Genomic DNA, 57,671 nt, shown 5'->3' with positions numbered 1-57,671 from the left:
CCCCGGTTTCATCAACTTCTACCTCTCCGTCGCCGTCAAGAACGCCATCTTTGGCGAGGCCCGCGAGAAGGGTATGGACTTTGCTAAGTCCAACGTCGGCGGCGGCCTGAAGACCCAGGTCGAGTTCGTTTCCGCCAACCCCGTCGGCCCCATGCACATCGGCCACGGCCGCTGGGCCGCGCTGGGCGATTCGCTCTGCCGCGTTATGGACCACGCCGGCTATGAGATCCAGCGTGAGTTCTACATCAATGACCACGGCTCTCAGATGAACACCTTCGGCAACTCCATCAGCACGCGCTATATGCAGCTTGCCGACATCATCGCCAAGCAGGGCGTTGATATCGACGAGGCTCACAAGCTGCTGATCGCCGACCGTGACGCCTTTGTTGCCGACGAGAACGACGAGCACCCCGAGACCCATCCGTATCAGGACAACTTTGCCGAGACCTTGGGCAAGGACTCTTACGGCGGCGACTACATCATCGACGAGGCCGCCGAGTTCTGGCGCACCGACGGCGATAAGTGGGTCAACGCCGATCCTCAGGAGCGCATGGAGAGCTTCCGCGAGCGCGGCTATGTAAAGATGGTCGATAACATGCGCGACCTCTGCCACGCCGTCAACTGCGACTTCGATCGTTGGTACTCCGAGCGCTCGCTGTATGTGAAGGACACCGAGGGCGAGACCGCCGGCACCTCCGCCGTCGACCGCGCTTTTGAGAAGCTCGACAAGATGGGCTACCTCTACACCAAGGACGGCGCCCTGTGGTTCCGCTCCACCGATCTGGGCGACGACAAGGACCGCGTCCTGATCAAGTCCGACGGCGAGTACACCTACTTCGCCTCCGACGTCGCCTATCACTGGGATAAGTTCCAGCGCGTCGATCACGTCATCGACATCTGGGGCGCCGACCACCACGGTTACATCGAGCGCGTACGCTGCGTCTGCGACGCTCTGGGTTACCCCGGCAAGTTTGAGGTTCTGCTGGGCCAGCTCGTCAACCTGCTGCGTAACGGCAAGCCCGTCCGTATGTCCAAGCGCAAGGGCACCATGGTGACCCTGCAGGAGCTCGTCGACGAGGTCGGCTCCGATGCCGCTCGCTACACGCTCATCTCCAAGAGCTCCAACCAGATGGTCGACTTCGACATCGAGGCCGTTAAGAAGCGCGACAACTCCAACCCGGTCTATTACGTGCAGTATGCTCACGCCCGCGTGTGCTCCATCCTGCGCCGTGCCGCCGACGTTACCGCCGAGCAGGCCGACGAGATGGGCATGAAGGCCGTTGCCGCCAAGGCCATCGGTGAGAACGTCGATTACTCGCTGCTGACCGACCCGACCGAGCTCGCCCTTTCGCGCAAGCTCAACGAGCTCACCGACCTGATCGCCAGCTGTGCTCGCGATCGCGCTCCGTTCCGTCTGACCCACTTTGCCGAGGAGCTCGCCGGCGACTTCCACAGCTTCTACGCTGCCTGCCAGGTTCTGCCGAGCGAGGGCCGTCCCGTCGACCCCGAGCTTTCGCGCGCCCGTCTGGCAGCTTGCGACGCTGTCCGCGTGACGCTCGCCCTGGTGCTTACCCTCGTTGGCGTTTCCGCGCCCGAGCAGATGTAATCTGCGGGTCATTTGACCGTGTAGGTTTGGTTTAACTGAGCCCTATAAGCCCGATCTCCTACGGAGGTCGGGCTTTTTTCGCAAACGCCGACGTATTGATGAATTTGGAACTGCTGGAAATACGAAACCATGCCGGTTTACTACGATGAATTGAGGAATTCTAACCACGCCGGCTTTTTGCTAAAAAGTGCAAGGCATCTACCTGCGGTTTTAGTTCAACAAGTTTCGGAGTGGTCGTGGTTGAGCGATTCATCGTAGTAAACCGCCATAGTTTTGGCGGAGGCAGTCAGATTTGTGGGTGGCAAACAAAGAGTGTCCCTTTTGACTAGCCGTTTAAGAACGTCCCCAATGACTAAGTTGCAGGTGGTTGCGGTTGTGTTACACTAACGCTGCGTGTATGACGCAATCATCTCGATACAGATCAATGATGCCCGTCGCTCACTCGACGGAGCTAGACTGTTTAGCCGCCCTGAAGGTATATGCAGGGAGCATGTGATCACAGGGCTTGAAAAGAAAGTTGAGCAAACACTGTGTCTGATCAACAGCAAGAAAACGAAATAACGACGGCGCAAACCGCTCCCGCTGCACCGGTTGCGTCGGACCAGGTCGCGATGCCTGCACCGGTGCAGGCATCGGTTCCTGATGCCCCCAGGGCCGCTTCGACGTCTGCGCCCGCATCGGCTGAGAAGGTCGCGCCTGCTGCTGGCGAGGGAGTTGCCCCTGCGGCCGAAGAGGATGCCGCGCCCGTAAAGCCCAAGCGCACACGCCGTGCGCCTAAGCCCGCCGCTGACGGCGAGGAGGCTGCAAAGCCCAAGCGTCGCACGACGCGTGTCACGCGCGCGAAGCGACCCGTTGCCGCCGATGCCTCGGCCCCCATTTCCGATGAGGTTGCACAGGCCCGCGCGCTGGCACAAATCAGCGAGGCTCAGGTTGTGCGCGCCCGTCGCCGTGCTGCCGAGCTTGAGGCCGCAGCTCTGACCGAGCTGGTGGCTCCGGCCGTATTCGAGGCGAATACGGCCACCGAGACCCCTGTCGCGGGGCAGCCGACCGAGAAGCCGGCTCCGCGCACGCGTCGTCGTGCGGCCAAGTCTCAGCTGGATGCTGAGCAGGCGGCTCAAGAGTCCGGTGAAGCTCCGGCTCGTTCTGCGGTAGGGGAGGGTGCGCAGCCCTCTGAGTCTGCAGCACCTGCCGAGGCCAACGAGGTTCCCGTTGTCGATCCTGCTCTTCGTCCGCACCGTCGCGGCCGCAAGCCCAAGGCCTTCGTCGAGGCCGAGAAGGCTGCCGCTGCCGCTGCAGCAGCCGCAGCGCAGGACGCCGCGATGACCGCCGCGCCCGCGCCCGTCGCCGACGCTCCTGCCCAGGGAGCCGCTGCCACCGAGGCCGACGCACCCGCCGAGGGCGAGCCCGCCGATGTTCGCCCCGGTCGCAGCCGTCGCACGGCCGATAAGCGCTCGTCCAAGGCCAAGGGTTCGAAAAAGGACGCGTCCGAGGATTCTGGCAACGAGGTCGCCGGGGCGGCCGTCGACTCCGCTCCCGATGCCGAGAACGCCGGTCAGCCGGCAGCCGAGAAGCCCAAGCGTACGCGCAAGAAGTCTGCAAAGGCTAAGGCCGCCGAGCAGCAGGTCGATGCCGAGCCCAATGCCGATGCCGATACCAAGGCCGATAATAAAGTCCCGGCCGACACCGACGCCGCAACTCCGGCGGCCGAGGGCGCCACGACCGCCGAGACCGATGATAGCGCCCGCCCCAACCGCCGTCAGCACAAGCGTAACGACGAGCGCAACGAGCGCAAAGACGAACGCAACAACGACCGCCGTAACCGTCAACGCGATCGCAAGCAGCGCAACAAGGAGCGTAACGCCGCCCCGACCGAGCCTACGCTTTCGCGCGAGGAACTCGCGGCTATGAAGGTCGCCGAGCTGCGCGAAAAGGCCAAGGAGTTCGAGATCGAGACGACCGGCAAGAAGAAGGCCGAGCTCGTCGAGGAAATCTACACCACCGCTGCGAAGGCCGAGGGCTTCCGCGACATCAAGGGCATTCTGCAGATTCGCCCGGACAGCTCCGGCATCATCCATGCCCACGGCTACATGAAGTCCAGCGACGACGCCTTTGTCCCCGCATATCTCATCCGCTCCGCACGCCTGCGTACGGGTGATGTGATCGAGGGCTCGCTGCGCCCCTCACGCGGCGGCGACAAGCGCGCCGGCCTCGCCAAGATCACGACCGTTAACGGCATGGATCCCGAGCAGATCCGCAATCGCCCCAAGTTCGGCGACCTTACCCCGGTCTATCCCAATGAGCCGCTGCGCATGGAGCACGGCAAGGATTCCATCACCGGTCGCGCCATCGACATCGTGTCGCCGATCGGCAAGGGCCAGCGTGGCCTGATCGTGTCGCCACCAAAAGCCGGCAAGACCACGATTCTCAAGAAGATCTGCCAGTCTATCTCGATCAACAATCCCGAGGTGCACCTCATCTGCCTGCTCGTCGACGAGCGCCCCGAAGAGGTCACTGACATGCAGCGCTCCATCAAGGGCGAGGTCGTGGCCTCGACCTTCGATATGCCCGCCGACAACCATACTCGCGTGGCAGAGCTCGTGATCGAGCGTGCCAAACGCATCGTGGAACTGGGTGGCGATGTCGTGGTGGTGCTCGACTCCATCACGCGCCTTGCCCGCGCCTACAACCTGGCCGCTCCCGCCTCGGGCCGTATCCTGTCGGGCGGCGTCGATTCGGCGGCCCTGTATCCGCCCAAGCGCTTCCTGGGTGCAGCCCGCAATATCGAGAACGGCGGCTCGCTCACCATCCTGGCTTCCGCCCTTATCGATACCGGCTCCAAGATGGACGAGGTCATCTTTGAGGAGTTCAAGGGTACCGGCAACATGGAGCTCAAGCTCGACCGCGACCTTGCCGACCGCCGCATCTTCCCGGCCATCGACCCCGTTGCCTCCGGCACGCGCAACGAGGACCTGCTGGTCGACGAGCAGATGCGCCCGTTTGTCTTTGGCCTGCGCCGTATCCTCGCCGGTATGAACAATACCGAGCGCGCGGCCGCATCGTTTATCAAGGGCCTCAAGGGCACTAATACCAACCAGGAGTTCCTGGTGCGTTCGGCAAAGAAGCACAGCGATTACGAGCAGACGTTCTAAGTCGCTCGCTGCACGCGACAACAACCATAGATATGCCAGAAGGGCCGGGTTTAGATCCTGGCCCTTTTCGTATAGCCGCTCGCCAGCGATTATTGACCTCACGACCGGCAAGCAGCGATTTTCCCGTTTCAATCCCGCTTCGTCGCTTGCAATCCCCAAGGGGGTTTCGCATAATAGCTGTTAAGCTTCGCGACGGAAAACGCAGATGAAACGAACCACATACCGTTGCTTTGGGGCATAGCCCCGCTTCATCTTCTCTCGCGCAGCCAACTGAATGATGCGATTTGGGTGCTGGAAGATGGGGAGAGCTCATGGCTTCTTCTGATGCAACACAACGAGCAGTCCTTGCTGGACTTTCCTGCGGAATCGGCCTTGCCGCTCCCGTGGTGATGTATGCTGCCACGCTGCCGTTTTCGTCGGTGAACGAGACGGTCGTCGCGGGCGCTGTTCCCTTTGCCGTGGGTGCGGTGGCGGGCGTGGGTATCTATGCCGCCTCGCTCGGCATTTCTGAATATCGCGCGCAGCATGCCGAGCGCCTGTTCCAGCCCGACGCCATGGGTGGCGCTGCGAACGTCAACCAGCATCAAGATGAGTTCCAGACCGCCTCGATGCCCGCCCAACAGCAGTGGGCTGCCCCTCAGGGCGTTGCTGCTGCGGCTCCTGCCGTTCAGGCAAACGCCGCGCAGCCCTCTTCGGTTTTCTCTGGCCTGACCGGTGCCTTCCAGCGCCGTCGTGCCGACGATGGCGTCCCCACCATCGCCCGTGCCGCAGACGCCATGAGCGAGGCCGACGCCTGGTCCATGATCGATAGCATGCTCGACGACGATTCGCCGGTCAGTTGCGATCCCACGCGCTCACGCGACGTCTACCAGGTCGCTATCGACGAACTCACCTACGGCGGTAAGACCGGCTCCTATAACCGCGATGACATCGCTGCCGCTGCGCGCGCCGTCTCGGGCTCTCATGCCGCTCCTGCGGGCAGCACGGCCGCCTTTGTGGCGCTCGTGGCTAACGCTGCCAACAACGCCGCCACAGCTCAATCCGTTACGTATGACACTGCCGTGCCCGTGACTCCGGCTGCTGCCGCCGCCGACCCCTATGCCGACGAGCCGCTGGCCGTCGACGAGGAGACTATTGCCGCCCGTCGTGCTGCCGAAAGCTCGCTGTGGGGCGCTCCTGCACAGCAGCAGGCGGCGGAGGCAGTGCCGTACAACGTGAACCTTGCCAACATGCCGATCATCAGCGACGCCTCTGCTGCGGCTATCGATCTCGATGACCTTGACGAGCCGGTCATCTCGAATGACATGCCGTATGTGGTCGCTGCCCCGGTCGATGTCCCGGCATCCGCGTCCCAGCCCGTCGCAGTCGACGAGTCTGTCGATGCGACTCCCGAGGAAGACGTCCCCATGGCCGATTATTCGGGCCACGAGGGCATGTGGGCCGCCGCTGCCGCAATTTTGGACGAGGTCGTCGAGCCCGCTCCCGTTGCCGCTCCGGTGTTTACGCCTGCTCCTCAGCCCGCTGCCCCCGCTTACGTTGGTCGCCACAGCGCCGTGTTCCCCGAGGACACCGCGCGCATCTCGCGCGAAGGTATCGAGCGTGCCGAGGCCATCGCTGCCGGCATCATGGAGAACCGTCGTCACGAGCGCGTCAATCAGATTCTCGAGGAGGAGATCGACCGCCTGCAGTCTGCAGCGGTGAGGCGCACGGGCCGTGCCTATCTGAGCGTTATCGAGGGTGGCACCGCCAGCTTTGAGCCGCTCTGTGCGGAGGCATAACTCCTGCATGCTTAAACTCGATCGAAAATGGGCGGTCGCGACCTGCTTGATGGTGCTGCTCATCTGGGGCAATTCGATGGTTCCTGGCACGGGGTCCGGTTCATTGAGCCTGTCGATTATGGAGGCCGTTCGCGGCTTTCTGCACGGCATGGGGCTTCCGTATGAGTGGGTGACCAACTTCGTCGTTCGTAAGTGCGCGCATTTTACCGAGTACATGGTGCTCGGCATTCTGGCGACGCATTCTTTTGATATCGAGGGCCGTCGCACCTTTGACGTGCTGCTTCCCACGGCGGTGTTCCTGCTGTTGATTCCCTCGATTGACGAGACGATTCAGCTCTTTGTGCCCGGTCGTGCCGGCATGATCACCGACGTGATGATCGACTGCTGCGGAGCGATGACGGGCGTTGTGCTTCGATATCTTCTACGATCGCTCATATGTGCCAAAAAGGCCGCCTAGGACACATTGCTTGGTCCTAGGCGGCCTTTCTTTGTTTGGGGGCTTATACGGGGCGTGGCGGCGTTATCCCGTAGGATGGGATTGCCGGACGTTGCGGCGCCCCTTTGGCGCGCCTACTGATGAAGCTCGGCGGCACCCAGGGCCAGGCAGCCCATGATGCCCTGCTTGCCCTCGAGACTGTTGTTGACAATGTAGGTGTCGATATCGTTGACCTCGGGCGTGACGATGTAGCCGTTGAGCATCTCGGCACACTTTTTGCGGGCGAGCGGCACGATAGGGGTGTGATCGGCAACGCCACCGCCGATGATGATCTTCTGCGGGGCATAGCACAGCGTGTAGGTCATGAGCGCCTGTGCCAGATAGCCTGCGAGCAGGTCCATGGCCTCCGGGTCATCGGCCATGTCTCCGGCGCTCTTGCCATCCCAGCGCTTTTTAACGCCGGGACCGGCGATGAGGCCCTCCAGGCAGTTGTCATGGAAGGGGCAGGCACTGTGCTCGCCGATGGTGTCACGCGGGTCGCGTGTGACCAGGATGTGGCCGGCCTCGGGGTGCATCATGCCGTGGACGAGCTGACCGCCCGAGAGCACGCCGGCACCCACGCCGGTACCGATCGTCAGGTAGACAACGTCAGTGAGGCCCTGGGCGCAACCAAAGGTGACCTCGCCGAGGCAGGCGACGTTGACGTCGGTGTCGTAGCCGCAGGGGACGTTGAGCTCGTTTTGGATGGTGCCCAGCAGGTCGAAGTAGCGCCATGCGGTCTTGGGCGTCTCTAAGATCTTGCCGTACTGGGACGAGGCGGGGTTGACCGCGGTGGGGCCAAAGGCGCCGATGCCCAGCGCGGCGATGCCCTTGTCGGCAAACCATGCGTTGACGGCCTCAACGGTCTCCTGCGGGGTCGTGGTCGCGATCTGCTCACGCTCCAGGACCGTACCGTCCGCATAGCCCGTGGCACAGACCATCTTGGTGCCGCCGGCCTCGAGTGCTCCGATAAGCTGCTGCTCTGCCATAGTATTCCTCTCTCTGGGACGAGTTGCTCCGTGACTAAAGTATAGAGCTCTAAACCATTTAAGAAAGCGCTATAAAAAGAAGCCCTGCAACGCGGCGGACGGTGCGAGGCTTCTTTGGATACTTTAGTTGCCGGGCCGTCCTTACCCGCGCGGTTTGATTTTATCACGCAGCGATTTGAGGTTCTCCAGTGCCGCGTTAAGCGTCTCGTCTCGCTTGGCAAAGTGGAAGCGAATCAGATGGTTGACGGGCTCACGGAAGAAGCTCGAGCCGGGTACGGCGCCCACGCCCACCTTGGAGGCTAGGTCCTCGCAGAACTCGAGGTCGCTGTCATAGCCAAACTCAGAGATGTCCATCATGACGTAGTAAGCGCCCTGCGGGACGTTATGCTCAAGACCGATGCTATCGAGCCCCTGGCAGAACAGATCGCGCTTGGCTGTGTAGAGGTCGAGGACTTCCTGGTAATAGCTGTCGTTGAAGTTGAGGGCGGTGACGACGGCCTCCTGCAAGGGAGCGGCGGCACCCACGGTGAGGAAGTCGTGGACCTTCTTGATGCGCTCGGTAATCTCGGCCGGGGCAATGGTGTAGCCCAGACGCCAACCGGTGATGGAGTAGGTCTTGGACAGCGAGCTGCAGCTGATGGTGCGCTCGAACATGCCGGGCAGCGTGGCCATATAGACGTGCTCGTGGGGCGCGTAGACGATGTGCTCGTATACCTCGTCGGTGATGCAGTAGGCGTCGTACTTTTTGCACAGGTCGGCGATAAAGGTGAGCTCCTCGCGCGTAAAGACCTTGCCGCAGGGGTTGGAAGGGTTGCACAGGACGATGGCCTTGGGATCGTTGTCACGGAAGGCCGCCTCGAGGACCTCGCGATCGAAGTCGAACGTGGGCGGGTTGAGCGGCACATAGACGGGCTCAGCGCCCGAGAGAATCGTGTCGGCGCCGTAGTTCTCGTAGAACGGCGAGAAGATGACGACCTTGTCTCCGGGGTTCGTGACCGTCATCATGGCGGCCATCATGGCCTCGGTGGAGCCGCATGTGACCACGATGTTCTCGCTGGGATTGATCGGCATGCCCATAAAGTGCTCCTGCTTGGCGGCAAGCGCCTCGCGCATGGCCTGGGAGCCCCAAGTGATGGAGTACTGGTGGTAGAGCGGATTGGGATCGGTAGCGATGGTGCTCAGGCTCTTGAGCAGTTGCGCCGGGGGATCAAAGTCGGGGAAGCCCTGCGAGAGGTTGACGGCGCCGTACTTATTGGAGATGCGCGTCATGCGGCGGATGACCGAATCGGTAAACGTTGCCGTACGATTGGAGAGTTCTTTCATGCTTGTCCTTTCGAGCATTTGCAGTGGGGCAAGTTTACTCCTATGAAACCGGTGGGAATTGCTCGAAACGCGTTCGAAAAACTCTTTTCAAAATTCTTGAAAATTGGGGCTTGCATCGCGTGGCGTTCCTTGCAATAATAGTCGAGCGCGAAGCGCACAGGACACGGTGGGTGTAGCTCAGTTGGCTAGAGCGACGGGTTGTGGTCCCGTAGGTCGAGGGTTCGAGTCCCTTTACCCACCCCAGTTCTTGCTTCGTATTGATATCGGGTCGTTAGCTCAGTTGGTAGAGCAGGGGACTCTTAATCCCAAGGTCCAGGGTTCGACCCCCTGACGGCCCACCACACGATATCTCCTCTAAAGTCCGCCACCACGGACTTTAGCTTTGGGTCGTTAGCTCAGTTGGTAGAGCAGGGGACTCTTAATCCCAAGGTCCAGGGTTCGAACCCCTGACGGCCCACCAAAGCATGTTAAGACGGTCAATCTCGGTTGGCCGTCTTTTTTATTAACCTCGCATGGGGCCGAACCCGTAAGGGCGCAGACGCTTTACAAGTCGAGCCTGCCCTGGGGGTCGGTGAATCCGTCTGTACCCTCCTTGAGCTTTTTCTCGTCTGCTTTCACGCGACGTTCGAGCTTCTTTGTATCTTCGGCAGGCGGTAGGTTCTCGGGTACAATTCCGCGGTCGATGAGGCTGCCACGCACGCTTGTGTTGTTCTCGACGTGCTCTTGCTTGATCTGGTCCAGACCGTACAGGTCGTGTTCCTCGGCGTTGAAGGCCGTCATCGAGTTCGTAAGGTCCTTTGCTTTGATGAGAACATCGGCTAGCCTGTCCGCCAATGCCGAGCTCTTGGATACGCCGAGCTGTTGCTTCATTTCCGCCGTGCTTCTGCCGCCGAATAACGCTTCATCGCCCTTCGACTTGATGATCGCGAATCCTTTGGAGTCCACGCCGCGTTTGAACGCAATACCCGAGAGCTGTTTCTCTGAATCAGATAGCGAGTGGCGCGCCTGCAAGCGCTGAATCTCTGCGAAGCGCTGCTCTATGAGCTCTTGGCGGCGCGTCTGCACGGCGAAGTACGCCTGTGCGAGCGCGATTTCTTGCTTGTTTGAATCTCCGTTCTGGGCGATTAAATAGCATGCATAGCGCGTAAGTTTGTAGTCTTTAACTGCGCGAGCGGCGACACCGGCAGTTACCATTTTCGTGGTGTCACGAAAATGGGAATCAACTGGAGTTTTGTTTGTTTCGCACGAGACTTTTGCCCTCTTAACAACTTCGGCAAAGTTCTCCCATCGAGTGTACCCCATGGGTTCCATTAAATCGCGTGCGAGCCAATACTCAACGCCTTCTTCCACATTGGCGTAGCTATCAAGTTCGACACGCCACTTCTCGATATCTCTACTGTCCATATCTCCTCCTCGCTGGTCTATTGTCTATGCGGGCTTTGCCCGCTCTGTATTCAGAATTAGGATACGCTGCCGTGCGGACACGAATGGGCCCCGTGCCACTTCGAGTTCACGGGGCCCATAGATATCGATTAGTTGTGTTTTGCTTTAGATAGGTGTCCAGTTTAATTCGCTCGATAGTGCGATCCGAGACTTTCGGTTCGCTTGCGCATGGCTTTGACCATTTCCTGTGCTAGTTGAATCTGCGATTGCAGGCGGGCGAGGGCTGCGATTTCGCTGTCATTGGCGTGTGGCTTACTCAGCGCCGTTGCCTCGTCTTGCAGGCTTTCAAGCTGTTGCAGAGCCTTGGATAGACCTGCTTCGGTCCTGTTGATCATGCAATAGGTACTCATCGTGTGCTTAAGGCTGCGTGTCAGGCGTTCGGCATCTGTTGTGGCAATGCCGTACTGGGGGAGGGCGATATCCGCCTTCGGGGCCACCTCAGGTGCATTCTGTGCTGCCTGGGCTGCCGATGCACCCGCGATGCGTCCGAACACGATGCCGTTGGCGCTTGACAAGCCACCAATGCGGTCGGCGCCGTGCATGCCGCCTGTCGCCTCACCGCAAGCGTAGAGGCCCTCAACGCCCGTGTGCGCGGTCTTATCGATCTTGATGCCGCCATTAGCGGTGTGGGCATACATCGCAACGCGCATCTCGTCAGTCGGGGCGATGCCGTGCTCGTCTTGCAGCCAGGTGGCAAAGGTCTGCACAAACTCTGGGACATCCTCGCGGGGGAAGTCGTAGTGGAGTGCCAGGCCTTCGACACCTGCCTGATCGATGACGAGATCGATAGCGCGGGAGGCCAAGCGTGACGTGAAGGGACCATATCCAGAGCGCTGCTCGAGCAGGTCGTCCAGCTTGTTGTCGGCAATATCTACCGGCTGGTCAACATGTACGTAGCGCCAGGTTTTCTCGTTGAAGACCAGGTTGCGCTTGGGCTCGATGAAGCCGGGCATCATCTGCATGAACTCTATATTAGTAAGTGTTGCGCCGTGCGCCAGCGCGATGGCCTGCGAGGAGCTGAGCACATCAGCCGACGTAAGGCTGCGCTCGAACAGGCCACCTGTGCCACCGGCTGCGATGATCGTGGCCTTGGCAGCAAAGGGCACGATTCGATTTTCGGTGAGGTCGTAGAGCACGGTTCCGGTTATTCTGCCGTTCGTGTCCTCAACAAGGTCGATAAGCTCATGGCGGGGGAGCAGACGAATGCCGAGCGACTCGAGCCGGGCCGTCAGAGCGTCCTCAAGGGGCTTGCGGGTGAGGCCGCGCCACATGCGCGTTTTGTGGTCAAAGCAGGGGATAAACTGCTTTTGCTGAGCGCTCTCAGCGCTTTGCGGACGCTGGAGCTCAACGCCCAGGTCTTGCTCGAGCCATTCAATTGCCTGGGGAATGCCGTGCACAAACGTCTGGACAAGCTCGAGGTCGGCGACACCGCCGCCGACGGTCTGGATGGTGTCGATGAGGTCCTGCTCGTCGCCCTCGTCGACGGGGCCAATAAGGCCCAGACCCCAGGTGCCCGGGAAGAAGCTCGATCCACTCATAGTCTTGCCGGCGCTTGCCACAGCGACGGTTGCGCCCGTGCGTGCCGCTTCGAAGGCGGCGCAAAGGCCCGCAATGCCAGATCCAATTACCAGTACATCAGTCGATTCCATCGGATTCCTTTCTCGTCCGGCGCATTGTCGCACGGGTGATCGGCAATGGGGCCGCAAAGACTCGGCAAATCGGTAAAGGGCAAATATGACAGGTGGGCGTCGTGGACGCTCTGACGCTCCATCTCATCACATCTCGTATTTCGCCCCAACTGATATATCGGCATTAGCTATCCTGCGACAGCGCAAACAAAAAGAGCCGCTACCCGGGTGGGTAGCGGCTCCAAAGCTCAACTATGTGAGCATCGCGCGGGCGCGATTAGGCCTTGAGGGCCTCCTCGACGGCGACAGCGCAGGCGACGGTGGCACCGACCATGGGGTTGTTGCCCATGCCGATGAGACCCATCATGTCGACGTGCGCAGGCACGGAGGAAGAACCGGCGAACTGGGCGTCGGAGTGCATACGGCCCATGGTGTCGGTCATGCCGTAAGAGGCAGGGCCGGCGCCCATGTTGTCCGGGTGCAGGGTACGGCCAGTGCCGCCACCAGAAGCGACGGAGAAGTACTTCTTGCCAGCCTCGAGGCGCTCCTTCTTGTAGGTGCCAGCGACGGGGTGCTGGAAGCGCGTGGGGTTGGTGGAGTTACCGGTGATCGAGATGTCGACGTTCTCGTGCCACATGATGGCAACGCCCTCGCGGACGTCATCGGAACCGTAGCAGTTAACGGCAGCGCGGGGACCATCGGAGTAGGGGATGGTCTCGACGACCTTGAGCTCGCCCGTGTAGTAGTCGAACTGGGTCTTCACGTAGGTGAAGCCGTTGATGCGGGCGATGATCTGAGCGGCGTCCTTGCCCAGACCGTTGAGGATAACGCGCAGCGGCTTCTTGCGAGCCTTGTTGGCGTTCAGAGCCAGGCCGATAGCGCCCTCAGCGGCAGCGAAGGACTCGTGGCCGGCCAGGAAGGCGAAGCACTCGGTGTCGTCGGAGAGCAGCATAGCGCCCAGGTTGCCGTGGCCCAGACCGACCTTGCGGTCCTCGGCAACGGAGCCGGGAACGGTGAAGGCCTGGATGCCCTCGCCGATGATGGCGGCAGCCTCAGAAGCGGTCTTGGCGCCACGCTTGACAGCGAGAGCGCAACCGAGGGTGTAGGCCCACTCGGCGTTCTGGAAGGCGATGGACTGGGTGTTGTTGACGATCTCACGCGGGTTGAAGCCCTTGTCGGTGCAGATCTGCAGAGCTTCCTCGAGGGAGGCGATGCCGTTGTCGGCGAGGCACTTGTTGATCTTGTCAGCGCGGCGCTCGTAACCTTCGAACGTAACAGTCATAGTTATTTCCCTCCCTTTCTACTCGTGAACCGGGAACACGCTGGCGACGGAGTGAGTCTCCTCGTCGGTGCGCGGGTCGATGTACTTGGCAGCGTTCTCCCACTGACCATAGTGGCCCATAGCGCCAGCGATGGCCTCCTCGGGGGTCTTGCCGGCCTTGACGGCGTCGGTGAACTTGCCGAGGTTCAGGAACTCGAATGCGATGATCTCGTTCTTGTCGTTGAGAGCCATGCGGGTGACGTAGCCCTGAGCGAGCTCGAGGTAACGAGCGCCCTTGGCCTTGGTGCCGAACATGGTGCCGACCTGAGAGCGAAGGCCCTTGCCGAGGTCGTCGAGGGAGGCGCCCACGGGCAGGCCGCCCTCGGAGAACGCGGTCTGGCTGCGGCCGTAAACGATCTGCAGGAAGATCTCGCGCATAGCAACGTTGATGGCGTCGCAGACGAGGTCGGTGTTGAGGGCCTCGAGGATGGTCTTACCGGGAAGAATCTCGGAAGCCATGGCGGCAGAGTGGGTCATGCCCGAGCAGCCGATGGTCTCAACGAGGGCCTCCTCGATGATGCCGTCCTTGACGTTCAGCGTGAGCTTGCAGGCGCCCTGCTGGGGTGCGCACCAACCCACACCGTGCGTAAGACCGGAGATGTCGGTAATCTCCTTAGCCTGGACCCACTTGCCCTCCTCGGGGATGGGTGCGGGGCCGTGGTATGCACCCTTGGCAACGGGGCACATGTTCTCCACTTCCTGTGAGTACTGCATGCCTCTCCTCTCTATCGTGTTGGCGTCCCGTCTGGGGGTCGTGGCTGGCGATTGCCGGGCGACCCTTCGAAAGGGACATGACATGCAGCCCCTATAATACCGCGAAATGCACAGAATATTCGGCGAACGGCTCAGTTTTCGTAGCGAGAAGTCCGGAAGTTTTAATTGAAACGGTTTAACTATATGTTCGGTGGTCGCGAACTTCCGTAGAGGGGGTTCGTCTTGGGCAAGCTTTTGGTCAGCTCTTGTATGCGTTGCGGGGTCTGACCTGTTGCAACGGTGCCGTTCGCCGCCCGTTTACTGCCTTTGGCCGCGCGAGTGTATTGTTTTGCGTGAATGTTTTGATGGCACGCTTCAATCGTGCTGTATTGGATGGCAATCAGATCCCGGCGAAGGGAGCGCCATGCAGCGCGTTTGGAGAACGGTTACCGGCTTTTACCATGTCTGTGCCCGCGGTGTGGGCAAGCAGCTCATCTTTGAGGGCGATGAAGACCGGTGGGAGTTTTTGGAGCTGATGCGCGAGTGCTGCCGCGAGGCGGGCGTGACGGTTATCGCCTGGTGCCTTATGGGCAATCACGTGCATCTGGTGCTTGCAGATTACGAGGACGCGATGAGCGCGGCGATGCACCGGCTGCTTTTGACGTACGCGCGGCGGTTCAATAAACGCACGGGGCGCACGGGCCATCTGTTCCAGAACCGTTTTGACCGGCGCTCGCTCGATACCGACCGTTATCTGATGGCTGCCATTCGCTATGTTCACGCTAATCCGCAGGAGGCGGGTATCGCCCTGATCGAGCGTTATCCCTGGAGCAGCTTTGCCGAGTATCTGAGAGCGTATGACAACGATACGACGAGGGGATTTTCGGACCCTTCTTGTGTGCTTGAGCTCTTTGAGTCTGCCAAGGGGTTTCTGGATTATTCTCTGTCGATGCCCGATGGTTCCGATCCAGTGATTCACGATATGGATGAGACAGAGTGGGAGCGGCGTGCGTTTGCCGACAAGATGGCGAAGCGCCTGGGCGTGCCGCTCAACGAACTCAAGACCGTAGCGCCCTCGCGGCGAGATGGAATCATTTTCGCCCTGCACAATGTCGGCTACACGGTGCGCGAGATCGAACGGTATACGGGAATCAGCAAGAGTACCGTCTCTCGTATCGTGCGCGCTTATGCGCGGGTGAATGCTCAGGCTGAGGGCTCGGAATAGAAAATGGCCGAACCACTCTTGTCAAGCGATTCGGCCAACAAAATTCTTAAGATTTGGGACAAATACTACTGATTATTTTGTCCCGTGAGCATGCCGTCGAGGGTGCGCCAGGCGAGCTCGGCGCATTTGACGCGGGCGGGCATGTGCGAGATGTCTTGGAGCTGGGCGGCTTCGTCCAGGTCTTCCAGGTCCTCCTCGGAGAGCTGCTCGCCGCGGATCATGGCGAGGAAGAGCTCTGCCAGGCGGCGAGCTTCCTCGACGGTCTCGCCGGTGATGAGGTCGGCCATGATGTCGGCACTGGCCTGGCTGATGGCGCAGCCGTGACCGGTAAAGGAGGCCTCCTCGATCACGTTGTTCTCGACGCGTAGCTGCAAGGTGAGCTCGTCTCCGCAGCTGGGGTTGATGCCGTCGTGCTCGTGCGTGGGGGCGTCCATCTCGTACTTGTAGTCGGGGTGCGAGTTGTGCTCCATAAACGTGGTGGAGGTGTACAGATTACCCATTGAACGTGCTCCAAACGTGATGCAGGCCGGCGATGAACTTGTCGATATCGGCCTTGTCGTTGTAGAAGGCTACGCTGGCGCGGCAGCAGGCGAGGTTCTCGACGCCCAGCCAGGTGAGCAGCGGCTGCGCGCAGTGGTGACCGGCGCGGATGCAGACGCCGTCCATGTCCATGATGCTCGCGACATCGTGCGGGTGGATGCCCTTGACGTTAAAGCTGACGACGCCGTGATGGTTGTCCCAGTAGATCGAGCCGATGATCTGGACAAAGTCGAGCTGCATAAGCTCGCCCATCAGGTAGTGGACGAGCGCCTGCTCGCGTGCCTGAATGTTTTCGTAGCCAACCGTGTTGACCAGGTAGTCAAGCGCCGCGCCTGTGGCGAAGATGCCGGCGGCGTCCTGCGTGCCGGCCTCGAACTTCTCGGGGACGGGCGCCCAGACGGCGTCCTGCTCGGTGACCGAATCGATCATCTCGCCGCCGGTAAGCATGGGCGGCATGGCCTTGAGCAGGTCCATCTTGCCCCACAGCACACCGATGCCCATGGGACCCATGGCCTTGTGCGCGCTAAAGGCAAAGAAGTCGGCGCCAAGATCGGCCACGTTGACCGGCATGTGCGGCAGCGACTGCGCGCCGTCGACGACCAGATATCCGCCGTACTTGTGCACGAGCTTGCCGAGGTTCTTGACCGGGTTCTCAACGCCCAGGACGTTAGAGACCTGACCCACGGCCAGGATCTTGGTCTTGGGGCCCACCTTGGCAAGCACTTCCTCGGTGGTGAGCTGGCCGGTCTTGGTGGGATAGAGGTAGACGAGCTTGGCGCCGGTCTCGCGGCAGACCTGCTGCCACGGGATCAGGTTGGAGTGGTGCTCCATGATGGTGATGACGACCTCGTCGCCGGGCTCCAGCACCGTGGGTGCAAAGCTCTTGGCGACCAGGTTGAGCGATTCGCTCGTGTTGCGGGTGAAGACGACTTCGTTGGCCTGGGCGGCGCCGATGAGGTCGGCGATCTGCTGGCGGACCTTGGCGATGGCGTCGGTGGCCTCGACAGACAGCGAGTACAGGCCACGCAGGGGGTTGGCGTTCATGCGCTGGTAGAAATCGCGCTCGGCGTCGAGCACGCAAGCGGGGCGCTGTGCGGTGGCAGCGCTATCGAGGAAGGCGATCTCGGGATGCTGCTGGAACAGCGGGAACTGGCCCTTGTAGGGGTTATTCTCGATGTCCACGGTGGGCCAGCCGCGCGAAGCCTCGTCGCTGGCGTCGAGCATCATGGGCTCGGGGGCGGTGCAGGTATCGCATTTAACGTGCTCGGTGTCGATCATGCGAGCTCCTCCTCAAAGTTGTCGATCAGGTTGTTGCCCAGGCGGACGACGGCGGCGCGGGTGCGCTCATCGGTGGCGGAAAGCGCGGCGTCCTCCAGCTTGGCGCGGATGAACAGGTCCTCGGCGGCGTTTTGGTCAAGGCCGCGGCAGGCGAGGTAGAACAGCTGCTCGTCGCGGACGTGGCCGATGGTGGCGCCGTGGTTGCCGGCGACGTCGTCCTCGTCGCACAGGATGACGGGGACAGTCTTGTTGTCGACGCCCTTGTTAGCCAGAAGCACCGTTTCGCGCTCGGTGCCGGTTGCACCCTTGCAGCCGTGCACGAGGTCGATGGTGCCGCGGTAGACCTTCTTGGACGTGCCGGTCAGCACGCCGTTGGCGTCGATCTCGCACTCGGTCTTGCGGCCGCGGTGGCGCAGCTCGTAGTTAAAGTCGCGCACCTGTTCGCGGGCACCCAGGTAATCGGTGTCGATCGTCACCTTGGCGGTGTCGCCCAGCAGGTCGCCGGCAAGGCCGGTGGCGCTGGCGCCGGCACCCAGGACGGTGTGCTGCACGTTGACGCGCGCGCCCTCGTCCAGGAACAGACCGGTGTCGTCGAGTGCGATCCAGCTGTCGTCGAGCGTCTGCGTGCAGGTCACGTTGACGGTGGCGTATTCGTGGGCGCACACGCGCAGCGCGGAACCCACGACGCCTTCGCCGGCAACGGGGGAGTCCAGGGCGATCTGCAGGTCGAGCGTCGACTGGGGACGGGCGACGACGTCGATGGCGGTGATGGCGGCCGCAGCGTCGACGCCACTCACGCGCACGGTAACCGTGGCGTGCTGGTAGGCGGGCACATCGATGATGATGCGCTTGGTGGCGTGGTCGGACAGGTAGGTGTAGGCAGCCTCACCCATGCCAGTCTCGAAGGCCTCAGCAGGGGAGAGCTCTTCCTCGAGCTTGATGGCGCCGGCCTGGTAGGCAGAGGTGGCAGGCACGTCGAGCTCGGTCTCGGGCGTGATGCGGGCGCGGTCGGCGGCGTCGCCGGGGGCAGCGGCACGGCGCTCGGGGAAGCGCTCGGCCATGGCTTCCATGGCGGCGTCGAGGGCGTCGGCCGCACCGGAGAACTGCTCGTCCAGCCCCTCGACCTCAACGGCCTCGGCGGGTGCGGCGGCAAGCTCGTCCGAAAGCACAAGCTTGGTCTGGTTCATTTTCAACCAGCCCCAGGTTGCTGCGGGCATCGCATTAACCTGCTCGAGCGTGGTGGCAGCGTTGTTCGTGGTCTGTTTCATTATCCGATCGCTCCTTCCATCTCGAGCTTGATCAGGTTGTTCATCTCGACGGCGTACTCCAGCGGCAGCTCTTTGGAGACCGGGTTGGCAAAGCCGTTGACGATCATGGTGCGGGCCTCTTCCTCCGAGATACCGCGGCTCATCAGGTAGAACACCTTGTCGTCGCCGATGCGGCCGATGGTGGCCTCGTGGCCGATATCGACGTTCTTGGCGCGGATGTCCATGGCGGGGATGGTATCGGAGCGGCTCTGGTCGTCGAGCATCAGTGACTGGCAGCTCACGGTTGCCTTGGAACCCTCGGCCTTGGGCGTGGCCACGATAGAGCTGCGGAAGGTCTGGATGCCGCCGCTCTTGGAGATGCCCTTGGTTTCGACGGTCGCCGAGGTCTCGGGGGCGTTAAGCACGACCTTGCAGCCGGTGTCGAGGTTCTGCCCGGCGCCGGCAAAGGTGATGCCGGTAAAGCTCGAGCGGGCGCGGCGGCCGTTGAGCACGCTCATAGGGTAGAGGTAGCCCACGTGGCTGCCGAAGGAGCCGCTGATCCACTCGATGTCGCCGTCCTCGTCCACGCGCGCACGCTTGGTGTTGAGGTTGTACATGTTCTTGGACCAGTTCTCGATGGTCGAGTAGCGCAGGTGCGCACGCTTGCCCACAAAGAGCTCGACGGCGCCGGCGTGGAGGTTGGCCACGTTGTACTTGGGCGCGGAGCAACCCTCAATGAAGTGCAGGTCGGCATCGTCCTCGACGATGATGAGCGTGTGCTCAAACTGGCCGGCGCCCTTGGCGTTGAGGCGGAAGTAGCTCTGCAGCGGAAAATCGAGCTTGGTGCCGCGGGGCACGTAGACAAACGAGCCGCCCGACCACACGGCACCGTGCAGGGCCGCAAACTTGTGGTCGGTGGGCGGGATGAGCGTCATGAACTTCTCGTGGATGAGCGGCTCCCACTGCGGATCGTGCAGGGCCTCCTCGATGCCGGAGTAGACGATGCCCATCTTGGACGCGGTGTCCTGCATGTTGTGGTAGACGAGCTCGGAGTCGTACTGTGCGCCGACGCCTGCCAGGTAGCTGCGCTCGGCCTCGGGGATGCCCAGGCGCTCAAAGGTGTTCTTGATGTCGTCGGGCACCGACTCCCAGTCGTGCTTTTGGTCGGTGTTGGGCTTGACGTAGGTGACGATGTTGTCCATGTCCAGGCCCTCGATGGAGGGGCCCCACGTCGGGTCGGGGAAGCGGTTGAAGATCTCGAGAGACTTTAAGCGCAGGTCGAGCATCCACTGCGGCTCGTCCTTCTTGGCGCTGATCTCGCGCACGATGTCGGGCGTGATGCCGGCGTCGAGGCGCTCGAATCCCTCCTCGCCGTAGGTGAAGTCGTAGAGGCTGCGGTCGATGTCCGCGACCTCGGTGCGGTTCTTGGTCATTGCGTCGCCCCTTTACGCCTGCTGCTCGGCAGCGGCGACCTCGGCCTGGGCACGCTGCTCGGCGGCCTCGCGCTCGAAGGTCTCAAAACCGTTCTTGTCGATCCAGGGGATCAGCGAAACGTCGTCCTCGCGCACGATGTGGCCCTTGACCATAACGTGGACGCGGTCGACATCCAGGTGCTCCAGGATGCGCGTGTTGTGCGTGATGATGAGCATGGAGCCGTCGCAGCTCTTGCGGTAGGCGTCCATGCCGTGGCTGACGGTGGAAAGCGCGTCGACGTCCAAACCCGAGTCGGTCTCATCCAGGATGGCGAGCTTGGGCTGCAGCAGCAGGAGCTGGAGCATCTCGACCTTCTTCTTCTCGCCGCCCGAGAAGCCCACGCCCAGCTCACGGTTGAGGTAGGCGGTGTCCATGTTGAGCTCGGTCGCGAGCTCCTTCACGCGGCGGCGGAACTCCTTGCCCTTCATCTCCAGGCCGGGGCGGCCGGCGATGCTGGCGCGCAAAAAGCTCGACAGCGGCACGCCCGGGATCTCGACCGGGGCCTGGAAGCTCAGGAACAGGCCGGCGCGCGAACGCTTGTCGGTGGTGAGCTCGGTGATGTCCTGGCCGTCAAAGACGATGCGGCCGTCGTTGACGGTGTAGACGGGGTCGCCCATGACCAGGTGGCCGAGGGTGGACTTACCGGCACCGTTGGGTCCCATCAGCACATGGGTCTCACCGGCGGCGACGTTGAGGTTGACGTTGTGGAGGATGGTCTTCTCGTCCACGGAGGCGGTCAGACCCTCGATGGAAAGCAGCGGATTTGCACTCATGCTGTCCCTCTCTGTATATGGTGTACTCATAGGTGTACTAAACCCTAGGAATCTTCTCGGAATAAAGTTACTATGGGTTCGGCGTTAGTCAAGGGAAAACCCGACTAATCCACTCGACTTTTCAGATTGTGGGACAAATTCATCGGTAGTGCTTGTCCCCAGCGTTATGGAAGGGTAGGTATGCTCATTTCTTCTAAGGGCCGCTATGCCCTCCGACTGATGATCTATATCGCGGCGCTGGGCGACGCCGAGGGCAAGATTGCCCTGCGCGAGGTCGCCGACCGCGAACATATCTCGCAAAAGTATTTGGAGCAGCTGGTTCGTCCGCTTATGAAGGCGGGCCTGCTTAAGAGCGTGCGCGGCAAGGGCGGCGGCTACATGATGGCCAAGGATCCCTCCGAGGTGCGTGCTGGCGACATCCTGCGCGCCGTCGAGGGCAGCACGGCTCCGGTGGCGTGCGATGGCATCGACAACAGCTGCGCCCGCAGCGATCTTTGCTCGACCGTCAAATTCTGGCGCGGTCTGGACGACGTGATCGAAAAGTACGTCGACGGCGTGACGTTGGCCGACCTTGCTGCCGTCCCCGAGATTAACTTCGACATCAAACTGTAGGTTGAGCGCAATTCCTTAAGATTTCGCGGAGGGTTGTTGCCGTTTACCGAGGGGTTGTTGTGCAACAACGGGCGAGCTGCAATACTTATTTTTATCTTTGCAAACTGCACTTTAACTACACCAATGCAGGGAGGATCTTATGCAGCCCAAGCATTCTGCGATTGTCGCGGGCCTGACGCTGGCGCTTTCGTTTGGCGCCGTTTCCGCGCCGGCACCCGCCGCTGCCGAGGAGCCCACGCCGGGCGTTGCCTCGGATGCGACCGATATCGATAAGGGTCTCTATACCCAGCAGTCCTTTTCGGGCGTGCTGAGGTCGGTCCAGGGCGTTTCGTTTGTTAACGTGACTCCCGAGATGAAGTACTTCACCAAATATGAGAGTCACGGCAACTATAACCAGGGCTTTTCGTACGGTGACGGTTATAACGCGCTGGGTTATTACCAGTTCGACCGTCGTTGGTCGCTCATTCCGTTTATGAAGCAGGCCTACAACTACAACCCCGAAAAATACAGCATGCTCAAGGATGCGATTGATCGCGGCAGCGAGATTTCCAACACGAGCAATGCCATGTACGAGAACGGCCAGCTCACTGAGCTGGGCCGTATTGCGCAGGAGGCCTTCCAGGGCGCTTATAACATCGATCCTGTTGAGTTCTCAGCTCTTCAAGATGCCTATGCGTACAACTCGTACTATGCGGTGACCGAGGCGTGGCTCAAGAGTGGCCTGGGCATTGATATTTCGGGCCGTGCCGATTGCGTTAAGGGCATGGTGTGGAGCATCACCAACATGTGCGGCACCGGTGGTTGCAGGGACTTCTTCCGTTGGGCAAACCTTTCTAACAGTATGACTGATCGCGAGTTTGTGACGGCGCTTTCCAACAGTGTGGTCAATAACGTGGCGACCAAGTATTCGAGCCAGCCCCAGTATCATGAGGGCTGGAAGAACCGCTACCGCAACGAGCTGAAGGACTGTTTGGTTTATATCGCCGAGGACGAGGCCGCTGCGACGCCCGTGCAGCCCGAACCTACGCCGGCGCCCTCGCCGACGCCTGATTCGAATGACGACTCGAGCGACGATGCCAACGATGACAGGATGGATGCGCCCTCGACCGGTGCTGACGGTGATGGCTCTGCTGGTGGCACTACCAACAACGGCTCTACCTCGAACGGCTCCGATTCAAACGGCTCTGCTGCGGGCGATTCGTCTTCAAGCTCTGCCGGCAATACGGACAGCGACGCTTCTGGTTCGACCGGCGCTGGCACCTCTAACTCATCCACCGGCTCGAGCGATTCGTCCGTTGGCACCGGCTCTAACAACGGCTCCGGCTCTGACGCAACCCCTGGTTCCGATGCTTCCAAGGATGACTCGAATAAGGCGCCGGACGTTCCCGTTGCTTCGCCGGACAAGAAGCCTTCTTTCTCCGAGCAGCTTGGCTCTACGCTGGGCTCTTCGCTGATGGCTGGCGTCAATAACGGCTCGACCCAGAACAAGGGCAACTCTGATCAGGTTTCCACGGAAAAGATCGAAGCCGCAAAGGGCGACTCCAAGGACGAGGCTTCCGAGAAGACCGAATCCGATAAGGGTTCTAGCTCTGAGGAGAAGAGCGACAAGTCCGAACAGAAGAAGGGCGAGGATAAGAAGTCTGAATCTGAGGAGAAGGACAAGAGCAAGGACAAGACCGAGGACGGAAAGCAGCAGGGCAAGGACAGCGGTAAGGGCAACACCGATGACCAGGTCCAGGGGCAAAATGACTCCAAAACGGTGACCACCACGACCACGACGACTACAACGACTAAGTCCTCGGGCGGCAACATGCCCAAGACGGGCGACTTGATTGTGATGGCGAGCCTTGCCAGTGCAAGCTTGGCCACACTGGGCGCTACGTCTATCGTAAGTGGTAAGCATAAGCTCGATCAGCAGAAGAAGGCTTCTGGGGAGGACGGCTTGGAGGAGTAATCTTCCAGATCGTTTTCTATAAGAGTTTGGGACGGGGTCCGGTGCGGCGGCATCGGGCCCCTTTTTTGTTGTGCAACGATTTGTTATGCCCCCTCGGGGGTCTGTTGCTACCGTTGCCCGAAATGTTTGCATGTCGATATTATTGCGCTCTACCCGCTCGCTACAATGGGCATCGTGCTGCGTTAGAAGGAGAGTTTACGGTGTCTGAACAGGTGAATTGTGGTTTTACTCATGCGTTTAGTGCACGGTTGCTCAATCATGCGGATAGCGCAGCTCTACCGGTTGATGCACACGACTTTTCCGATGCAATCAATCGGTGTTTACTCGTCGATAAGACTATGTTTATTGCCGATATATTGGACAGTGAAGCACCTGTTGCGTTTTGCTGTCGGCCCAAGGGTTTTGGCAAGAGCATGAATTTATCGATGCTCAAGTGCTATTTGGAACGACCTGATCACCGGCTGCTGGATCGAAGCCTGTTCGCTGGTACCCAGATTTGGCAGGCGGGCGGCGGTCGCTATCGTGATGAGTACGCGAGTTATCCGGTCATCATGCTCGACTTTACAACTGCCGCTGCGAGGCGCGACGCCGATGCTGCGGCGGCTATTCGCAGCGCTGTCGCGAACGAGTGCGCCCGATTGCTGCCGCTGCTTGCCGCACCTGATCTGTCAAGACGTGAGGTCCGTCTTATCGAGAGGGCGGCGCGTGGGGTGGCCAGCGATAAGGAGATCGATGCGGCGCTTGGCGTGCTTATCAAGCTGCTCCAGGCAGCTTTCGATGAGCAGGTTGTTCTTCTGATAGACGACTACGACGCGGTATGTCCAAAGCGTTTGGACGCTAAGGACGACGGTAGCGTGGATTCCCTAGAGTCGCTCAGCCGAATGTTGTTCGACACCATTGCCGATGCCGGCGACTCGTTGCGATTGACGTGTCTGATGTGCGAACGCCCCGGTCATGCCGAGTTTGCGTTGTCCCAACGTGGGGTTTCCTATCGGTCGGCGACAGCGTTGTCGAGTTGGTGTGATCGATGGTTCGGTTTTTCGGACGACGAAGTCCAAGTGCTGTTGGATTGCATCGGTCGCAACGGCTGTCTGGATGACGCGCGTGAGTGGCTCGAGGGCTATCTGTTTGGTGGTTTTTATTGCTCGAGCCCGGAGCGCGTGGTGGACTACGCACATCGCGATTGCGTCGCGCCCGTTCGGGCGGATCTGTATTGTTACGCCGACCGTCTGGGCGCATGCGTCGGCGACTGGAATCTCATTCGCCTGTCCACATTGTTCGATTTGGTTGAGCCGCATGGGTTTATTGAGGCGCCAGTGCATATGCGTGCCGAGGAGGTCGATGCCGCCAAGCCCGAAGATATCTGGACTGCGCTGTATCTGTCTGGATTCCTTACGACGGATATGACGGGGCATTCGGAGGACGGCGCGTGCCTTCGTTCCCTGCGTCTGCCTAATAACGAAGTGCGTCAGGCGCTCCGTCTTGTAATTCTGGAATGGTTTGAGTGCGCCGTTGAGGACGTTGGAGTTATCGACTCGTTCCATGACGGGCTGTGTCGAGGAGACGAGGACACTGTAAAGCAAGCTTTGAGCTGTGCTATCGGCGATCTGGGCATCGATGTGGGCCAATCAGATATGCCGACAGCCTATCATCTGGCGCTTCAGGGGCTCTGCTTTGGACTGCCCGGCTATTGCAATCCCAGCTCCAAGCGAAGTGGCGTCTCGGATCGCTGGGATATCCAGGTGATTCCCACCGGTCGGGTGTTTGACGTGGCCGACACGCTCGGCATGCTTGATGAGCGACCGCTCATTACGGTCAACATGTTGTACGACCCTGGCGTCGATGCCCTGGGCCTGGAACTGTTGGCGGTTCAGGCGCTACTCGACATAGAGCGCGACGGCATCGATGATATCCGCGTGCCGCGCCCCGCCGTCGGGCGCATGCGTTGGGGCTTTGGCTTTGACGGTCAGCGTGTGTCCGTGGTGTGTCAACGACTGTAGCGGCGGGCGAAAGCCCTTTACTACTCGGCGTCCTTCAGGGGCGGCATGGGCTTCCAGTTGGGATCCTTAACGATCTTGCGGGCGTCCTTCATGCCGCGGCGCAGCGCCGGAATGCCGGTCTTAAAGCATTTGTCGACTGCTGCCAGACGAATGAACTCCTTGCAGAAGGTCGCGGCATTGCCCAGACGGAACAGCATGGGGTGGTAGTCACCGTAGATCTGCATATAGCGAGCGAGGAAGCCTCGGTTGCGCATGATGTAGTAGCGGTTGGTGTCGCTCGTGGAGTTGAGCTGTCGTTTGCCGGCGATATCCCAGTTGGAGACGGCGCGGGCGCGCTTGAGCACCACGTCGGCAACCACGGCGGCGGGGAAGTGCTGGCTGGCCACGTAGCCGTAGCAGGCATCGTCGCCGTAGATAAAGAAGCGCGCGTCGGGCAGGCCAATCTTGTCGACCACGCGGCGCGAGAACATGCCGCCCTCAAAGCACAGTTGGTTCATGGTGCGGTGGCCCTCGGGCCCCAAGTCCCACTTGGCGATGGGGTTAGGGATGCCGAGCGAAAGGATGAGCTGGTACTGCCAAAAGAAAGCGCCGCCGTCAAAGTCCAGGCGCGAACCCTGGATGACATCGTAGCGGTCGGTCCACTTGGCAAGACGCTCGATGCCTTCGGGGATGACGAGCACGTCGTCGTCCATCACCCAGAACCACTGGGCCCCCAGATCGTAGGCGCATTTAGTGCCAGCGGAGAAGCCGCCCGCACCGCCGCCGTTTTCGAGCTGCGGGGCGTAGATGACACGGTCGGTGCCGCCCTGCGCGTCGGGCTGCTCGGTGTCGATGCCCCACAGGCTGGCCAGGCGCTCGTTGAATGCGGTGCACATGGCCTCGGTCTCGCGCGAATTCTCGTTATCGACAATCACGATGCGCCAGGGCGTTGCCGTGAGCTCGGTCATGGAGTCGAACAGGTTGGCCAGGAGTTCCTGGCGCTTGTACGTAACGACAACGATGGCGAGCTTATCGATGGGAGCGGGAAGGGTTGAAGGCATGGGGCAATATATCCTTTCACGCGCGGCGGGCGAGCGCTGCGCGGAAGCTATCGAATACGTCCTTGGGACTGTTCTATTGTAAAGGCTCACCGCACCTTGTCGGCAAGCTTTGAATAAAACGCAGGAACCTGCCACGGGTGTAGCGGCTTTGGCGTCTGACGGCAGCGTGTCTATTGCCGCTTGAGCTAGCGAGCGATAAGGCTTCTAGCTGCATCGATGATGAGAAGCGCCAGAGCAAAGACGATGCTAATGACGGTACCCGTGACGATACATATAGCTGCCGGGCTGTTTTGGCTGACCAGTATGTTTGCGAGCAGGGTGTTGAAGACGGGACGCCACAGGCTATTGGTGAGCGACTGCATCACATAGAAACCGAGCGTGGCGGTCGATAAGGTGACGATGACACCTGCAGTCCGCGGATTGCCTGAGGCACTGCGTCGGGTTGCCGCAAAGAGCAGGGAGGCGGCAGCGAGGGCAAACGAGATCAACGAGGTTGATTTGTAGGAGAGGGTTGTCATGGCCGTGAGGTTGCCGGTGAAGGAGAGCACTCCTTCTAGGATGGTGGCGATCGCCAAAACCGCTTCGAGCGAGCGCATACCCAAGGTGCCCACCTTGTCCGAATCCATGGCATCGGTAACGTCGCGGAGCAGCCCGCCGATCAAAAACGCGATTACGTACGTGGCAGCGCTCATGAGTTTCTGGAGCCAAGAAAACTCGCCGGCGTTTGTCGTACTCATAGCGGCTAAATACCCGTTAACAACAAATGCGAGGATGCCAACGGCGATGACCGTCGTCGTGGAGCTCTTCTGGGAGACTCGACTCTTAGCCAGTCCAAACCATGGCGCCATGAAGACCGTTGCGGCATAGACCCAGATAAACTCAAGGCCTAGCGTGTACCAGTAGTGCGTGCTGAGGGTAACATCGGGAATGGGGGAGACGACCGTGGACCACGCGAGCGCCACGACGCAATAAAACGCAGTGGGCATAACGACCTTGCCCAGACGCTGCGCCGTCCGTTGCATTTGCGACTTCCACGTTGTTCCACCGTCCCAAGCACGCGCGGCTGAGGCGATGAGAAAATAGCCCGAGATCATAAAGAAGGCCTCGTTGGCCCAGCAGCCTAGCAAGTTAATAAAGCCAAGCACGCCGGAATGGGGGAAGGCGGCAAGCGGCGCGTATTCCGGCAAGCCGACGCAGGTCGCTTGGAAGGTCCACTGAAAGGTGTGAAACACCGCGATACCGGCGACTGCGACCAAGCGCAAGGCCTCGATGGATATGTTGCGTGCGGCTTTGGGCTGCATGACGTCCTTTCGTATCAGTTTGCCTCTGCGAGCTCCATAGATTATATAAACGCCCGCTGGCGCGCTGACCCTTTGATACCATGAAACGACAGGTATTTCCTAAGGAGCACATTTGTCTACTAACGTCTCTGGCAGCCCTGTTCTGTCGCTGCTTATTCCCATTTACAATGTTCAGCGCTACCTGCGCGAGTGTCTCGATTCCGCCCTGGCACAGACGCTCAAGGATATTGAGATCATCTGCATTAACGACGGGTCGACCGACAACTCGCCGGCGATTATTCGCGAGTATATGGAGCACGATAGGCGCGTCAAGATGATCGACAAGGCCAACAGCGGCTACGGCGACTCGATGAACCATGGTCTGGAGATGGCGCGCGGCAAGTACGTGGGCATCTTGGAGTCCGATGACTTTATGGCGTCCGACGCACTCGAAAAGCTTGTCTCGGCCGCCGATAGCAATAATGCCGACTTCGCGAAGGCGAACTTTGATTTCTACTGGTCTAAGCCCGAGGAGCGCCGTTCGCTGCACGAGATGTTTAAAGCCAAGGACTGTGGCAAGCCGGTGCACCCGAGCGATACGACGCAGTTCTTTAAGCAAAAGCCGTCGATTTGGTCGGCCGTGTACCGTCGCGATTTTCTTGAGCGCAACGGCATTAAGTTCCTGCCGACTCCGGGGGCATCCTTTCAGGACACGTCATTCGCCTTTAAGGTGATCGCGTGCGCCGATAAGGCTGTTTACCTTCATGATGCCGTGTTGTCTTATCGCCAGGACAACGAGAATTCCTCGGTCAATTCTTCGGCTAAGGTCTTTTGCGTCAATACCGAGTATGCCGAGATTGAGCGTTGGATTCGAGAGGATTATGCCCGTGACCACGCAAGTGATGACGTCGCGCGCATGCTCAAGTTCAATCAGCTCATTAAGTACGATTCGTATATGTGGAACTACGTGCGCTTGGCGCCTAAGTTCTATAAGGAGTTCCTGATGCAGATGGCCAAGGAATTTCAGGCGGCCTTGGACGCGGGGGAGTTTTCGCTTGACGACCTCAAGCCGTGGAAGCGCGCGAATCTCGCTGCCATCCTCAAAGATCCTGAGGGCTGGGTTGACGAGCATCCGAGTTTTGCGACGGATGGTGCCTTGGGGCGTGCTAAGTATTACGCCTCGGTTGGAGGCCCGGGCGTGGTCGCCGCCTTCCTCATCGAATCGCTGAGGGGGTAGGTCGACATGGGAGAGGCCTCGCGTCCTAAAGCTACCATTGTCGTCCCCGTTTACAACTCTGCGCGCTCCATTCAGCGATGCCTCGATTCGCTGCTGGCCCAGTCCGAGCGCTCGATTCAGGTTGTGTGTGTCAACGACGGTTCGACTGATGATTCGTTGAACGTGTTGCGTCAGATCGCGCAGGCCGACGATCGCGTACTTGTGATTGACCAGGAAAACGCGGGTGTCTCGTGTGCTCGAAATGCCGGTATCGATGTCGCCGAGGGCGAGACCGTCTTTTTTGTGGACGCCGACGATTACATCGATGCCCAGACGGTCGAGCGCGTACTGCATGCCATGGAGTCTGCGGATGCCGAGGCCGCCGTTTTTGGCGGCGTCTGTGAACCTGCCGATGCTGCCCCCAAACGCGTCCAGCAACTCATGAGCCCCAAAGCTGGTGCCTTCGGCGCCCGTGATCCCCAACTGCTGTTCCATTCGAATGCGCAGCCCTATGCCTGCCGTGCGGCTTTTTCGCGCGAGCTGCTCAATCGCGAAGGCATTCGCTTCGCCCCCGGTTTGGCTTTGGGCGAGGACGTCGTCTTCCAATTTGTGGCTTATGCGCTTGCCCGCAAGACCGTCGTCATGCCGGACAAGTTCTACCACTACGTGATGGAGAGCGAATCGGCGACGCACGAGTTCAACAGTGCCGAGGCTCGCGCCAAAAAGCTTGACGCCCACATGAGGATGCTCGTGGAGGTCCTGGAGGACTGGGCGGCCTACGGTCTTTTGGACCTGTGCCCCGGCGAGCTGATAACTTGGTTTTTGGACCTCATTGTGTTCGACCTGGCGCGCCTGGATTCCGATGACTTCCACCGCGTGGCGGCTCGCGTCAACATGGACCTCACGACGTTTTTGGGAACGGAGTGGGCGGATATGCCTGCTAAGGGCGCCGTTCGCCGTGTTGCCCACAAGCTCGTTGCGGCGACCGCGGGCGTTTCGATGGCAGACGCAACGCTGTTCTATCTTTCGACTCGCGGTCTCAAAGCCTGCCTGGAGCGCTTTATCTAATTCCAGGCGCTGCCGCCCGCCGCAACTCGGCTGCTAAAATAACCCTGTTACACGCTATCCAACAGGAGGTTCTCTTGCAGAACTCTGATACCCCTAAAGTTTCGCTGCTTGTTCCCATCTGCAATGTTGAGCGCTACCTGCGCGAGTGCCTCGATTCCGCCGTGGCGCAGACGCTCAAGGACATCGAGATCATCTGCATCAACGACGGCTCCACCGATAGCTCGCCAGATATCATCCGCGAGTACATGGAGCGCGACCCCCGTGTAAAGATGATTGACAAAGCCAACAGCGGCTACGGCGACTCGATGAACCGCGGCCTGGAGATGGCGCGCGGCGAGTACGTGGGCATCCTTGAGTCCGATGACTTTATGTTTGAGGATTCGCTCCAAAAGCTGGTCGCCAAGGCCGATGCTGAGCATGCCGATGTGGTAAAGGGCGACTTTTACCTGTATTGGTCCACGCCCAGCGAGCGCCGCGAGCTGTTTGGGATCATCGACGAGCATATGACGGGCGCCGCGTATCGCCCCGTCGATCGCCCGGGCATCTTCTACCGCAAACCTTCCATTTGGTCGGCTATCTATCGGCGCGAGTTCCTCAACGACAATCAGGTTCGCTTCCTTCCCACGCCGGGCGCTTCGTATCAGGATGCGGGTTTTAACTTTAAGGTCTGGGCATGCGCCGAGCGTGCTGCGTTTATCGCGGACCCCATTTTGTGCTATCGCCAGGATAACGAGAAGAGCTCCGTTAATTCGCCCAACAAGGTGTTTTGTGTGTGCGACGAATATGCCGAGATGCAACGTTTTTTGGATGAACGTCCCGAGCTCAAGGCTCAGCTCCAGGGCATTTTAATGCGCATGAAGGTCGATACGTACCGTTGGAATGATGAGCGCCTGGTCGATGAGTTACGCGAGCAGTTTTGGGAGAAGGCCTCTCCCGAGCTCAAGTCCGATTGGGATGCCGGTCGCTTTGACCTGTCGCTGTTCGATCCGCGTGGCGAGACCGACTTGCGTCTGATGATCAAGTCGCCCCGCGCCTATATCGATTCGCGCTTTGACTTTAAGAAGCCGGGCAAGCTCAATACGTTTAAGCATTACTTTAAGATCGGTGGGCTGCCGTTGGTCTGGCGCGTGCTGACGTATCAGCGCACCTACGGTGATAATCCGCACCCCGATGACGTTCCGGTCGCACAGTAGGAGCACTTGACTATGGCTACCCCCAAGATTTCCGTTGTCGTTCCCATCTATAACGTGGAGGAGTGCCTGGCCTGGTGCCTGGACTCCCTGCTTGCGCAGGACATGCCCGATTGGGAAGGCGTGCTGGTCAACGACGGCTCGCCGGACGGCTCGCGCGATATTGCGGCTACCTATTGCGAAAAGGACGCGCGCTTTACGCTGGTCGATAAGGAGAACGGCGGCCTGTCGAGTGCGCGTAATGCAGGCATCGCCGCGTCCACGGCGTCCATCGTTGCGTTCTTGGATTCCGATGACCGGTTTACGCCCGATGCATGCCGCGTGATCGTCGATGCCTTTGAGCGAGAGCGCTGTGATGTTTTGACCTTTGGCGCGAACCCGTATCCGCTGGAGGCGGGGTATCCGTGGCTTAACTATGTGCTGAGCCCGCGCGATGTGTCGTTTGAAGGCTATAGCTCTGGCCTGCTGTTTAAGGAAGCGTCTCGCCCCTTTGCATGGCGCACCGCCTGCAAACGTGAGTTTTTGTTGGGCAACGGGATCGTGTTCGACGAAACCGTTAAGTATGGCGAGGACCAGGTCTTCGATTTTGCCGTGTACGGTCGCTCGCGCAAGAGCGCGCTTATTTCGAACAAGCTGTATGACTACCGCGTGGCGCGCAAGGGCTCACTTATGGACACCATGCGCTATGACGACGAGACGCGTCTGCTGGAGCACGTGAAGATTTACTCCGCGGTGCTGGCTGACTGGCAGCGCGACGGTCTCGATGCTCAGCATGCCGATGACCTGGCGTACTTCCTCTGCGACCTGGTGCTGTACGATGCGCTCAGGTTGCTGGGTTCGGACTGCGGCAAGGTGTTTGCTGCCGTTGCCACGGCACTTGCCGGTTCTGCCGTGGGCAGCGATGATGCGCTCGTACAATGCGCTCCTTCTGTTGCTGCTATGGTGCGTGTGGCGCTTACCAGCAAGGCCCCCAATGCCCGTGGGTGCAAAAAGATCATGTTCGATTACGACGTCTTGAGGTTTGGGCGCCTGGGTGCCTGCAAACGCATGGTAGCGAACGCCCTGGGAAAGCGAGAAGTATAGATGAGTATCAAGCGTTTGGCACTTTGCCGCAGTCAGGGCCGTCTGTTTGTGTTGCTTCGTTTTGCCGGTCAGGATGTCGCCGCGCTTATTGAGCGGGAGGGTTCTCAAGCGTTTGCCCATGCGACGACGAGCGGTTCTTGCGTGCCGTCGCTGGTGCTCCCGGTCGATCATGGCCGCGTGCTGGCGCTTTGCCCTTCCGTTTCCGATTACGAGCGCGAGCTCGCCGTCTTGGTGCTTCCGTTTTTGGATGGCTCGTCGATGGATGCCGTTTTTGCATCCGGTGGCCAAAGGTTGGGCTCCATTCGCCTCGATAGCCGCGTGGCCAAGCTGGAATCCAAGATTAACTACAAAGCAAAGCCTGCGCTGTGTGCGCTTATCCGCGATGCGCAGCGTGGCGAACACTGCGGCCGCTACGAGATCGATGCCATTCGCTATTTGCCGGCAGACGCCGGCGCGGTGTGGCGCTATGAGGTTACCTGGGCGGGAGACCCCCAGTGCGCACCTGAGCTCCAGATTCTCGATACGCACATGAATGCGATTGATGCCACCGTGCATGTGTTTGAGTCGCAGGTCGATGTGCCGCAGCGCAACGGTTGCCGCGTCAATAAAACGTATCTGAGCGTAGAGATGCCTCGGGATATACGAGATTTTGTCGCGATTGTGAGCGATCCCACGGAGCAGATTCAGAGTGGTTTTTGCGCTATGGATGGTCGCCTGTACAACGGCATGGTCGACGACAGCTGGAACCGCATGAAGGACGCGCGTGCAGACGACGCGGCTTATCGACGTTGGTTTGAGCAGCATCGCGCAAAGCCGGGCGATTTAGCGTGCCAGCGTGTCGCTTCGGCGGCCTTTGCCTATAGGCCGCTCGTGAGCATTGTGGTGCCGTGCTACAAGAGTGATCGGGTCTACCTGCGCGAGCTGCTGGGTTCGGTGCTAGCCCAGAGCTATGACAACTGGGAATTGCAGCTGATGGACGCCTCACCCGAATGGGATGCGGTGGCCGACCTTGCGGCGGACGCCAACGACGAGCGCATCCGTCGCATCGAGCTTCCCGGCAACGGCGGCATTGTGCTCAACACCAACGCAGGTATCGAGCAAGCGACAGGCGACTACATCGCATTCTTGGACCACGACGACATCTTGGAGCCGGATGCGTTGTTCCACTATGTCGCCGCGCTGAACAAGGAGGACGAGGACGAGCGTCCTCAGGTCCTATTCTGCGACGAGGACATGTTCCAGAAAACGGGGGAGTGGGGTCAGCCGGTCTTTAAGACGCAGCTTAACGTCGACCTGCTCTATAGCCATAACTGCGTGACGCATTTTCTGATGGTGGAGAAGGCACTCATCGACCGTATTGGCATGTCGCCGGAAGACGTCGCGGGCGCCCAGGATTACGATCTTACGCTTCGCTGCCTTGCGGCGGGCGCGCGGTTTGAGCATGTCGCGCACGTGCTGTATCACTGGCGCGTGCATCCGGGATCGACCGCCGATGGTTCTGCCGATAGCAAACCGTATGCCATCGAGGCCGGGCGCCTTGCGCTGCAGCGCCACCTTGACTCGCTGGACGTTCGCGGAACGGTCGAGGATGCCGAGACGCCGTTTGTCTATCGCATACGCTATGCACTACCGGAGCCTGCGCCGCTGGTGAGCATTGTGATTCCCACCAAGGACCACGTCGAGACGCTCGATGTCTGCGTGATGTCGATCGCTCAGAAGGTCACGTATGCCAATTACGAGATAGTTTTGGTGGAGAACAACAGCGAAGCCCCGGAGACGTTTGCGTATTACGAAACCCTGCCAGAGCGCGTGGCTGCAGCATCCGAAGGCAAGGGCATGGCGCGCGTTGTGTACTGGCCGGGCGAGTTCAATTACTCCCAGATCATCAACTTTGGCGTTGAGCATGCCAAGGGCGATTACCTGCTGCTGCTCAACAACGATACCGAGGTCATAAGCCCCGACTTTATCGAAGAGATGATGGGCTATCTGCAGCGTCCCGATGCGGGCGTGGTGGGCGCCAAACTCTATTTTGCCGATCATATGGTGCAGCATGCCGGCATTTTAGTTGGCGTGCGTGGCGCACTTGCCCATGCCAACCAGGACTTCTCGGCAAAGCGCGAGGGCTATCTTGCCCGTGCTGTGCGCCCGGGCAACTTTAGTGCCGTAACGGGCGCCTGCCAGATGGTCCGTCGCGATGTGTTTGAGCAGGTCGGCGGCTATAACGAGGAATTCGCCGTCGGATTTAACGATGCAGATTTTTGTCTACGCGTATGGGAGGCTGGCTACCGTACTATCTTTACGCCTTATGCCGAGCTGTACCACTACGAGTTCACCTCGCGCGGCAGGGAAGAGGCCAACGAGGAAAAGCTGCGCCGCTGGAAGCGCGAGCAAGCTCTGTTCATGCAGCGCTGGCCTGAGTTCTTCTTGACGGGCGATCCATGGTTGGGGCCGAACTTATCCGCTGAGAGCGAGTATTTCTCGGTCTAAGGCAATGGTTTTTAGGAAGTCCTTAACTTTCTTTCGCTATGAGCTTGGAAGAAAGCAAGGTTGGACTACTTACTAAGACAAATTACGAAAGCTCGATACTTCCGCGATAAGTTTATACAAGCTTATACAGCTCGATATTATTCGATATAAGTAGATATTGCACTTGCCTTTGCTGGTTTACCCGCCGGTGTTATGGATCTTATTAACGGCAAGGCGCTTACGTTCTTGCGTCGTGCCCTCCCCGAAGATCTGGCGCCTATCAACCAGGTGGAGGTAGCTCTCTCTATGGGCGATAGCTTTGTCGCGACTGGTTTGACCATAGAGGACAATCTTCTGTCGAGAGCCGCTAAGGCCACTAAGGGCTATGCCTATCTGGTGCAACTGGTCGGTTATTCCATTTGGCAGCGCGCCAAAAGTGCCATTGTGAGCGAGCGCGACGTCACCGAAGGCATTGCGCTGGCAGAGGCTCGTTTTCACGATGTTGTTCACGAGCCAGCGATTTCCGGACTGGGGCCTAACGATATCAAATACCTTTTGGCGATGTGCGAGGACAAACAACAGTCCAAATCATCCGAGATTGCCAAGCGCATGGGTAAAAAGACCAATGAGATCAGCTCTATTAGGGCCAAACTGCTACAAAGAGAGGTTATTCAGACGCCGCAGAGGGGCTATGTGCAGTTTGCCGTGCCGGATCTAGATATCTATCTGCGAGAGAATGCCGAGGAGATTCTCGAACGGTTCTAAATCGAGGCTTCCATCCAGGTCCACGACTGTTGAGGTAACCGTCATGAGCTCCCTAAAATGACGTTGACGAGTGGGTTATATTATCTCTTCTGCTCTTGCGAGCCCGGAGTGCTGCTGGTTGCCGTCTGAGTCAGTGATTAATGATTAGGATTTAGAGGGATGAGCTAATCGAAAACCGATGGGAGTATCGCCCAGAAGGACATAGCGCCTTATACTTCGCTTGCCATGGTGGCGCTCTAGGTGCTCGAAAAAAGAAGGGCCCGAACTTGTCGGGCCCTTCCAGGTGTCGCCCGAAGGCTACCACCGCTGTTGTTAAAAAGTCTACCACAACATTCTGTCCTCTACGATTTCGTGACATATATCTTCAGAAGTTTGAGCTTTTTCTGGGTTTCGGTGCGCACAAAGCTGCCGTAGATTCCAAGAGGAAGCTCCTTCTTGTAGCGAAGTAGAATACCCTCGTAATCGGAAACAAGCCGCTTCCTATCAGTCTTGGGCAGCTTCAGAAGTCCAAGAAGATAGACGACGAGAATAACGTAGTCGGTGATATCGGAGAAGTTGATTAAGCCGATGTTCGTCTCACTTTTCAAGAGCTTCCCGACGTTCTTCGAGATGTCGCCTGTTTTGAATCGAACATCCGAGACGATGGCGTTGTGAGCGATGGCGTTCCTCAGGTCCTTGAGCGCAAAGATGATGGAGAGAAGGAGGGACTCTGAATCATATTGGGAGGGCATCCCCAAGTCGGTGACGATGGCACCTTTAATGGGACGATCGAGGCAGGCGTAGAAATTGCCGAACTCTCCCAGGGTCATGGACTCGAAGATAGCCCAGATCGGGATCGTTCTCCCTCGATCGCGAAAGTGTTTGAAAAATGGCTTTTTGTCCTGCTCACGGAAAATTAGCCCGTCAACGTTTTGCCGCAGTCTGAGCCTTTTCGCCCAAGACTTCTTGTAGTCACCCGTACCGGGATTATATCCTCTGTATGCCGTCAGACAGCTCCTGTAGATATCATCGAAGTCTTCGCTTTTGGCATAGCTAAGCACTGCTTCTAGCGTGTAGTTCTTTAGGGCGGTTTCAATTGTCATGATATGTGGATAGAGCAGGGTCTTGATCTGCATATCCATGGCGTGAAGAGATATAATCTGGTTGAAATCGCTGATGTGGAGCCTATTCGACGAATCTCCCACGAACCGAAACCCTTTGTATCCATGGTAGTAGCCGATGTTCTTGAGCTTTCGTTTTTGCCCTGAACCACCGATTGAAATCCCTTGATTCCGGAGATGCTTCATAAGGGAGTTGGTGGATTTGGGCGGCACGGTAGAGCCTTTCTGTCAACAGTTTAATTTGATGGGATTGTATCACGGTGGGGGTCATCGTTTCACTTTGCGTTTGCTGCCTTTGTAAGGGCTAGGTTAGGCTTTCACGTTTATGATGACAACAGGACGCCTCAATATCGGTGGCCCATGGTGCTGGATCTAGATTATGTTTGCCATGTTTGATAACGAGTGGCTAATACTAAGTGGTTTCGATTGCTGCTCCAACGTAAGCGGTGCATGGTTGAATGCGTCTGGTTCTGTTTTGGTTAAATAGGCCCAGACTGGTCAATTGGCTTATGGTTCGCGAAAGCGACGGCTATTACCGAGGAGCATGCTGCGGTCCATTGGCTTAATCGCGAGAACGAGAATTGCCCACTCTATCAGCAGCGCAGTATATTATCTTTGAAACTGATGCTTAGTGGTTCCGCGTTTCTGCCGTCGAGCCCTTATTCTTCCCCCACATGTGGAGGCTTGCCCATGATAGAGATTTGGCACATTGAAAAAGACAATGCGGCGGGCATGTTCGCACAAAGCGTTGATAGTAACGGTACAGATTTGCCGCCAGCCCTCCCTTGGGTCGAGCCTTCCCTCAATAACCTATGGCTTGAGGCGTGTAGCTCTCATTTGTGCGGAAACTACCAAGCTGCAATTATTGCTACCTCTGTTCTTCTTGAATTCACCTTAAGAATGGTTGTTTCGAACCTTGATGAAGTGCCATCAATACGAAAAGACCACGGTGAGATGTTTGAGAACCAAACCTTGAGGCCAGTCATCAACTCTGCGAAAAGTAAAGGGCTTTTGTCGGGCAATACAAAGAAATGGTGGGAAGCTTACTGCGAGCATATTCGAAACAAGATTTGCCATGGCGATTTGCTGCATATTCTTGACGACTGCAGAGATGTTCCTCAGTTCGTTGATTATTTCAATCCCATAGAATCGAGAGAGAATACAGAGCGGTATTCTTACGAGCAAGTTATTACACATCCTGCGGTATTTCATCATAAGACAGGCAGAAGATTCTCAAAGTATTTTCTCCACGATGCCTACGGCAAGCTATCCGAACTTATAGGGCAAACGGAATGGGATGAGTACGATGAGTGGTGGGAATCGCAAAAGGTTGCTTACGATAGCTTTTTTGCATACCGTTGGAATTATCCATCTCTTAAAAGTGGCATACAATCCGCGCGTAGGCCATTTGGATCCGCAGGCGAATGATGACTTAGCTTAGTTGCGTTTCTACTGGTTATTGCGGTTGGCGGTCGTTTGTTCCTGCCAAGATTCAACCGGATTGCATCCGCGAATACCTCAACCAAAGGATTACCTCTTGCTTTCTTGTAGTCAAACACCTAGCTAACGCGCGCCAGGAGAACCTCCTCATCGGGACGCTGCATACGTTCTCGGCGCCGTGTGCGTCATTGGCTGTGCTCACCGACAACATGAGGAGCATGATCCTCCGCCACGGCGACGGATGCGATGGTCCTCACGAGCAATATCGCCCTGAGCGGGCGGGATGAGTTCTTCATGAGAGGCGATACGTTCCTCCGTGCCCTTGACGGACTGTTCGACAAGGCATCGGGGCTCGTGATGCGGAATCCGAACACCGCGGCAGGGAGCTCGACCCTCGATCGGTGGAAGTTGTCCCACGGGCGACGAAGGTAGGGGGGCTAGTTCAGGGGGGGGGGCATAGGAAAGCACCAGGAAAGTCATAGATACAAAAACTTTAAACCCTTTCTATTGTTTGCTCTACTAGTCGGATTTGCTTCACGGAGTATTGATATTCAAAGGAAGTAACAACAATCCCCGCGCTTTAAGTAACTGGACTTCCGATGTGAGACTGATTGTTAGATAATTATTCTTCAGTAACAATTATTTGTGACAGGGGATTCGATATGAAAAACGCGTTGCGTGCCTCAACTGTTTTTTCTATGGCTACACTTTTGGCTGCCTCATCTTTGATTGGTCCTGTAACTGCTGCTTATGCTGCGAATAACGTGCAGTCTATGGACGTTGCGTCTGGTGCTGTACCCGTAGATGATAGCGTGACCTCGCGTGTCGAGGACTCCATCGACGGTGAAGACGTGGCCGTTGATCAGTCGCTGCCAGTGAATGCTATGGAATCAGAGGATGAGGGTTTCAGGGTAGACGTTTCCGCGCCCGAACACGAGGCCGAATCGGTTGATTCTTCTTTTCAATATGTCTATCTGTCCTACCCGAGTCTTCCCGGCGGGACTGATCAAGTTGTCGCCTTTGCTACTCCCGATGACGGCGACACCCTTGCTTCCGCAACGCTTAACTATGTAAGTGCCAATGGAGTACAGGGAACCACGGTTGCATCTGAATCAGCTGGTAATTCGGCTGCTTTTGTATTTGGCTCGACGTTGAAATCCAATACTTACTTTCTGACTTCGATAACCTACGTTTTGCAGGGTGATGGCACTGAACATGTAGTGGATCTCTCTGACAGGGATTATTCGTTTACGGTCGTTGATAGCTCCGTGAGCTCCGAGGGCACTTCTGTTTACTATGCGGACGGCGAAGGTAATGCCGTTGAGGCCCAGTCGATTCAGCAGGCATTGGAATGCGCTGATTCGCCTGATGGCATATCTACCTACGCTGAGCGCTCCGCGCGCAATGTTGGGGTGATTGCACTTGATGCCGGCCATGGCGGAGTTGATTCCGGCGCGCAGGGAAATGGCAAGAGTGAAGCCGACCTTACCTGGAAGATCATGACAGCCTGCAAAAATAAACTTGAAGCCTACGGCTTTAAGATCGTTCTTGCACGCCAGCAGTCCGGCTACTATCCCAGCAATGATTATCTTTATCGCGTACAGCGCTGCATCGATCAGGGCGCACAGGCATATGTTAGTTTCCATATCAACTCTGGGTCTTCTGGAGCTCACGGCGCAGAAGTCTATGCTCCTACCGCAAATGGCACCGACTACACACAGGTTTCGGTTGAGCTTGCCAACAAGGTCATGAACAACCTTGCTGCTATGGGACTAACATACCGCGGCGTATTTCAAATGGAGGTAGGCGACGAGTTCGCCGTTATCCGCTGCGCTCGCGAGCAGGGAATTCCAGGTATTCTTATCGAACATGGCTTTATCTCGAATTACGGTGATGTGGTCAACTATTTCTCGGACGATGGTTGCCGCCGTCTTGGCGAGGCTGACGCTGCCGCAATCATCGCGCAGTTCCCGCATCCCTACTCCGTCAATGGAATTTCCTTCTCGGAAGAACTGGGACATGCAGGGTCAACGGTAAAAATCGGTGTAAATGTTAGCGGCAAGACTGATGGCCTTAGATATAAGTTTGTTTGGCATAGGGCTGGGTCTGATTGGAGTGATTCCAATTGGGGTGTAATCGGTCAAGACTTAACTTCGCCATCGATTTCTTGGACCCTGCCCCAGGCTGGCGAATATGAGATCTATGCTGATGTCATTGACTCCAATGGGTATGTGACTAGCACTTCTAAATACAAAGTTGTTAATTGGTCTCTTGAGTCGCTCGAAGTCTCGGGCTCCGCCCTCTGCGGCAAGCCGGTCAAGCTGCAGGCCAAGGTGTCCGGCGACGCCTCCGGCCTCAAGTACAAGTTCGTCTGGGAGAAGGGCGGCTGGGCCAAGTGGGGCGTCGCCCAGCAGCCCTCCGCTTCCTCCTCCTGCGAGTGGACCCCGACCGAGCCGGGCGAGTACACCGTCTACCTCGACGTGATCGACGGCTCCGCCGAGAGGCACCTGACCCGCAAGGTCACGGTCGGCGAGCGCTACTCCGTCGAGTCGCTCGAAGTCTCGGGCGACGCCCGCTGCGGCAAGCCGGTCAAGCTGCAGGCCAAGGTGTCCGGCGACGCCTCCGGCCTCAAGTACAAGTTCGTCTGGGAGAAGGGCGGCTGGGCCAAGTGGGGCGTCGCCCAGCAGCCCTCCGCTTCCTCCTCCTGCGAGTGGACCCCGACCGAGCCGGGCGAGTACACCGTCTACCTCGACGTGATCGACGGCTCCGCCGAGAGGCACCTGACCCGCAAGGTCACGGTCGGCGAGCGCTACTCCGTCGAGTCGCTCGAAGTCTCGGGCGACGCCCGCTGCGGCAAGCCGGTCAAGCTGCAGGCCAAGGTGTCCGGCGACGCCTCCGGCCTCAAGTACAAGTTCGTCTGGGAGAAGGGCGGCTGGGCCAAGTGGGGCGTCGCCCAGCAGCCCTCCGCTTCCTCCTCCTGCGAGTGGACCCCGACCGAGCCGGGCGAGTACACCGTCTACCTCGACGTGATCGACGGCTCCGCCGAGAGGCACCTGACCCGCAAGGTCACGGTCGGCGAGCGCTACTCCGTCGAGTCGCTCGAAGTCTCGGGCGACGCCCGCTGCGGCAAGCCGGTCAAGCTGCAGGCCAAGGTGTCCGGCGACGCCTCCGGCCTCAAGTACAAGTTCGTCTGGGAGAAGGGCGGCTGGGCCAAGTGGGGCGTCGCCCAGCAGCCCTCCGCTTCCTCCTCCTGCGAGTGGACCCCGACCGAGCCGGGCGAGTACACCGTCTACCTCGACGTGATCGACGGCTCCGCCGAGAGGCACCTGACCCGCAAGGTCACGGTGGAGGGTACTCCAATTATGGGAAGTCTGCAGACTTCAGTTGATGCTATGGTGAACTTATATGAATCAACAGGACATACATATCCCTCAGACGAATTTGTTTCAAAGGGGGCACCTACTATTCGTGATTTTTGTTCATTAATTGTCGAAGCCGCTGTTTCTGAAGGGGTTCGTCCGGAAGTTGTTTTTGCTCAGGCTATGCTTGAGACTGGATGGTTGCAATTTGGAGGTTCCGTAAAGCCGAATCAGTGCAATTTCGCCGGACTGGGCGCCGTCAATCAACAATCGGGAGGCGCTAGATTTGACGATGTATATCAGGGCTTGCTTGCACAAGTCCAGCATCTTAAAGGATATGCTACTGGTGCGGCGTTGAATAACACTTGTGTGGATCCTCGATATGAAGTCCTTCAGTCTAAGGGTTTTCTCGGAGTTGCGCCATATTTGGAAGATTTAAACGGCCGCTGGGCTGTTCCGGGTGACACATATGGTCAGAATATTGCGCGCATTATTTCTTTAATTGGCTAATATCAATATGAATTCTCTAGGTCGACTGCGCTGGTTGAAGTCGACCTTACTTGTATGGTAAATCTTGGCCTTAAATTGTTACTTGCTAGCAATATTATGTTGGAGTGAACTATCGGGGAGGTTCTATATGCATTTCTTTAGAAGTAAGGCTGTCCGTCTCGCTTTTTTCTTCTTTTATTTCTGTTTGGCCGTAACTCCTTGCTTTGGTTTGAGTGAAGCGGGCCTGTCTCCATCACAGATTGAAGATTCAACACGGGCCGATGATTTAAGTGCAACTTCGCCGGTTTCAGAGGACTACTCTGTCGACGGCCTCTCGGCCAAGGCGTCCGATGGCGGGTCTCCTCTCCTGGGCGACCGCTGCTCGCTCGGCCTGACCGCGTCCGGCAACTCGGGCTCGGTCCGCTATAAGTTCGTCTGGGAGCAGGGCGGCTGGTCCAGGTGGGGCACCATCCGCCAGCTCGGGCCCGAGGCCTCCTGCGATTGGGTGCCGGAGGTCGCCGGCGACGTCAACATCTTGGTCGACGCCGTCGATTCGGCCGGCAACGTGAGGACCTGGAGGTTCCCCGTCAGGGTGGATGCCTGTCGCCTTTCCGTGAGCGGCGGGGATACGCTCGAGTGGAGCGGTGGAATGAAGGTCGATATCTCCGCCGCCGCGGCTCCCGGCGCAAAGATTAAATTCCTTTGGGAACGGGGCTCATGGTCCAAGTGGGGCGTCATCCAGGCAGCATCTGAGTCCGCCGCCTGTACCTGGACGCCCCCGTCTTCCGGCTCCTATACTCTCTATGCCGACGTCACGGTCGGCGGGCTCACGTCGACGTCAAGACTCCCCGTTCGCATCTCAGAGGACTACTCTGTCGACGGCCTCTCGGCCAAGGCGTCCGATGGCGGGTCTCCTCTCCTGGGCGACCGCTGCTCGCTCGGCCTGACCGCGTCCGGCAACTCGGGCTCGGTCCGCTATAAGTTCGTCTGGGAGCAGGGCGGCTGGTCCAGGTGGGGCACCATCCGCCAGCTCGGGCCCGAGGCCTCCTGCGATTGGGTGCCGGAGGTCGCCGGCGACGTCAACATCTTGGTCGACGCCGTCGATTCGGCCGGCAACGTGAGGACCTGGAGGTTCCCCGTCAGGGTGGAGAGAAATCTATCTAACTTCACTTCAATAGATTTGAAATCTGATTCATCCAATTTGTGCGTAGGGGATACGCTTTCAATTACACCTCGGATTACCATCCGAAAGAATAATCAGATTTCATACAAATATGTTTGGATGCGGAACAACTGGGCTGAATGGGGTGTGATTGACTCCGGCAGAGGTAAATCCTCAATTGACTGGAGAGTCGATAAATCTGGCGCTGTCACCGTTTTTGTTGATGTTATTGATGAGGCCAACGATCAGACGATGACCTCGAAGACTGAATGCTCGATTGGCTCCGAGAAGTGGAATTACGAGTCCTTGAGTTCTTCTGCAACGCTTGTCAGGCCTAATGAAAGCACTGAGATCGATGCCAGATGCTCGGGTGATACTAATTACTTACAGTATAAGTTCGTCTGGAATAAGAATAATTGGGCTGACTGGGGCGTTGCTCAACAGGGCACAAGTTCACACCTCCAATGGGCTCCAAAAGACGCCGGAGACTATGAATTGATCTGTGACGTTTCGGGGTCAGATGGAGTTGTCCAAACAAAAAGAACAATCATTAGCTGTTGGGATTTCTCGAGGATTACTGCAATTTCGACTGATGGCAATAATTCTTGGGGAGTTCGAGCTGATTTGGGAACGCTTGCAGCTGAAAAATCTGCGCAATTTCAGTTTAAATTTGTTTGGGCCAAGTCCGACTGGAGTAAATGGGGTGTTCTAAAAGAATTTTCCAATGTGAATGACGCTTATTTCAATCCCTCTGCACTTGGATTGCAAGATGGTTATTACGATCTTTACTGCGATGTCTTGCTTCCTGATGGCACTCTCCAGTCGAAGTCGACTCAGATTTACTACAGCCCATTTGGCAGCTCAACGGTTTTGGGGGTTAGTCGTATTGGACTCGTCACTTGGCTTACGTCGCATCAATTTGATGGCTATTATTTAGGAACGAGATATTCCGGTGGCTTCTCCTATGATAGTTGCCTTTACCCAAAAGGTGCCCCGAGATGGGATGGCTATACTGGCATGAATTGCACTGGCTTCGTGGCTCATGCTTATGCTGCGGTTGGTGGCGATGTCAATCGTATTGCGCAGAATAATAATCACTCTCCTTGGGCTGGGGGGCCAGGCGGTGGCGGCTATATTAACGCTTGGAGATGGTATGGCTATGCTCGAGATTTGGGATGCAAAATGTATGAGTTCCGTACTGTCCAAGATATGCTAAATAGTGGTTATGCTCAAAAGGGAGATATTATCTTCTTTAAGACTGACGGATCAATCGACTGTCATATTGGGTTCTTCTGGGGAGATAATCCGCATGACAATAAAATGTGGCATCAAATTCTGCCTGGGAATTTAATCGGACCCTGCTTTAACAATGCGAACAAAGGAGAGGTTCGGCAATCGGTTGTTCTGATTAAATAGTGCTTTAATTTCTGAATGGTATTTGAAGCAACAAATTGTGAAACGGTGATTCTGATAAGTAGCGCAAGCAGAAGACTTACTGGCATAATAATTACATATGGTTATATACTGGCTCAGGCTTTAGTCGGCTTTGTATATGTTCCGATGTTGTTGCAAAACATTGGACAAGACGAATATGGACTCTATCAATTGATAGGTTCTATCATGTCTTATATAGTTTCCATTAATGGGATTTTGTCTGCCGGTGTTGGGCGTTTTTATTGCAAGTATATGGCAGAGGGCAAAAATGACTTAATGGAGAATACTCTCGCAATAGCTAGGCGTCTGTACTGGGTCCTATCTGTGTTCGTGATGCTAATAAGTTGCGTTCTCGCCGTGGTTGTTCGGTTTGTATATTCAGCCAGTTTTACAAACTCACAGCTTGATGAGTGTTCCGCAATGCTTGTTGTATTAGGGATCAACACAATTGTTATCATGAACAACACTATTAGCGTTGCGGCGATAACTGCTAATGAAAGGTTCGTTTTTTTGAAGGGCTCGCAATTGGCCGCCCTAATAGCTCAGCCTTTCATTGTGTATGGACTTACGACAATTTTTAAGAATGCATTAGCCGTATGTTTAGTTGTGCTTGTTACAAATGTGTTGTGCGCGGTGAGCCAGCGTTTGTTTGCTAAATATAATCTGCATATTAGTTTCAGATATCATGGCTGGGACATGAAACTGGCTAAGGGATTGCTTTTTTTTAGCGGCGCGATTGTATTGGTGACGATTGCTGACCAGATTTTCTGGAAAACCGATCAATTAATTGTCGGCTATTATTTTGGTGCTGCCGCCGTTGCGGTATATTCTGTTGGATCTCAAATCTACACGATTTATATGACAATCGGTACGGCAGCCTCTTCAGTTTTTCTTCCCCGAGTTTCAGAACTTTATTGCCAGAATAAGGATATGTCTGAAATTTCGGATCTCTTCATTAAAGTCGGTCGCATTTCCTTTATCGTCTGCGGATTTGTTCTTAGTTTATTTATTGTTCTGGGGAAAGATTTCATCATTATTTGGGCTGGTAAGGACTATATAGACGCTTTCTATATCGCCTTGATCGTAATGGTTCCATTTACCATTGACTTAATTCAGAACCTGGGACTTACCATAATGCAGGTTGCGAATGTTTACCTGTATAGGGGGTATATGTATCTTGCGATTGCGCTTGTCAACGTGGTCGTGACGATTATATTGCTCAAGCTTATGGGCATAGTGGGCGCAGCAGTTTCAACAGCCATCGCTATGGTTATAGGTAACGGTTTCTGTATGAATTGGTATTATTCTGAAAAGCTTGGGTTGAACATAAAGAGATTTTGGCTTGAAATTGCCAAACTTTCCGTCTTGGTTATTGTCGGTACGGGGGCTTTGCTGCTGCTCTATAACCTAATTAAAAGCCTTTTATCTGGCCTTGTGGTGGTTTTGGTGTCAGCAATAATTTATTTCTTTATCTATTTCTTCTTGGTTTTGATGTTTGGGCTAAACGAATCCGAAAAGACGAGCATATCTGGATTTATCAAGCGATAATCTGCGACGCTTATTAAGCAGAATAGCCTAATGTACTTTCATTACTTTTATGACCAACCGGCTTGCCTGACATTTGATTATCGAAGGCTAAGTCGGTTGGTTTTACTACTCGGTGCCAGGAAAAATGAGCGATGACAACAGGGCGATTAGCTCAAGATTTTCAGTATCAATAGTTTTAGCTGTTCACAACAGCGTATTACTACTCGAGATAACAAATAGTGCTTATTCTTTGCCGCAAGGAACAGTAAATAGCTGTCAGGTCTGTAGGTGCTGCAAGGGACATCAGCTTTAATTGAGGGATTAAATAAGGCCTCTGAAATTGAAACAAAGTTACGTTTTTTGGTCTCATTATTGTCACTGAGCTCGTTGATCGATAGGAGATAAAGATACTGTTCCGTTCTTGTTTTCCATGCCAGCCTTTCTGTTTCTTTTCCCCAACGAGCAGCGATTTTCACTAGGCTTGAGGTGACGAAGGTTAAATCTGAAAGCTGTTTTTCCTTATAGCTGTGTGTTGCACTTTGTCCGTTTTGACAATTGTAATAATACAGCGCATCACTTATTTGTAAAACCGATCTGGCTGAATCGACTATGGGTATCATTTGCAGAAAATCTTCTGCAAAATCGATTCTCTTTGTATCGGTATTGCTTAAATCGTCAATCAGACAGTTTCTTTTGATTGCCTTTCCCCAAATTGAATTGAGTTTCCCTCGTGCCAAACATTTTCTGACTTCGGCGAGATCGTCACCTTCATAGATGCCAGACGGAAGGGCGGGATTGATAAACGGATCGTTTGAATAGTCTGGGTTTCTTGTATAGCTGAAACAGATTATGTCTGGATTGCACTTATCGATTTCGCGAGCAAGAATAGATAGGGTATCGAAGCGCAAAGAATCATCCGCATCAACAAAGACCAGGTAATCTCCGGCGCTTATCTCCGCGCCTTTTCGCCTGGCCTCATATACGCCCATATTATTTTGTCTAACGTAATGAGTATTGTTGTGAGATTCACAAAACACTTTGCAGACACTTTCAGTAGCGTCTGCTGATCCATCATTGATGAGAATAATTTCATAGCCGTCATATGTTTGTTGGTAGATGGATGATAGCGTTTCCGGCAAACTGGATGCCGCATTATATGCAGGGATAATAATTGAAAACAGCATTTAGTCCCTTTCCGTATTGGAAGAACAAGATGGTTAGTTAAAAAGCCCGTTTACAATGTCCCTGTATAAAATAAATTGACGCTTGGCAATGGCCTTCCATTGAAAGTGTTCAATTGCATACTTTCTAGCTGCATTTGCAAGTTTACAACGAAGTTCATCGTCATTGAACAGGGTGAGAATTGCGTTAGAAATGGCTTCGAGATCAGATTCTACACCGATTCCAATTCCTTTATTGTTCGCTGTTTCTTTCCATGTGGTTCCCTCGGTAACAATAATTGGGAGGCCATATGCAAGTGCTTCCAAAACAGACGTCGGGAAACCTTCAGTGCGTGAAAGTTGGATATAAAACTGCGATTGGAGAAAAGCGTCCGCTTTAGATTGACCATTAACTGGACCATTTAATAAAACAATATCGGATACTTGATTGTCGGCAATAAGTAGTTCCAGTTTGGCCATAGACCCATCTTCGTCTGGACCGTAGATGTAGATTTTAGCTCCGAGCCCTCTTAGCTCATCAGCAATTAGCGGCAGACTTTTGATCAGTAGATCAAGACCTTTGACCTCTATATCTAGGCGGCCAATAAAAAGCGCGATGCGGCTGTCTAAGTTTGAGGCTTTGGCTTTTGGGATGCTAACACCATTTGGAATAATGCTTGCTTTCCTATGTTTAAAGCCGTTTGAACTTATCGCCTCTTTTTCCGATAGAAAATGGATACAATCAGCATTGCGAATAAAGGCGTTATAGAAGAAAACATTAAGCAATTGTTTAGCTAAATGATGCTGTTCTTGCGCCACATATGTTAAAGACCCATGTGGTGTGATGATGTATGGGATCGCACGTCTTCTGAGCCAATGGCTTAGTTTAATGTGATCCGGCCTATATATCTCATGAAATATAACGAGTGACGGATTGCAAAACGGTTCAGGAAGTTTTTCTATGCATGACTGATAGAAGACGGGATATTTCGCATCTTTAGGTCTGTAGTTTGTAAGATTTAATAGAGCTATATTCATGTCCTTTATTTCTGACTGCTCATTTAGGTATTGAGGCACCACTGTAGACACGCCAGAAGCGAAATCACTTGTAATATATGCCACATGAAGGACTATTAAACTATCGGTAGTTTTCATTAGCGTTTGCTCCCGCAGCGGTGTTGGAGGTTTTAGTTGACAGATTCACAGTTGGTTTCAGTGCTCATGCCTTGTTATAGGGAGAGCGCCAAAGATTTTACTGAGGCACTAGCGTCTATTTTAAAGCAGACCTATCATCGAATCGAGGTGGTTGTTGTTTTTGATAATCCAGATGACAACACACTTTACGATATTGCTCAAAACTATAGCTCTCATGACAGCAGGATTTGCCTCGTGAGAAATGAACGCAATCTTGGTCTTGCTGCATCTTTGGAAAGGGCGTTCAAGGTCTCACGCGGTCAGTATATCTGCCGAATGGACTCAGATGACATTTCTGAGGCGCAGCGCATTGAACGGCAGTTGTCGTATCTTGAAGAACATGAGCTTGACCTAGTGGGTTCTTATTTGAACGCCATTGACGAAGACGGTAGTCAATTATATCTCGTTGATTCAATTCCAAGTTCGAGTGAAGGCGTTAGGCGTTCTCTTATGATTAGAAATTGCGTACCTCATCCGAGTTGGTTTGGAAGAAGGTCTGTATTTGAAATGGGGTATCGGTCTGTTCCGCTAGCAGAAGATTATGACTTACTGTTGCGTGCCGAGCTGGAAGGGTTCACTATTGGAAATGTTCCAGAGCCGCTCATTCGATACAGAATGACTGTTAATAGCATTTCGCGTAGCAATTTGTATAAACAGTTCGTTGTTTCTCAGTGTTTACGTTCAGCTTTCAAAGAGGGTCGATCGCTGGATGTCGATAAGATTGATACAATCGTCGCCGAGCGGTTCGATCGGCGCCGAGCTGAGAACTATCTAAAGGCAAATGCATTATTTAATAATGGGTTGAGAAATATTCATTCTGGTAATCGAGCAAAAGGTATTTCCCAATTGCTTCAAATCCCATTTTGCTCTAAGTCGTATTTAATGAATGTCATTAATATGGCGCGTGTGGTTACAATTAAAACTTTAGAGAAAACCTCGTAGTTGTGCACCTACGCTTAGAGAGGCATGGCGTAACCATGCCGTTCGACACTCGGAAGATTGCTAGCTTTGAAATCTAGGGCGAGGTTTGTTGCGGGGTTCTCGATGCCGTGTGCGCCATTCGTGGTTGATTTCCGATCTCGGCCGAACACACTGCGCAGATAGTCCGTACCCGCGGCTAGCCGAACGCCCCTGCGGCCCCCATGGACCCCGGGGGCGCCGTTTCCCCAGTTGAAGGAACGGTGGATATGTGTTCGATAGGTCCGCGGGCCATTCTCCGCCCTCAGTCTGGCACCTCTTTCCAGACTCAGCCGGACGGTCGGTCCGCCTATTCCGTTTTGCCTTTGGGCTAGGCCAGCGGGGCGTCGCGCCTCTCTGCGCGTGCCCTCTCAATGAGGCTCGGCGTCAGGTCGAGTCTTCCGATGGGCACGTCCTCCAGGCTGTAGGCGTCTAGCAGCGCCTCCGCATCGCCGCCGAGCATCGCCCTGGAGGCGCGCGGGCGTCCAGCTCCAGCATCTTCTGGACCGTGTCCCTTTCGTGCCTGGTGAGCCTGCCGTAGACACTCGGGGTCGCCTTCTCGGAACCCTTTTTCTTCTTTCCGGACATGCCGTCCTTCGAGTCCCCGGGGCCAACCGGTTCGGCTCTCAGGGTAACGGGTTCCCACATTCATCCGTCCATGTACGGATGAATGTGGGAAGTGTTCTGATTAAGTTGATAATCAAGGGTGCACCATTCGTTGTGTCTATTTAACCATTTGTATATCTCTCGCTATAATAATGAGAAAAACTAGAGATCGGTTTATGTGTATATGACACCCAAAACTCTTATCGCTATTCCTGCTTATAATGAGGAGGAATGCATAGAAAAGACGATATGCGAGCTCAGGAAAATTGCACCTGAGTTTGATTTTGTTGTTATCAATGATGGGTCTCGAGATCGAACGTTGGCCATCTGCAAGGATCTTGGTTGTGACATCATTGATATGCCCATTAACTGTGGTTTGACCGTTGGGTTTCAGACGGCTGCGCGTTATGCGGTTGATCTTGGATATGACTATATGGTTCAGTTTGATGCTGACGGCCAGCATTGTCCGGAATATATAAAGGTTCTTGTTGATAGGGCTCAATCTGATGGATCAGATATTGTCATTGGCTCTAGGTTTGTAAGCGTGCGCAAAGACAAGACGCTTCGCATGATCGGCTCGCGTATGATTACGGTGCTAATAAAGATTCTGACAGGCAAGAGGATCAGTGACCCCACGTCTGGATTTAGGCTATTTGGGCGGGATATTCTTACGAAATACTATTACGACAATACCTTAAATCCGGAACCAGAATCTCTCGCTCTCTTTTTGAAGCAAGGGTATTCTATTTCAGAGGTACAGGTTAAGATGCGCGAGCGTCAAGGTGGCGAGAGCTATCTTAACCCTGTTAGGTCTATGCAGTATATGGTTCGTGTTTTCGTTACGCTCCTTGTCGTTCAGTGGTTTAGGTGATCCATTTGCCGGTCTCTCTTCGTATTTTGCTTCTCGTTTGCGCTGTTTTGGTATTCGTGTTCGTAATGCGCAAATTAAAAAAATCCCAAATGCAAGTTTTGGATTCTCTGTTTTGGCTGCTATTCAGCGTCAGTTTTGTAATTTTGGGCGTTTTTCCACAAGTTGCAATGTGGCTTTCAAGTCTATTTGGTTTCATGTCGGCTTCTAACTTCGTGTTCCTTTACGTTATTGCCGTTCTTGTGGTCCGTGATTTCTGCAATTCTCTTCGCCTCTCTCGACAGGAAGAGCGTTTGAACTCGCTTGTTCAGGCTGTTGCGTTAAGTAGGGAGAAGGAAAAGTAGGCTATGCGTTTCGCTTTGGCGTATAAATCATCTGGATGGGAATGTCTCTACTTATATTTCTTTTAACAGTTGTGAACAGTGCTTGGTGCCCATACTTGTCATCCGGATGACTGGGAACGATTCTTCGAGGGCCCTTGCAGCTTGATTTGGATAAAGGTGAATTAGCCCCGTGTTGTCTCGATGCGTAAACCAAAAGCAAATAATGAAAGCCGTCTTCGTTGCCCTTCTCTTTATTGTCGAGCTTCTGTGCATGAAGCACTTTTATGTGAACCACTCTGTCTCACAGCTGTTCGTTTTAGCGCTCTATTGCGTCGTTGTAGATGTTGCCATTTGGCAATCATATTGTATCTTCCTTTCCTCAGATGATGAAAAAAAGCGTGGCAACTGTTCTGGTCGCTGCGCTCAATTATTAGTCCTGTTGCTTGCGGCATTTGCTGTGGCGGTCATCTGGGAGGGCTGCACCGTTCTTGGCTCGCCGGCTTCTCATTTCTCGAATATTGCTGACTGGAATAAAAAGCGGCTCATATTCTTTTTTCTGATTTTCTATTGCGCAATACTTTATTTATTCCAAAGCGGCTTTTCTCTGAAAGCGTTGTTCCATTCTGTTTCGGCGAGGGTCAAGGCTACCGACTACGTTTCCCTGCTGATTATCGCATTCTTTATTGTTTTTGGCTGCTCAACGACTGCATTCGCGAATGGGTTCATTAATGCTGTTGTTTATTTCCTGCTGGTAATCATAACTTCGGTTTTCACGGCTTGCTCGGGCATTCGAAAGAGAAGCTCTGTCCTTCCCGTTGCTTTCTTTATCGCTGCATTCTCAATTGGTGTTTTCCTTGTGGTGAGCACTCCGATAACGACGGGTATTTCATGGGATGATCAAATTCACTATTCCAATGCCCTTTCGACATCTTATTTATTTGAAACTCAAAAAACTGATACGGATATCAACTTTACTGACGAAGCGGTCCGTCGTGCACAGGGCTATGAAGAGCCTTCTCTTTCCCATTTTGATCGAGCGGAAATTCTTGAGCATGCTAGGCAGTTGAATGTCTCCTATAGATCTGATATCGCTTCTGGTTATGTACAAGTTAACAAGCATGAAGAATTCGTTTATACGCTTAGCAGCATTGGATATATTCCATCGGCAATTGGCCTTTGGCTCGCTCGCCTTCTGCATTTCGATTTTTCTTCTATGATTCAATTCGCTCGGATTTGCAATTTATTTAGTTACTGTCTTGCAATTGCCATTGCAATCGACGTTACGCCCTCAAAAAAGGGACTATTTGCTTTTGTGGGAATGCTGCCAACTTCGATCTTTCTTGCGTCATGTTTCTCATATGATGCATGGCTCATTTCGTTTATCATTCTCGGTTTTGCTTATTTTTTGAGGTATGCATGGGGTGATTTAAATGAATTTACAGTTCGCAATATAGCACTCGCATTTTTATTTACCTTTTTAGGACTCGCAGTCAAAGCTGTGTATTTTCCGATAATCGGTCTTTTCTTTATGGTTCCGCGTAATCGTTTTGCGGGCTCGAAGCAACGAGTTCATTACTATGCCGCCGTGTTTGTTTTGGGCTTGATTGCTTTTGCCTCATTTGCGCTTCCGTTCTTGTTTTCAACGGCCAGCGGATCTAACGTTGGCGATATGCGAGGCGGCTCCGATGTTAACTCTGGTCAGCAAATCGCTTTCATTCTCGCCGATCCATTGCGCTACGCGGAAATACTCGCCAATTATTTTTCAACTTATTATTTAAATCCGATAACCTCTTCTGGATATGCATTGAACTTTGCATACCTTGGATCGCTTGCTGCTCAGATTTCTGTAAATGCAATCCGTGGGTTGGTTCAGGTGCTTCCAGCTGTTTGCCTATTGTTGTTTGGGCTTTTTTCGGCCGATTCGATTAGCGTTAATCATATTGGTCTTGCACAATTTCTTTGGGCCTCATTTGTGTTTTTGTTTACGGTGATTTTGGTGGCAACTGCACTTTATGTGTCTTTTACTCCCGTTGGATTGGGAACAGTTAATGGTTGCCAGAGTCGTTACCTTTTGCCACTTCTGGTTCCGTGCCTATCGTTTATCCTTAACCAAAGTCGCTTGGTCTTTGGGGACAGCAAACGATTCATATTGATATGCCTCGTATTCCCGTTTACTTTGGCTACGATTTGCGAGTTTGTTTTAGTTGTTGGAAAGTGTTGCTGATATGGGCATAGTTTTTAATACCGAATTTAACAATAAGCTAAATTGCCGTGGCGACGGCAAGCTATATCTACTGTATGAAGCCGCATCCGTTTTTCCTGATGCTGTTGAGTCGCAATCACCTAATGGGCAAATTCTGCCCGCAAGAATCATCCCTTTTTCAGAGACTGAATTTGTTGTTATTCTTGCCGATTTTGGTGTCGACCAATCGCTGTCTTTCTTTAGCGGAGATAATATAATTTACCAGCGCCGTATCAATCCTGGCAAGTTTTCGATTGAGTCGAAAGTTAACGGCTTGCTGCACGCGGAGCATTGTGGACAATTTCGCAATATTGACCGTTCTGGTGTGCATGCGCTCGCTTCTATCCAAATTGAGGGCTTTATTCCCTGCGTTGATGGCGTAATCGTTAGAGGTGTTCTTTCGGGCACTGATTGCTTTGAGGGTGATCGTATTGTCGCTTTTAATGAAGGAGCCTGCGTTGTTGGGGAATCTTTGTTATCTAATAACTTAATAGCCGATGCGAATCTTGGTTTAATAAATTTCTCTCTTCATATTCCTGAGGTCGGGGATAGCCTGTGCATTTGCATGCACAGGGCTTCTGGTCATCTAGATACGTTTATCAATCTAAAGAAAGATATGCTTAAGGAGCTTTTGGATGAGGCTGATCGGAATCATGCGTGCGCATTCGATCAACCCCGTTATTTGTCCTGGTTTTCTGGGCGCAGATTGACTGGATCCGATTCGCGGGCACAAGCACAAATAAAACTTGCATACCAGCCCTTGTTTTCAATCATCGTTCCGCTATATAAGACTCCCTTGAATTTCTTCAGGGATATGGCTGATTCTGTCATTGCTCAGACGTATTCGAATTGGGAACTCATCCTGGTTAACTCTACGCCAGATTACGAGGGCCTTAGCGACTTGGTCTCCGAGTATGTGACTGCAGACTCTAGAATTAAAGTGACTAATCTTGAGGGCAATCTAGGTATCACTGAGAACACTAATGTCGGAATCAAGATGGCCAAGGGAGACTACCTCTGCTTTTTCGATCATGATGATGTTCTCGAACCGGATATCTTGTTTGAGTACGCCTGTGCTTTAAATCAAAATGCTGAAATCAATCTTCTTTATTGTGATGAAGATAAGCTATTGCCTGACGGGTCCTTGGCTCATCCTACTTTTAAGCCGGATTTTAGTCTTGATATGGCTCGTGACAACAATTATATATGCCACCTTCTTACTGTTAAAAGGGCATGTTTAGACAGGATTGACCTTTCCAGCAGCGAGTTGGATGGCGCCCAAGACCATGCCATGGTGCTGAAGATTGCCGAACTTGGTGGGACGATCCATCACGTTCCTAAAATCTTGTATCACTGGAGAATAAGCGAGAATTCGACTGCGGGTAATTCCGATAGTAAGCCCTATGCAACCCTTGCTGGAATAAAAGCGGTTCAGGAGCACCTTGATAGATGCGGTATTAAGGCGACTGTGGTCAACTCTCATAATCGTGCTTTTAGATATAGCCCTATTTATGATGTTTCTTCATCTGAGTCCTGTTCATTAATCGTTACCACCCGCGGCAATTCTTCGGTTCTTTCGGCTCTTGTATCTTCAATCAATGACACCGATTTTGATGATCTTGAAGTTGTTTTCGTGTGCTCGCGGGTTGCGGAAGCTGCTGTTCAGCAATCGATCTCTGGACTTCGTTGTCGCTATATCGTTCACGCGCTTGATGGCCCGTTTAATATATCTGCATGGAGAAATGCCGGTGCTCTCGCCGCGCATGGTGAGCAACTCGTTTTTGTTCATGACGATATTCAGGCACTAGACTCCTCGTGGCTAAAGACTCTCGTTGGTTTTTCCCAACGAGAGGATGTTGGCGTCGTTGGAACAATGACGTGCGATCTTGACGGCATTGTGCAGCAGGCAGGCCTGTCTTATGTTGGAGAATCAATCGTCAACCTGTCGCAAGGCATTCATCGCTCTTCTCCTGGCTATATCTATATGCCATTGACCGTAAGGGATGTATCGGCGGTGAGTGGTGTCTGTTTAGCTATTTCACGCGAACATTTTAATCGTCTGGGTGGTTTTGATGAGTCGTATCTTCTTGACTATTCGGATGTTGATATTTGCTTCAAGTCTTCTCAAGCTGGGTTAAAAGTGATCTATACACCAGAGGCATGTCTCTACCATATGGCATGTGTTGACAAATCCCTTGATAGTAAATCTCGCTCTCATAAGCATTTTGAGGATAAGGCACGATTGTTGCATAACTGGTCAGAGCGTTTCTCTGAGGGAGATCCATGGTTCTCCGTTAACTTTTCTCGAGATCCCAAGCGCGCAGCGTTATATAAGTTCGATCCTTTTGACTACGAAGCGATTTGAGTGCTTTAAATGAAACAAATTGCCTGGATAATATCTCCGCCGGCAAAGGGTTCTGGCGGCTTTCGAACCATCTGCAGCAAGGCTTCCTTTCTAGATTCTCGCGGATATGAGAACTACTTTTACATTATGCCGGGCTGTGAAGCATGCAAAAGTGCTCATAGAGTTCAGACCGAAATAAAGGATTGGTTTCGTTATTCGCCTAAAGAGGTTCTTGTGGCTCCGAGTGTGCCCGAGGATTTTTTTGCAGTAATCGCCACCGCTTGGAATACGGCGCACTTTGCATCTATGCAGAAGTGCGCCCATAAGTTCTACTTCATTCAGGATTTTGAACCTTGGTTCTATCCGATGGGGGAGATGTATCTAAATGCCGAAGCAAGTTATCGTTATGAACTAAACCCCATAACGATAGGCAGATGGCTTTCTAAAAAAGTTGAACCCTATTATTCGCATGAAGTCCCATATTGTGATTTTGGCGTTAGCGATATATATACTTCGCAGGAACAAAATCTAAGCAGAGAGTATGCCGTCTGTGCTATTTATCAATCCAATAAGGATCGGCGTTTGTCTGGCATGTTGCTTGATGCAATTAAATTGCTTCTCAAGCTCGACGATGCAGTTGTCGTATATTTATACGGCGAAGATGCAATGCCTCCCATTCGTCATCCACGTGTACGCAGCCTCGGTATCTTGACCGCTGATGAATGCGCCTCGCTTTATGCCAAGTGTGTTGCCGGCGTATCGTTGAGCGTGACTAATCCCTCTCGCCTGCCTTTCGAAATGCTTGCATCGAAGCTCTCGGTAATTGAAATATACCGTGAGAATAACCTACTCGACTTTCCGGAGGGCACCATCCACCTCGCTGAGCCCTCTGCTTGTGGCATTGCTTCTTCTATTCTTGAGGCTCTTTCAGGCTCAAAATACGATTCGCCTAATCGATTTAGCTGCACGTCGATTGAGCGTGAAAATGAAATGTTCTTCGAGGCCTTTACGCGCTATCTGAATGAAGAGTCATCCTTGGCTAGCGGGAAGTCCGCCTTCGGGGATGCGCTAAAAACTGAAGAACAAAGTAAGGTCTTCTTGCTCAGCGATCATCTTGCTGATGCTCGATTGCGATCGTCTGCCATGTCTCAAACGCTCATCCAAGCTTCTTCTGTTGATTTGACTGTGCGTTTTGAGTCGGCTTTGATGCCTGTGGATGTTCGCGCGGCTGTTTGGCGTGCCGATGATCAGTCTGATATTCGCTGGATTAGTCTTGAGTCTAGGGACGGTCATTTTGCGGGTCATGTTCCGCTGTTTTTAAATGATGATGAAGAGGCCTATCTTCGCATTCATATATACTCTTTTGCGGAAGACGGCAAGAATCCGCTTTGTGTCGCCGAGCTAAGCCAACTTGTCTGTCTTTCGCCTTCTCGCAACGCTCATCCCGTTGTTCGTTCGGTTGAAAGTGGCGCATGCAGCGTGTCTGCCGTTTTTAACCTATCTGATGATTATTGTGAACCGTGTCAGCCTTCTGCTTCGACGGGTGTCGAAGGCGGTCACGTTGCTCTACTCAAACGTTTATTTCGGAGAAGCTAATGGCGCGCTTTAACCAATGGACCCAGCTACTTAAAGCCTCTGCGTCATCGCACAGGCACGATGAAAAATCCGATGGTGTTACGCAAGAACGCTATCTCCTTTTGGATACGGCTATGGGAAGCGAGAACTCTGGTGACCATGTGATCATGGATGCCTGTGGCTGTATCGCGGATCAAATCTTTGGCGGTGCGTTGCCCCATGTGGCAACGCACTATTATTTTTCAAGACTTTAGTCTGCTGGCCGCGCAGCGGCCA

At 55.2% G+C, this 57,671-nt stretch carries 42 protein-coding genes and 3 tRNA genes (1 of these 45 running past the window's edge); 28 read left to right on the top strand and 17 right to left on the bottom strand.

Annotation, left to right across the window (positions count from 1 at the left end; translation table 11 throughout):
• The 4 genes from argS to DW003_RS00210 form a co-directional block, all read left to right on the top strand.
• On the top strand, positions 1–1,606 hold the 3' portion of the coding sequence (gene argS / locus DW003_RS00225; RefSeq protein WP_118386924.1) for an arginine--tRNA ligase. 248 nt of this gene lie to the left of the window's left edge; only the last 1,606 of its 1,854 coding nucleotides appear in the window; its start codon lies off the left edge, out of view; the stop codon is at positions 1,604–1,606.
• A gap of 611 nt (positions 1,607–2,217) precedes the next feature.
• Positions 2,218–4,755 (top strand): transcription termination factor Rho, encoded by a 2,538-nt coding sequence (gene rho / locus DW003_RS00220; RefSeq protein WP_233545407.1) that lies wholly within the window; start codon positions 2,218–2,220, stop codon positions 4,753–4,755.
• A gap of 311 nt (positions 4,756–5,066) precedes the next feature.
• Entirely contained in the window at positions 5,067–6,533 is a 1,467-nt protein-coding gene (locus DW003_RS00215) for a hypothetical protein (RefSeq protein WP_147352168.1), read from the top strand.
• Positions 6,534–6,540: 7 nt separating this feature from the next.
• Positions 6,541–6,990, top strand: a complete 450-nt coding sequence (locus DW003_RS00210; protein WP_118386920.1) for a VanZ family protein — start codon at positions 6,541–6,543, stop codon at positions 6,988–6,990.
• Between the two features lie 113 nt (positions 6,991–7,103).
• On the opposite strand, the gene DW003_RS00205 is transcribed toward DW003_RS00210, so the two are convergent.
• Positions 7,104–7,997 (bottom strand): ROK family protein, encoded by an 894-nt coding sequence (locus tag DW003_RS00205; protein ID WP_118386918.1) that lies wholly within the window; start codon positions 7,995–7,997, stop codon positions 7,104–7,106.
• 141 nt (positions 7,998–8,138) lie between these two features.
• Positions 8,139–9,320, bottom strand: coding sequence for a pyridoxal phosphate-dependent aminotransferase (locus DW003_RS00200; RefSeq protein WP_118386916.1), 1,182 nt, complete (start codon positions 9,318–9,320; stop codon positions 8,139–8,141).
• A gap of 166 nt (positions 9,321–9,486) precedes the next feature.
• Here DW003_RS00200 and DW003_RS00195 point away from each other — a divergent pair.
• From DW003_RS00195 to DW003_RS00185, 3 genes are all read left to right on the top strand, one after another.
• Positions 9,487–9,563 (top strand) — tRNA-His (locus DW003_RS00195).
• Between the two features lie 22 nt (positions 9,564–9,585).
• Positions 9,586–9,661: transfer RNA gene (locus tag DW003_RS00190), tRNA-Lys, on the top strand.
• Between the two features lie 43 nt (positions 9,662–9,704).
• Positions 9,705–9,780, top strand: a tRNA-Lys gene (locus DW003_RS00185).
• 83 nt (positions 9,781–9,863) lie between these two features.
• On the opposite strand, the gene dinD is transcribed toward DW003_RS00185, so the two are convergent.
• The 4 genes from dinD to DW003_RS00165 form a co-directional block, all read right to left on the bottom strand.
• Entirely contained in the window at positions 9,864–10,724 is an 861-nt protein-coding gene (gene dinD, locus DW003_RS00180; RefSeq protein ID WP_118386914.1) for a DNA damage-inducible protein D, read from the bottom strand.
• Between the two features lie 161 nt (positions 10,725–10,885).
• A complete protein-coding gene (locus DW003_RS00175) occupies positions 10,886–12,412 on the bottom strand; it encodes an FAD-dependent oxidoreductase (protein WP_118386912.1) in 1,527 nt (508 codons plus the stop codon).
• A 256-nt stretch (positions 12,413–12,668) separates the two neighbouring features.
• On the bottom strand, positions 12,669–13,673 hold the full coding sequence (locus tag DW003_RS00170) for a GGGtGRT protein (protein WP_055252290.1): 1,005 nt from the start codon (positions 13,671–13,673) through the stop codon (positions 12,669–12,671).
• An 18-nt stretch (positions 13,674–13,691) separates the two neighbouring features.
• Positions 13,692–14,426, bottom strand: coding sequence for an iron-sulfur cluster assembly scaffold protein (locus tag DW003_RS00165; RefSeq protein ID WP_117816822.1), 735 nt, complete (start codon positions 14,424–14,426; stop codon positions 13,692–13,694).
• A 403-nt stretch (positions 14,427–14,829) separates the two neighbouring features.
• Here DW003_RS00165 and DW003_RS00160 point away from each other — a divergent pair, with 403 nt between their 5' ends.
• Entirely contained in the window at positions 14,830–15,630 is an 801-nt protein-coding gene (locus DW003_RS00160; protein ID WP_117816823.1) for a transposase, read from the top strand.
• A gap of 65 nt (positions 15,631–15,695) precedes the next feature.
• Here DW003_RS00160 and sufU read toward each other — a convergent pair whose 3' ends face one another.
• From sufU to sufC, 5 genes are read right to left on the bottom strand one after another with little or no spacing between them, the layout of a single operon-like run.
• A complete protein-coding gene (sufU, locus tag DW003_RS00155; protein WP_117583738.1) occupies positions 15,696–16,130 on the bottom strand; it encodes a Fe-S cluster assembly sulfur transfer protein SufU in 435 nt (144 codons plus the stop codon).
• The gene (locus DW003_RS00150) at positions 16,123–17,448 is read right to left on the bottom strand and encodes an aminotransferase class V-fold PLP-dependent enzyme (RefSeq protein ID WP_199665646.1); all 1,326 of its coding nucleotides are present in this window, start codon (positions 17,446–17,448) and stop codon (positions 16,123–16,125) included. The genes sufU and DW003_RS00150 overlap by 8 nt, the downstream gene beginning before the upstream one ends.
• The gene (locus tag DW003_RS00145; RefSeq protein ID WP_118386910.1) at positions 17,445–18,716 is read right to left on the bottom strand and encodes a SufD family Fe-S cluster assembly protein; all 1,272 of its coding nucleotides are present in this window, start codon (positions 18,714–18,716) and stop codon (positions 17,445–17,447) included. The genes DW003_RS00150 and DW003_RS00145 overlap by 4 nt, the downstream gene beginning before the upstream one ends.
• The gene (gene sufB, locus DW003_RS00140) at positions 18,716–20,128 is read right to left on the bottom strand and encodes a Fe-S cluster assembly protein SufB (RefSeq protein WP_118384673.1); all 1,413 of its coding nucleotides are present in this window, start codon (positions 20,126–20,128) and stop codon (positions 18,716–18,718) included. Before sufB ends, DW003_RS00145 begins: the two co-directional genes overlap by 1 nt.
• 12 nt (positions 20,129–20,140) lie before the next feature.
• Positions 20,141–20,941, bottom strand: a complete 801-nt coding sequence (gene sufC, locus DW003_RS00135) for a Fe-S cluster assembly ATPase SufC (protein ID WP_118386908.1) — start codon at positions 20,939–20,941, stop codon at positions 20,141–20,143.
• A 180-nt stretch (positions 20,942–21,121) separates the two neighbouring features.
• Between sufC and DW003_RS00130 the strand changes: the two genes are divergently transcribed.
• The 3 genes from DW003_RS00130 (at position 21,122) to DW003_RS00120 (ending at position 25,507) form a co-directional block, all read left to right on the top strand.
• Entirely contained in the window at positions 21,122–21,553 is a 432-nt protein-coding gene (locus DW003_RS00130; protein WP_089572008.1) for an Rrf2 family transcriptional regulator, read from the top strand.
• Positions 21,554–21,692: 139 nt separating this feature from the next.
• The gene (locus tag DW003_RS09895; protein ID WP_158573161.1) at positions 21,693–23,507 is read left to right on the top strand and encodes a hypothetical protein; all 1,815 of its coding nucleotides are present in this window, start codon (positions 21,693–21,695) and stop codon (positions 23,505–23,507) included.
• Between the two features lie 122 nt (positions 23,508–23,629).
• Positions 23,630–25,507, top strand: a complete 1,878-nt coding sequence (locus tag DW003_RS00120) for an AAA family ATPase (protein WP_255413727.1) — start codon at positions 23,630–23,632, stop codon at positions 25,505–25,507.
• 20 nt (positions 25,508–25,527) lie between these two features.
• Here DW003_RS00120 and DW003_RS00115 read toward each other — a convergent pair whose 3' ends face one another.
• Positions 25,528–26,547 (bottom strand): glycosyltransferase, encoded by a 1,020-nt coding sequence (locus DW003_RS00115; RefSeq protein WP_118065024.1) that lies wholly within the window; start codon positions 26,545–26,547, stop codon positions 25,528–25,530.
• A gap of 185 nt (positions 26,548–26,732) precedes the next feature.
• Positions 26,733–27,848 (bottom strand): acyltransferase family protein, encoded by a 1,116-nt coding sequence (locus DW003_RS00110; protein ID WP_118386904.1) that lies wholly within the window; start codon positions 27,846–27,848, stop codon positions 26,733–26,735.
• 112 nt (positions 27,849–27,960) lie between these two features.
• Between DW003_RS00110 and DW003_RS00105 the strand changes: the two genes are divergently transcribed.
• From DW003_RS00105 to DW003_RS00080, 6 genes are all read left to right on the top strand, one after another.
• Positions 27,961–29,064, top strand: a complete 1,104-nt coding sequence (locus tag DW003_RS00105; protein ID WP_118386902.1) for a glycosyltransferase — start codon at positions 27,961–27,963, stop codon at positions 29,062–29,064.
• A 6-nt stretch (positions 29,065–29,070) separates the two neighbouring features.
• Positions 29,071–30,111: a glycosyltransferase gene (locus DW003_RS00100; RefSeq protein ID WP_118386900.1), complete on the top strand. Its 1,041-nt coding sequence runs from the start codon at positions 29,071–29,073 to the stop codon at positions 30,109–30,111.
• 74 nt (positions 30,112–30,185) lie between these two features.
• Positions 30,186–31,304: a glycosyltransferase family 2 protein gene (locus DW003_RS00095; protein ID WP_158573159.1), complete on the top strand. Its 1,119-nt coding sequence runs from the start codon at positions 30,186–30,188 to the stop codon at positions 31,302–31,304.
• A 12-nt stretch (positions 31,305–31,316) separates the two neighbouring features.
• The gene (locus DW003_RS00090) at positions 31,317–32,384 is read left to right on the top strand and encodes a glycosyltransferase (protein ID WP_118386896.1); all 1,068 of its coding nucleotides are present in this window, start codon (positions 31,317–31,319) and stop codon (positions 32,382–32,384) included.
• Positions 32,385–34,871, top strand: coding sequence for a glycosyltransferase family 2 protein (locus DW003_RS00085; RefSeq protein ID WP_118386894.1), 2,487 nt, complete (start codon positions 32,385–32,387; stop codon positions 34,869–34,871).
• 192 nt (positions 34,872–35,063) lie between these two features.
• Positions 35,064–35,615, top strand: a complete 552-nt coding sequence (locus tag DW003_RS00080; RefSeq protein ID WP_187361868.1) for a hypothetical protein — start codon at positions 35,064–35,066, stop codon at positions 35,613–35,615.
• 341 nt (positions 35,616–35,956) lie between these two features.
• Here the strand turns inward: DW003_RS00080 and DW003_RS00075 are convergent, their stop codons facing one another.
• The gene (locus DW003_RS00075; protein WP_147352166.1) at positions 35,957–36,928 is read right to left on the bottom strand and encodes an Abi family protein; all 972 of its coding nucleotides are present in this window, start codon (positions 36,926–36,928) and stop codon (positions 35,957–35,959) included.
• A gap of 477 nt (positions 36,929–37,405) precedes the next feature.
• Here DW003_RS00075 and DW003_RS00070 point away from each other — a divergent pair, with 477 nt between their 5' ends.
• The 4 genes from DW003_RS00070 to DW003_RS00050 all read left to right on the top strand — a co-directional run bounded on the left by DW003_RS00070 (position 37,406) and on the right by DW003_RS00050 (position 46,147).
• A complete protein-coding gene (locus DW003_RS00070; protein WP_118386890.1) occupies positions 37,406–38,143 on the top strand; it encodes a hypothetical protein in 738 nt (245 codons plus the stop codon).
• Positions 38,144–38,817: 674 nt separating this feature from the next.
• Positions 38,818–42,024, top strand: coding sequence for an N-acetylmuramoyl-L-alanine amidase (locus tag DW003_RS00060; protein WP_118386886.1), 3,207 nt, complete (start codon positions 38,818–38,820; stop codon positions 42,022–42,024).
• 127 nt (positions 42,025–42,151) lie between these two features.
• On the top strand, positions 42,152–44,581 hold the full coding sequence (locus DW003_RS00055; RefSeq protein WP_118386884.1) for an NlpC/P60 family protein: 2,430 nt from the start codon (positions 42,152–42,154) through the stop codon (positions 44,579–44,581).
• Between the two features lie 15 nt (positions 44,582–44,596).
• A complete protein-coding gene (locus tag DW003_RS00050; protein WP_118386882.1) occupies positions 44,597–46,147 on the top strand; it encodes an oligosaccharide flippase family protein in 1,551 nt (516 codons plus the stop codon).
• Positions 46,148–46,293: 146 nt separating this feature from the next.
• On the opposite strand, the gene DW003_RS00045 is transcribed toward DW003_RS00050, so the two are convergent.
• Both DW003_RS00045 and DW003_RS00040 read right to left on the bottom strand, forming a co-directional pair.
• Positions 46,294–47,310, bottom strand: a complete 1,017-nt coding sequence (locus DW003_RS00045) for a glycosyltransferase family 2 protein (protein ID WP_118386880.1) — start codon at positions 47,308–47,310, stop codon at positions 46,294–46,296.
• Between the two features lie 33 nt (positions 47,311–47,343).
• Positions 47,344–48,441 (bottom strand): glycosyltransferase, encoded by a 1,098-nt coding sequence (locus tag DW003_RS00040; RefSeq protein ID WP_118386878.1) that lies wholly within the window; start codon positions 48,439–48,441, stop codon positions 47,344–47,346.
• A gap of 36 nt (positions 48,442–48,477) precedes the next feature.
• Between DW003_RS00040 and DW003_RS00035 the strand changes: the two genes are divergently transcribed.
• Positions 48,478–49,422: a glycosyltransferase gene (locus tag DW003_RS00035; RefSeq protein ID WP_118386876.1), complete on the top strand. Its 945-nt coding sequence runs from the start codon at positions 48,478–48,480 to the stop codon at positions 49,420–49,422.
• Between the two features lie 447 nt (positions 49,423–49,869).
• Here DW003_RS00035 and DW003_RS09890 read toward each other — a convergent pair whose 3' ends face one another.
• On the bottom strand, positions 49,870–50,025 hold the full coding sequence (locus DW003_RS09890; protein WP_158573158.1) for a hypothetical protein: 156 nt from the start codon (positions 50,023–50,025) through the stop codon (positions 49,870–49,872).
• 202 nt (positions 50,026–50,227) lie between these two features.
• Here DW003_RS09890 and DW003_RS00025 point away from each other — a divergent pair, with 202 nt between their 5' ends.
• The 6 genes from DW003_RS00025 to DW003_RS09850 all read left to right on the top strand — a co-directional run bounded on the left by DW003_RS00025 (position 50,228) and on the right by DW003_RS09850 (position 57,649).
• Positions 50,228–50,914, top strand: a complete 687-nt coding sequence (locus DW003_RS00025) for a glycosyltransferase family 2 protein (RefSeq protein WP_118386874.1) — start codon at positions 50,228–50,230, stop codon at positions 50,912–50,914.
• Positions 50,911–51,255 (top strand): DUF2304 domain-containing protein, encoded by a 345-nt coding sequence (locus tag DW003_RS00020; protein WP_255413724.1) that lies wholly within the window; start codon positions 50,911–50,913, stop codon positions 51,253–51,255. Before DW003_RS00025 ends, DW003_RS00020 begins: the two co-directional genes overlap by 4 nt.
• Positions 51,256–51,457: 202 nt before the next feature.
• Positions 51,458–53,458: a DUF2142 domain-containing protein gene (locus tag DW003_RS00015; protein ID WP_118386870.1), complete on the top strand. Its 2,001-nt coding sequence runs from the start codon at positions 51,458–51,460 to the stop codon at positions 53,456–53,458.
• A gap of 1 nt (position 53,459) precedes the next feature.
• A complete protein-coding gene (locus DW003_RS00010) occupies positions 53,460–55,841 on the top strand; it encodes a glycosyltransferase (RefSeq protein ID WP_118386868.1) in 2,382 nt (793 codons plus the stop codon).
• 9 nt (positions 55,842–55,850) lie between these two features.
• Positions 55,851–57,416, top strand: coding sequence for a hypothetical protein (locus DW003_RS00005; protein ID WP_147352165.1), 1,566 nt, complete (start codon positions 55,851–55,853; stop codon positions 57,414–57,416).
• Positions 57,416–57,649: a hypothetical protein gene (locus DW003_RS09850; RefSeq protein WP_147352164.1), complete on the top strand. Its 234-nt coding sequence runs from the start codon at positions 57,416–57,418 to the stop codon at positions 57,647–57,649. Before DW003_RS00005 ends, DW003_RS09850 begins: the two co-directional genes overlap by 1 nt.
• Positions 57,650–57,671 lie beyond the last annotated feature (22 nt).

This window comes from Collinsella sp. AF36-3AT (assembly GCF_003475205.1).
GTDB classification, from domain to species: domain Bacteria; phylum Actinomycetota; class Coriobacteriia; order Coriobacteriales; family Coriobacteriaceae; genus Collinsella; species Collinsella aerofaciens_AF.
This window is presented reverse-complemented; position numbering and strand designations above follow the sequence as displayed.

Excerpts from the sequence above, each read along its gene's own strand:
- DW003_RS00090 (WP_118386896.1), top strand. The coding sequence starts at position 31,317 with ATGGCTACCCCCAAGATTTCCGTTGTCGTTCCCATCTATAACGTGGAG.
- sufU (WP_117583738.1), bottom strand. The coding sequence starts at position 16,130 with ATGGGTAATCTGTACACCTCCACCACGTTTATGGAGCACAACTCGCAC.
- rho (WP_233545407.1), top strand. The coding sequence starts at position 2,218 with ATGCCTGCACCGGTGCAGGCATCGGTTCCTGATGCCCCCAGGGCCGCT.
- DW003_RS00010 (WP_118386868.1), top strand. The coding sequence starts at position 53,460 with ATGGGCATAGTTTTTAATACCGAATTTAACAATAAGCTAAATTGCCGT.
- DW003_RS00145 (WP_118386910.1), bottom strand. The coding sequence starts at position 18,716 with ATGAAACAGACCACGAACAACGCTGCCACCACGCTCGAGCAGGTTAAT.
- DW003_RS00040 (WP_118386878.1), bottom strand. The coding sequence starts at position 48,441 with ATGAAAACTACCGATAGTTTAATAGTCCTTCATGTGGCATATATTACA.
- DW003_RS00060 (WP_118386886.1), top strand. The coding sequence starts at position 38,818 with ATGAAAAACGCGTTGCGTGCCTCAACTGTTTTTTCTATGGCTACACTT.
- DW003_RS09890 (WP_158573158.1), bottom strand. The coding sequence starts at position 50,025 with ATGTCCGGAAAGAAGAAAAAGGGTTCCGAGAAGGCGACCCCGAGTGTC.
- DW003_RS00115 (WP_118065024.1), bottom strand. The coding sequence starts at position 26,547 with ATGCCTTCAACCCTTCCCGCTCCCATCGATAAGCTCGCCATCGTTGTC.
- DW003_RS00165 (WP_117816822.1), bottom strand. The coding sequence starts at position 14,426 with ATGCAGTACTCACAGGAAGTGGAGAACATGTGCCCCGTTGCCAAGGGT.
- dinD (WP_118386914.1), bottom strand. The coding sequence starts at position 10,724 with ATGGACAGTAGAGATATCGAGAAGTGGCGTGTCGAACTTGATAGCTAC.
- DW003_RS00100 (WP_118386900.1), top strand. The coding sequence starts at position 29,071 with ATGGGAGAGGCCTCGCGTCCTAAAGCTACCATTGTCGTCCCCGTTTAC.
- DW003_RS00085 (WP_118386894.1), top strand. The coding sequence starts at position 32,385 with ATGAGTATCAAGCGTTTGGCACTTTGCCGCAGTCAGGGCCGTCTGTTT.
- sufC (WP_118386908.1), bottom strand. The coding sequence starts at position 20,941 with ATGAGTGCAAATCCGCTGCTTTCCATCGAGGGTCTGACCGCCTCCGTG.
- DW003_RS00210 (WP_118386920.1), top strand. The coding sequence starts at position 6,541 with ATGCTTAAACTCGATCGAAAATGGGCGGTCGCGACCTGCTTGATGGTG.
- sufB (WP_118384673.1), bottom strand. The coding sequence starts at position 20,128 with ATGACCAAGAACCGCACCGAGGTCGCGGACATCGACCGCAGCCTCTAC.
- DW003_RS00150 (WP_199665646.1), bottom strand. The coding sequence starts at position 17,448 with ATGATCGACACCGAGCACGTTAAATGCGATACCTGCACCGCCCCCGAG.
- DW003_RS00170 (WP_055252290.1), bottom strand. The coding sequence starts at position 13,673 with ATGACTGTTACGTTCGAAGGTTACGAGCGCCGCGCTGACAAGATCAAC.
- DW003_RS00205 (WP_118386918.1), bottom strand. The coding sequence starts at position 7,997 with ATGGCAGAGCAGCAGCTTATCGGAGCACTCGAGGCCGGCGGCACCAAG.
- DW003_RS00080 (WP_187361868.1), top strand. The coding sequence starts at position 35,064 with ATGGATCTTATTAACGGCAAGGCGCTTACGTTCTTGCGTCGTGCCCTC.
- DW003_RS00120 (WP_255413727.1), top strand. The coding sequence starts at position 23,630 with ATGTTTGCATGTCGATATTATTGCGCTCTACCCGCTCGCTACAATGGG.
- DW003_RS00005 (WP_147352165.1), top strand. The coding sequence starts at position 55,851 with ATGAAACAAATTGCCTGGATAATATCTCCGCCGGCAAAGGGTTCTGGC.
- DW003_RS00070 (WP_118386890.1), top strand. The coding sequence starts at position 37,406 with ATGATAGAGATTTGGCACATTGAAAAAGACAATGCGGCGGGCATGTTC.
- DW003_RS09895 (WP_158573161.1), top strand. The coding sequence starts at position 21,693 with ATGCAGCCCAAGCATTCTGCGATTGTCGCGGGCCTGACGCTGGCGCTT.
- DW003_RS00160 (WP_117816823.1), top strand. The coding sequence starts at position 14,830 with ATGCAGCGCGTTTGGAGAACGGTTACCGGCTTTTACCATGTCTGTGCC.
- DW003_RS00200 (WP_118386916.1), bottom strand. The coding sequence starts at position 9,320 with ATGAAAGAACTCTCCAATCGTACGGCAACGTTTACCGATTCGGTCATC.
- DW003_RS00130 (WP_089572008.1), top strand. The coding sequence starts at position 21,122 with ATGCTCATTTCTTCTAAGGGCCGCTATGCCCTCCGACTGATGATCTAT.
- DW003_RS00215 (WP_147352168.1), top strand. The coding sequence starts at position 5,067 with ATGGCTTCTTCTGATGCAACACAACGAGCAGTCCTTGCTGGACTTTCC.
- DW003_RS00045 (WP_118386880.1), bottom strand. The coding sequence starts at position 47,310 with ATGCTGTTTTCAATTATTATCCCTGCATATAATGCGGCATCCAGTTTG.
- DW003_RS00015 (WP_118386870.1), top strand. The coding sequence starts at position 51,458 with ATGAAAGCCGTCTTCGTTGCCCTTCTCTTTATTGTCGAGCTTCTGTGC.
- DW003_RS00025 (WP_118386874.1), top strand. The coding sequence starts at position 50,228 with ATGACACCCAAAACTCTTATCGCTATTCCTGCTTATAATGAGGAGGAA.
- DW003_RS00110 (WP_118386904.1), bottom strand. The coding sequence starts at position 27,848 with ATGCAGCCCAAAGCCGCACGCAACATATCCATCGAGGCCTTGCGCTTG.
- DW003_RS00175 (WP_118386912.1), bottom strand. The coding sequence starts at position 12,412 with ATGGAATCGACTGATGTACTGGTAATTGGATCTGGCATTGCGGGCCTT.
- DW003_RS09850 (WP_147352164.1), top strand. The coding sequence starts at position 57,416 with ATGGCGCGCTTTAACCAATGGACCCAGCTACTTAAAGCCTCTGCGTCA.
- DW003_RS00055 (WP_118386884.1), top strand. The coding sequence starts at position 42,152 with ATGCATTTCTTTAGAAGTAAGGCTGTCCGTCTCGCTTTTTTCTTCTTT.
- DW003_RS00050 (WP_118386882.1), top strand. The coding sequence starts at position 44,597 with ATGGTATTTGAAGCAACAAATTGTGAAACGGTGATTCTGATAAGTAGC.